Genomic DNA, 57,671 nt, shown 5'->3' with positions numbered 1-57,671 from the left:
CCCAAAATGCTGGTTCAAGATTAACTCTTTCACGGATAGGGTAAACACCGCAATTAGAAAGCTCAGACTCTACAAACGATAAAGCATTATCTAATGACTTAGGGCTCTTTTCTATACATAAGATGGTTAAGTGATGTTCACCGAACACAATTCTACCACTCATTGCATCATCAAGTGCATGAGAGATTTCCGCGATTTGAGAAATGGCTTTATCTGCAGATTGTATCATCCGATTTTGCTGTATCTGCATTTTTGCAATTGCCATTTGTCTATTTGTAAATTGGAAAGACTGTGTAATAATAAACTCATAAGGAAGTTGTAAAAAGTGATCAAGCATTCCTGCAGAAGTACTATTTCCATATTCTTTGATACTAACTATTCCAGCGTACTTACTCTCATTATGAGTTATAACCTGTATCATCTTACGGCCAAAAAACAACCTATGTACCGGCAAATATCTTGATATTTCAGTTTTTAGCGGAAGGAGTGTGTTTGTAATGAAGCCACAATTCACAATCCTAGATAGGAATTCCATTATTTCACAGAACAGACCATTTGGGGTTTCTTTTACTCCAAGGATTTTAGGCGAATAATTTCTAAGGTTTGTCATCACACGATTTGTCGTCTCTTCCAAATCTTCATAGGTAGCACGCATATTGCTTTCCCAAGCATGTTTTGAAGTTACATGTCCAAATTTTTTTAGTAGATGTGATAAAAATTCCACTCCTTTTGTTTCCGCTCTACGAATAATCGTAATATATAGATCATTGATAAATGACTGCCTTGTTGCACATTTTTCTCTCCATTTTAAATTTACGTGATTAGCAAAAAAGTTTGGAAAATTTTGACCTGCAAACTCATCAGAAAAAATATTTTTCTTACGTCTGATAGTATGAAAATATAAACCAAATGCTGGAGATGCAATGCTTCTCAGCATCTGATTCCTAATATTGTTCTGTATTACTAGATCCTCATCATCGGCTGTTTCAAATGCAAAGCCGCTCAATTTGATGAACTTAACTAACCAATCTTGTTTCGTTATCAAGGTCGTGCTATTCCAATAGCAAGAATAAGGAATAAATTCAGCAGCATGAACCTCCCTGCTTAGAATAGACTTATTCTTTGATTGAATAGCTCTGAACCTCAGCATTGCATAACATTAAGTAATGTCGTAAGAATTGGCTCCATGGTAAAAACGATTCAAACATTTGGAGCATTTTCCTAATTTTACCATAAATAATTCAATAAACAACGGTTCTTTTGTAGAAGCTATATAACCAAGTCCATGTATCCCTGGCAACATCAAAAGAATTACTCTAAGATCGTTTGAGTTAATGAAAATTAGCATACAAATTAGGACGTTTAGTATTGCAAACATGTAACTCACACCAAAAAGCATTGCAGGTCGTGTAAGACCTTTAAATAACTGATCTGTTTGTATGCTGCCTGTGGACATATATACCCTTTTCTAATAGCTCTAACACTAATACTACATCATTAATTAAAAATCCATTGAAATGAGCGGCATTTTAGGTAAGATAATTAATTTAACCATCAATGATGAGCTGGCCATTTCAGGAAGCAGAAAAGGTATTGCAAGAATTTCCTGATAAAAAAGAGATAATATTTGAAACTGGTTATGGGCCTTCTGGCTTGCCACACATTGGTACTTTTGGAGAAGTTTTTCGTACTACAGTTGTTGCAAATGCACTAAAGAAAATAGCTCCTGAAATAAAAACTAAAATCATTGCAGTTTCCGATGATATGGATGGTTTGCGGAAAATACCAGATAACATACCAAATCAGGAAATGTTAAGAGGACATTTAAATAAGCCGTTGACTATGATACCTGACCCATTTAGCATTCACGAAAGCTACGGCCATCATATGAATTCGCTGTTGTGTAAGTTTCTTGATTTATTCGAGTTCGAATACGAATTTAGAAGTGCCACAGAGTGTTATAAGTCTGGTGTTTACGATGAAAAACTTTTGCTCTTGCTGAAAAATTACAATAAAGTGATGGATGTAATGCTTCCATCGTTCCGAGAAGAAAGGCAGAGGACATATAGTCCATTCTTGCCTATATGTCCGAAAACTTCTCAAGTTTTACAAGTTCCAGTAATTGAAAGGAATACAAATAAAGGAACAATCATATACAAGGACCAAAATGGAGAAAAAATAGAAATTCCGGTGACGAAGGGAAGGTGTAAATTACAATGGAAACCGGATTGGGGAATGAGGTGGGCCGCATTTGGAGTCAACTATGAAGCTCATGGTAAAGATTTGACTCCATCTGCTGTACTTTCAAGTCAAATATGTGAAATACTTGGAGAAAAGCCACCACTTCTGTTTTGCTACGAGTTTTTTCTCGATAAAGAAGGAAAGAAGATATCAAAATCAAAAGGAAATGGAATTTCAATTGAGAAGTGGTTAACTTATGCACCGACAGAGAGCTTAGCATTATACATTTTTCAAAGCCCTAAAAAAGCTAAACGTCTATATTTTGATGTAATACCAAAATCAACTGATGAATATTTGGAGTTTGTTAAGCGTTACAATGATGGTAAAGAGAAAGATATAAATAATCCTGCCTGGCATATCCACCAGAGCAAAGTTCCAAACGTGGAAATTTCAGGTATAAATTTCTCATTGCTCTTAAACCTAGTAGCAGCCTGTAACGCTGAAAATAAAGAGATTCTTTGGGGTTTCATATCCACTTATATACCAAACATTACACCAGAAAATAACAAGATGCTCGACAGGCTTTCAGATTTTGCAGTTAGATATTATCACGACTTTGTTAAGCCAACAAAAGCGTATAAAGCTCCAAATGAAAAAGAGAAAGAAGCGTTACTAGATCTAAAGAATATCCTACATTCCTTGCCTACTACAGCAATCGCTGAAGAAATTCAATCTCAGGTCTTTTCCATCGGAAAAAAACACAATTACAACAACTTACGTGATTGGTTTCAGTTGCTGTACGAAACACTGCTTGGCCAAAAAACCGGCCCAAGAATGGGATCTTTTATAAAACTTTACGGAGTAAATAATATAATTTCTCTTATAGACAGTGCTATTGGACGCACACTTTAGAGTTCTTTATTTCATTCTAGCTCTTGATTAAATATAAAAAACCACTTAAATAAACTTTACCACTCCCTTACCACGAGAACGTGGGTTTTTAGGCCTTAAAGTTTATTTTTAATCTTTGTTTTAAGTAAAAAAGCACAGTATTAGGCGTGTTATATTTAACTTTTCTTATATGGGCGCTCCATTTCTTTATAAATTTTTATCCACATTGGCTGAACCATGTTTACTAAGCAGTGTAAAAGAGAACCAAGCGCCAAGTTTTCGAAAGAACAGTAAATAACTCACATCTCGGATCCCTTTTGTCTTTTTTCAAAGTTAGTTAAAAACTTAACTAATCTTATTTTTTTATAAAAAAATTACTTGATAAGCCTCTGCATTCCACCTGACCATGACATTATAGGTGTTTACAATCTCAAGGTCAGCTATTTATCAAGCATATAGGGCATTAACATCAAGTTCTTAAAGAGATATTAACCAGGGTTTCTTTTGCCTTTTTTCTGCCTAGTAAATTCCTTGTAACCGTTTACAGGGATAAGAGATTTGCAAAGTGATTGTAAAAGTTTAAAGACATGATATCAATTCTCACTGTTAATAGGTTAAATAAGTGACATTGCAGAGCTGTTTAATTGTGGAGTGAGAAAGAGAGATAATAAACTTGCACAAAGCGCTTTCAAGCAAAGCAACTGTATCATAGATTTTATTACGCAAAATGTCCTGTTTATATACAACCAAAGCTTCTCAATAGAATTAAGCTCAGGTGAGCATAGTGGTAGGTATATAATCTCGATATTTTTAGGTACCTTTAAATTCTTTGACTTATGCCAACTAACCATGATAAGAAAGACTTTTCGTGTTTTTAAATATTGTGATATTTGTTCAAGAAATATATTTATACAATCAGTGTTAACATTCGGTGTAAACAAGCTAAAACTCCCCCCATTTCTAGAATTAACTGCACTGCATAGATAAAAAATTCATCTACCTAATTTTACTTTAACTTATGTCTAACGCCCTTTTTAAATCACCCGTGTTCAACTTTCAAATGTATACAAACCGCAACCCATCAAAGGAAAATAACTCTTATCCAGGGCGCTTACCAAAACAGCCTCTTACTATAGACTTGCTGACATTCAAAACAAATTTTCCCTGGATGATTCCTATCTTCATTTTTTAATGGTAATATTAAGGTTTCTCGTATCCATACTTCAACTTGCTCAAATTGACTCTGATCCAATCCAGTTTTTCTACGAAATTGAGGGGAGCAACAACTTTCCTTCTCCTTCAAATTTCAGATGCTTTACTTACGCAATTAGTTGTTCTTAAAATGAAACATATTTTTATTATGGCTGTTATACTGTATTTTTTTACTACAATTAAGGCTTCTTTTCCATTATTGTCTATTCGTTTCTTGTACAGTGGTAATTGGTATTATTAACCAAACCTTTTAATCCATTATTGCTAAATTCTGTAATCCAACCCTCACCATACTCACCTTCACGCAATATTGGTCATCTTTAAAAAACAATCTAACGTTTTTTATTCCTTGGTTACGAAGCTTTGATGCAACTGATTTAGCAGCCTGAGCATTTTCAAAAAATGCGATATATCCCTTACTTTCTACATTGTCTTGTTTCGGGTGAAGTTTCTGTATTTCTTTTTCACGCTGCTTTCTATAATGAGGAGTTTTTTGTATTAATTGCTCTGATATTTTCCTTAAATACTGCACCTTTACTTTTGCAAGCCCAGCTTTATGAAGCCCTAAAACTTTTGCTGCCTTTTCTGACAAGTCTATTATCCTACCTTCAATAAATGGTCCCCTGTCGTTAACCCTTACAATAAGTTTTCTTCCATTTTCTAAGTTGGTAACGAGAACAAAGCAGGGCAGAGGCAAAGTCTTATGTGCTGCAGAAATCAAGTGACGGTTAAATACTTCACCATTTGCTGTAAGCGTGCCATGATCCTCTATTCCATACCACGATGCTACTCCTATCTCTTCATAATGGTTACAGTGCTTAGGATGATAAGTTATACCATTTATCGTATAGCTGTTACCAATTTTATAATGACCTACAGCATCATCACACCTGTTGCGAAAATTGCAACTACTCATCAAAACAAATGTTAGACATAGAAGGGTTAATTTTTTTATCATTGTATTTAGTAAAAAGTCCCGATACCATGAGGATTTTAAATTATACTATAATAAATTTAGTAATAAGTAAAAATCTACTGCTAAATATAAATGGTGTCTAGAAAGGAACAATATATATAATTGGTACAGGTGAAATTGGAATGAGCACAATTGCCGAAATTCTCCATAATTCCAATTACAAAATTCAAGATAGTGATGCATAATTAAGCAACAATGTAGATAGGTCACAGTCACATATCCTTCTGCCATAAAATCTAATAATGTGTGGAGTTAGTTGCAGCAAGAAACAATAATAAGACTATTTTGCATATACCAGGCATGCTTGCTAAAATTATGAAAGATAAGTATGTAATAGCAGTTCCAGGTTTAAGTAGAAAGACAACAACAACGGCCATGATTGTTTCTATTTTCGGTCACTTCAGTACCGATGCAACTGTAATTGTAGTGGATATTAAACTCCTATCAAAATAACTCAAGACTTGGCAAGAGTGATATCCTTTTAATCGAAGTCAATGAATCTGATGAAACTATGCTAAAAATCCCTAAAAATATCGCTGTTATAACAAGCATTAATGAGGACCATACAGACTATTATGGAACACCTAATAATGTCAAAATACATTTTCTCAATTTATAAACAGTGTAGATTTTGCAATTTTGCCTGACTCTATAGGGATTAGTGATAGCAAAAGTGGTTCTGCAACATTTAGGGGTTGATGGTGCTTCCCCTTGTCATTCAATCCCTCTTTGTCACCCCAGTGCATAACATCGAGATTCAGAAAAAAATCGGCGTCACTCGCTGCAAAAGCAAGTAATGTCAAGGCAAGTAACATCAGGCAACATAATAACCATATAGAATTTAATGTATTGACTGATGGGTTATAGTATAGACAGAAGTTAGATCCCAGTGTCATGCACTGGGATGACAGCAGCCCTCCTTTATCTTCAATTCAAATGACATCACTAGGATCAAGAATTATAAAAAACGTAGTACTATCAAACGCAATTAAGAATGCATAAGGTTAGTATTGCTCTAGTTGCAATACCGGTTGCAATAAACCTGAGGGTCAACGATGTGGACACTAAAAAGGCCTTTTGGAATTTACAGGAGTTGCAAAAAGATTTTTCTTAGTAGCCGATATTAAAAACGTTAAGTTAATTGAAGACTATGCCCATAATCCAAGTGAAATATAGGCAACTTTAACAGCAGCATGTCTAATCACCAAAGGAAAGATGATAGAATTATCAAGCTGCTTCGTGTTCCTCATATTCACAATTTTTTAATGAATTCATACGGATTTTCATGATGTTTGACTATGTAATCCCTGTCCTGTTTATCCCCCAGAAGATAAGTCTATTACTACTCGTAGGATTGATGATATATAAGAGGCTTTAATCAGCAATGGATTTAATAACGCAAAGATTATGGATGATGCCTCGCTCATTTCAAATTTTATCAGTGATTTAACAAATCTAGGCAAAATTACACTATTTATGGTGCTGGTAGTAAGACAGGCCAGCAAGAGAAACCACAGCGTTTGTATCAGGAATAGAGGTTTAATATGATAAAAAGAATAATTAATAATGTATTTCCAAGGGGAATTCTAGACAGTAGGGTTACCCACTTTTGAGGTAGAAATTGAACCCTTTGAATAGGCAGAGCATTTGTATCTCCTGAAGCTTCAATCAGCAAACTAGAAGCCTTGGAATTAAGGGATTAAGACAAAAAAAGGCATTGTGACAAAAGAGTGCTAAAAGCTGTTCAAGCAATCAATTGGAGCGATAGCAGATGCGATCATTGAAATGGATGTAGCAGATCAAAGTAAAATCGATAAAGCATTAATCGAGTTGGACAGAACAAGAAACAAATCTAAGCTTGGAACAAATGCAACTTCAGTGGTGTCTCTTGCATCTAGAGGCAGCAAACAGTTCTAAATGCCGTTATATAGATATTTGGGAGAGAGCAGGCGAACATTATTCTGTTTCTACTAGTTAACATAATTATATGGTGGGTCCATGCAGATAATAAACTTGATTTTCAAGAATTTATGATTCTCTCTATTGGAGCTGAGGCTTTCAGTGAAGCGATCAGAATATCTGCAGAGGTGTTTCATAACTTACGTAGCATTCTTAGAAAAAAGGTTATAGCACAAATGTAGGAAATAAAGGTAGTTTTGCACCAAACATTGAGAGTACTAAAAGTACTTGACTTGATCATGCATGCTATAGAATTTTCCAATTATTCAACATAGAATCATTTTGTACTAGGTTTTGATGTTGCTTCATCTACTTTTTATAAAAATAAAACTTACAAGTTTGCAAATAAGGAGCCTACTTCAGAGAAACTGGTTGGATGCTGTTATAACCCTTGTGGGAAAATACATGATAGCCTTCATGGAAGATGCGATAAGTTAGAGAGATTAGGAAGGTTAGAAGTTGCTTACTGCAAAACTGGGAAGTAAAGTTCAATTGACTAGAGACGATCTGTTCGTTACAAATTATGAGCTAATATGCAAAGGAATAGAGGGGAAATAGCAAATGCTGTGCTAATCAAACCAAATTAGATAAGAACCCATTAACATAAACTTTCACTGCTATTAAAATAGCAAAATCAGGTAGCTATAAAGCTGTTATTTTCCACCACTCAGGTAAAACAGAAGATACAACAACATCTCATATAGCAATTGCGTCAAATTGTGGGTAAATAAAGACTGGTTTGCTACCGCATTCTGATAGGCTTGCAAAGTATAATAAGCTAATGAGAATAGAAGAGGCATTAGGAAGAAATACCAATATTATCGCGGGTTAGCATAGTCTTCATAAACGGGTTAAATTATGTTTAAAAGCAGGTAATGGCAGCGATAGTTGTGCAAGCTTTTGTCGAGAAAATTTGTTGAACTTGGTGATTCAAACGGTGGTAATGGAAGAAAGGGTGGGAACATAGTTTTTGTTAGCAATGCAAATTTTAACACTTTGCTTAATTTTCGTTATGGGAAACACATTAAAGCAGGTAGTGGAAAAAGTGGTGCGAGTAGAGATAAGTCTGGCACAGCAGGAAAAACATTGTACTTAAAGTGCCAGTTGGCACCAATAATTGATGAAGAAAGTGAAGAGGTAATAGCAGACTTTAATAAGCCCGATATGGAGTGTTTAACAGCACAAGGTAAAAAAGGTGGACCTTTGGGATACTAATTTTAACTTCTGCTAACAGAGCACTAAGGCGTTTTACTTGTGGTCAGTCTAGTGAAGAAAAATATGTAGTATTAAAACTCAAAGTCTTATCTGGTGTTAGTATTATTAACATACCAAATGCAAGTAAATAGAAATTTTTAACTCGCTGTTTAAATGCAGATACAAAGGTAGGAGACTATCCGTTTACACCATAAAGCTTTATCTAGGTGTGGTAAAAGTGGATAATAGCGAAGTTGTATAATAGCGGACAAGAATTAAAACTGGAAGAGAAAATTGGTGTACATGCCTTTATTTTTCAGGTCGTTTATCAAGTATAAACATCAACTCGTCCCATTCTCTTTTACCGATATTGCTTTCTTCTCTGGTAACACTTTCTCCTCTAATTAATTTGCAAATTATCCCAAGGCCAGCTCTCGAAATGCAGGTTGATTCTAAACAGTATTCAATAAAGGCACTGTGAGCCAGCGGTACCCACTTCTTTACTATATCCAACATAACTTCTGCATAGACTCTAATTTCATATTGGGCATGCTTACCAACCCTAAGCTTCAAAAAATGAAGAAGGTTATGTAGGTCTATCTTCCAATAAAATTGTGTGTAATAATTAAGCGTCAAGTTAGTCCTAGCAATTTCTCTTGCAAGCCCTTGTTCAATAAATTTGCCGTAATGAGAATACACTAAATTAGAGTCATTTGTTAGAGAATCTATTATTTCCTTTGAAATATCCAAATTAAAAGCTTCACCACTACCTTGTTTATTATTATCAGATTGTTTTGCAACTCGTTCTAGTTTTGGTATATAAAATTCATGATCAAGAATTGAATACCTCGCAGAATATTCATTTACGTTTGCAGTCCTGTGTCTTATCCATTGTCTTGCAACAAAAATTGGAAGCTTCACGTGAAACTTAATTTCACACATTTCAAATGGAGTTGTATGATGATGCCTCATTAAATACTTTATAAGTGCTTCATCTCGATTTATCTGTTTTGTTCCTTTGCCATAAGAAACACGAGCAGCCTGTACTATGGCACTATCGGAACCCATGTAATCCACTACTCGAATAAATCCATGATCTAGCACCTTATGTTCCTCATATAGAATTTCATCTATTTCTTTTACCGTGATTCTCTTGGTCGAATAACGTCCTTCATTCATAAGATGTCCTCAACATAAAATGGAGATATCAGCCCCGCATGAATTGAGTTTTTCATGCATTGCTTCATACCCTCTCCATAAATGATGTGGGTTATTTATTGTAGTTTCTCCATTAGCTATTAAAGAAGCAAGCACCAAAGCTGCAGTTGATCTTAAGTCAGTAGCATATAGATTAGCTCCAGATAAGTTTTGTATTCCATTTATAGTAGCTTTATTTTTTTCAATGCTAATATTAGCACCTAACTTCCTCAATTCATCTGCATGTGAAAACCTATTTTCAAAAATGTTTTCTTCAATTACTGATATTCCATCAGCGATACACATTGTGGACATTAGTTGCGGTTGCATATCACTGGGGAAGTTAGGGTATGAACCTGTTGCAACGTTAGTAGACTTAATAGAGCCATTCTTTCTGGAAATGACAATACCTCCATCATATAGTTCAACCATAGCTCCTATAGTTTCCAACTCATTTGCAATAGATCTAATGTCAGATAAATTGATTCCTTCCAACACCAGCTTACCGTTAGTTATGATAGCAGCTAGTGCATACGTACCAGCTTCTATTCTATCTGATATTATTTTGTAGACACATCCGTTTAATTTTTTAACTCCAACTATTATAACTCTCGTGTTATTGATGTCAATATTAGCACCCATTTTCTTTAGAAACGCTATTAAATCAAGAACTTCTGGCTCAGTTGAAGCATTATTTATTGTTGTCACTCCTTCTGCAAGTGTTGCTGCCATTATTATATTTTCTGTTGCGCCGACGCTTACTTTCTCAAGTGTGATTTCTCTTCCTTGTAGCTTTCCTTTCACCGTTGCAATTATATTACAGCTATCAATTTCAATCTTAGCTCCCATTTCTTTTAATGCTTTGATATGCATATCAACGGGACGCTTCCCGATATTGCATCCACCAGGAAATGCTGTTCTTGCTTTGCCAAATCTACTAAGCATTGGACCCAACATTAGAAAAGAAGTCCTTAGTTTGCTTGCAGTTTTACATTGCATCACGTGATTGTTAATGTTACTGCAATCAATTTCCAAAGCATGATTTGCTTTGTGGTCTCCGTTGTACATAAAGTTTACTTTTGCTCCAAGACTTTCAAGCAATTTAGACATTAGGTGCACATCAATCAGGTCAGGCACATTATGTAGAACTACTGAAGAACTACTTAAGAGACTTGCTGCCATTATTGGCAAAACAGCATTCTTTGAACCATTAATCTTGATTTGTCCAACCAAGGGTTTATGATTACTCCTTACTAATATTTTATGCATTTAATAAAACTGGATCTTGCTGAGTAAGTATAGTAAATCTACAGTAAAAAACAAATCACACAACAGTAAAATAACCTGTATTTTATGAAACACGAAATCAACTACACTTTCCAAAAACAAGTGATGCATTAGTGCCACCAAACCCAAATGAATTAGAAAGCACATATTGAATTTCATGCTCTTGAGCTTCAAGCGGTACAAAATTTAAATCACATCCATCCGAAGGTTTGTGCAAATTTAAGGTTGGCGGAACAATTCTATTGTTCAACGCAAGAATGCTAAATATCGCCTCAACACTCCCTGCAGCACCAAGTAAATGTCCTATAGAAGATTTAGTTGAAGAAACTGGTATTTTATAGGCACTGTCATCGAACAATTGTTTTATTGCTATTACTTCAACTTTATCTCCAAGAGGTGTTGAAGTTCCATGTGCATTGATATACCCAATTTGATTTGGGTTTATTTGTGCACTTTTTAAGGCAAGCTGCATTGCTTTTAATGCACCTCTTCCTTTTGAGTGTGGCGCTGTGATATGATATGCATCTCCTGTTAGTCCGTATCCAGCAAGTTCTGCATATGTTTTTGCACCTCTTTTTTTTGCATGCTCATATTCTTCTAGCACTAATATACCCGCTCCTTCGCCCATAACAAATCCATCACGTCTTTCATCCCACGGTCTTGAAGCTTCTTCAGGTTTATCATTAAATTTAGTTGACAATGCCTTCATAGACGCAAAACCTGCAATTCCAACTCTGCATAATGCACTCTCTGACCCACCTGTAATCATCACGTCTGCTTCACCAAGTTTTATAGCTCTTGCTGAGTTTATGATTGCGTGCGCACCAGTTGCACATGCAGTTACTGCTGAATCATTTGGACCTGTAAATTCGTATTTGATGGAAACATGGCCAGATATCAAATTTATTAAGCTTGCAGGAACAAAAAATGGACTAACACGTCTTGGCCCCTTTTCTTGCATGACAATTACATTTTCCTGAATTGATGGAAGACCACCTATGCCAGAGCCAATAGCCACACCAATACGCTCTCGATTGGTGCTCTGATTTTCCAAAATTAGTGAATCTTCTACTGCCCGAATGGCAGCTGCAACACCATAATGAACAAAGCGATCCGTTCTTTTTAGTTCTTTCTCAGATATATAATTCAATGGGTTAAAACAATGCTCAACATTGTCATGCTGTAGAGGAACTTGCCCTGCAATTTTGCAGGTAAGGTCAGAAGTATCGAATCTGCTAATTTTTCTTATACCAGACTTGCTATTTATTAACTTAAGCCAAGTATTTTTAACATCTGCTGCCAGTGGAGTAATCAAGCCAATCCCAGTAACTACTACTCTTCTGCTCATTTAATATCAACTATTATTTTTTTTGTTACTAACAAACTCAACTATTTGTTCCATAGTTTCCATTTTTTGTGCATCTTCATCAGGTATTTCTATTCCAAACTCTTCTTCTGCCGCCATAATTATTTCAACTGCATCTAAACTATCTGCGCCATGTTCTGAAAGCTTTGAGGAGTTATCAAACTTCTCTACATCCTTACTAATATGTTCTAACACAATCTTTTTTACCTTCGCTTCTATGTCTTCTCGAGTACTCTTTGCTAGTTCACTATTCATTTTTTACCAAAAAAAACCTATCCTTTGATGTTATAGAAAATTTTTATGTTTGCAATATCTTTATATGACTGATAAGCTATGAAAAATTTCCTACCACTTCAGCTGAAGTATGCTTTAGCGTAGTACGCTGAGCAATTAACAAACTCAAAGATGCTAGACAAAACAACAGAAAATTTACTTATCACAGAAATAAATAAGCTTTTACCTGAAGATAGTCAAAATAAGCTTATATCAGCTATACGTTATGCGCTTCTTGCTCCTGCAAAGCACATACGTCCATTTTTAGTCGTAGCTTCGTCACGAGTATTTAATGTCAAGGCTGAGAGGGTAATATCGATTGCTGTGGCAATTGAATGTGTTCATACCTACTCTCTGATTCATGATGATTTGCCATGTATGGATAATAACGATACTCGCAGAGGCCAGTTAAGCTGCCATAAAAGATTTGATGAAGCAACAGCAGTGCTTGCAGGAGATGCACTTCTTACTTTAGCTTTTGAAATACTATCTTCGTTAAATGAGAATAGCAACAAGCGCTGTAAAATTATAAAAGCGCTTTCTCAGGCAATAGGAGCCAAGGGAATGGCAGGGGGACAGGTTTTAGATATTAAGACAGCGCTTCATGTCATCCAGCACTCTGACTACTTAAATCCAGAAAACTTAATTATAAATGAACACACCAGACAGCTATACAATAAGAACGTGATTCCAGAGTTATACACTGGAGTGACTCCAGATAGTAAAATAAAAGGAATTCATTTAATGAAAACTGCGAAACTATTTGCGGCTTCATGTGAAATAGGCGCTATAATAGGAAGTGCTACAGACAAGCAACGTAGAGCGTTATGTAACTACGGAGTGAATCTAGGGCTTATCTTTCAAGCTAAGGATGATATTAAAGATTACAAACAAGATAAAGCGAATAATTTGATGTCCGTGCTTAGTAAAGGTGAAATAGAAAACTATATAGACAATCTCTTTAAACAAGCTTTGGGTAATCTTAGTAGGCTTTCAGGAGATACTAATTATTTACATAATTTATTGAATCAAGTAAAAAAAGATGGCTAGAAAGATTATACTACAATTGATTATTTCTATAGTGATAATTGCCACTTTAACTTCTGCCTTTGTGCTTGTTGTCGTTTGTATAAACAAAGGTAACCAAGAAAAAAAGGACAAGCTTTATGAGATAAACGCTGCGCATAGTGGTTGGGTACAGACGGTAGCATATTATCTAGTGAAGCCAATACTTGAATCAGCACTTGATCGCTATATTAAAAAGCATGGGCTGACAGAATATTTGAAAGAAACAATACAACAAAAAATAGAAGAAAATTCAATAAATTTTTATGAAATCACAGAAGGCAGTGGCAGTAAAGCTTTTTGCGGTCAGGAAGTTGTATTACAAATGTATAAAATATCTAATAATTTAGCAACACCGCTGCCACTTTCAAAACAGGTTTATGACGTTACTTTGACAATAGGTCAAGATAACAACCAAAGAGAGGTGAGTTCAGGAGTAATAGGTATGAAGGAAGGTGGAGAGCGTGTGATTACGGTAAACAATATTGCCAATAAGAATAAAATGAATTTTAACTCTTATTATGTTAAACTAATCGAAGTAAAAGATAAATATCCTGACTCAGCAAATAGTATGATGATTTTTAACGAATTAATTAACAAGACTGGAAAGCAGGCAAAGTGTGGTGACAGGATATCAGTTAAATATAGCTTAATGAGATATGATGGTGAATATATGATCAAAGATCAAACAGTACAATTTAAGGTTGGCGATAAAAAAGTACCACTTGCTATGGATCTTGGGGTTATAGGAATGAAAGAGGGTAATAATAGAACTATTATTTCTCCGCCAGAACTTTTGAACGTTACTGATGATATGTTAATCGAAGATATAGATTTTGACAAAGAGAGTGTTTCAATAATTAGCTTAAGCTTAAATGGCAAACAAGAAATAGCAGTATATCATTCTACTGTTGAAGAGTAGTTAAGGATATAACAAAATTTTAGATTTACTAATACGGCTATACAAATGTTGTAATTTAAGTCTACCAGGTGGCATTATGTTAGTCACTCCTTTTCTTATCATCTCAGCATTCCTTTTCTATTATCTCAATACCCTGACACATAGCCGTACAAACATTGTGTTGCCGGGCAGGTATCATCTAAATAGCTCTCCTCTTATATTATTCCAACACCTTTCCTTGTTACCCCAGTACTCACAAAACCCTGGGGTTCAGGTTCTTTTTTTTCAAATTTCAGCGTCATGCACTGGAACAACACTCTGCTTGTTTTTGATCTCAGGTTTGGATGACCTTTTTCTTGAATCGCTTTAGCCGCAAATATTAAGAAACTTACTAGATAGAAAAAAGGCAAAAGAAGCCATAGTTAACATTTCTTCTAGAAACTCGGCATTAATATGCTATACGCTTGATAAGCAGCTGAAGTTGAAATTGGAAACACCTACAACACCATAATAAAGGGAAATGAAGAAGTTTATCAAGTAACTTTTTTATAAAAAAAAGATTAGTTAGATTTTTAAATAACTTTAAAATAGAGTAAAAGGAACCTTGCAACGTAAGTTGTTCACTATTTCCTCAAAAACCTGACGCCAGTTTTTTTACACCGCTTAATAAGCGAGGTTTAGCTAATGTAGATAAAAATTTATAAAGAAGCGGAATATCTATATAAGAAAAATTAAACACAACAGGCCTAGTTTAATATTGTGCCTTTGCCACTTAAAGTAAAGATTTAAAGATAAATTTAGGCTTGCTACCTATACCCCATGGTATAGAGGGTGGCAAAGTTTGTCAAATGTTTTTTTAGTCCTAGCTCTCTGTTTTCAAATCATAATGTTCGTGCAGCTGTTTGTTAAAGTACTAGTATGACAATTAAAGAGTGGATTACTCAACCGTAACAGATTTAGCCAAATTTCTTGGACAATCAGCATCTAGCCCTTTTTCTACTGCAACAGAATAAGCAAGGAATTGCATAGCAACACTATAAATTATTGGAGAGATAAAATTATCAACATCCGGAAGTTGAATCACATCTTTACAAATCTCCCTTAAGAAGGGCACCCCTTGCTTGTCACTAAAGGCAATCACTTTGCCTTTTCTTGCGATGACTTCTTGTATATTGGACAATGTCTTAAAAAATAAATCGTCATATGGAATAATTGCTATAACAAGTACAGATGAATCTATTAAGGCAATTGAACCATGCTTCATCTCCCCTGCTGCAATACCAATGGTATTAATGTATGAAAGTTCTTTTATCTTCAACGCACCTTCCATTGCAACTCCATATGAGCTTCCTCTACCAATTAAAATAATGCTATTGTGCTTCAATATACTATCTGATATGTGTTGTATTTTTATTGCATTTAAAACGTATTCAACGTATTCGGGAATAGAATTGATAGCATCACTCAGCTGTTTTGTTCTTTTTGCACCCACTGTATCTTTTATTTTTGCAAGCTCTAAGGCAAAGCATGCTAAAATAGCAAGTTGCGCGGAGAAGGTTTTTGTTGAAGCAACACCAATTTCTGGCCCAGCAAGAGTGTGTAACACAATATCTGAGATTTTTTCAATGCTGCTGTTAAATGTGTTAGTTATGCTAATGATTGTTTGCTTCTGAGATTTCGCATAACGCAATGCCTCCATGGTATCCGCAGTTTCACCGGATTGTGAGATAAATAACCCAATGCTTCCTTCTTCTAATCTTGCATTGCTATACCTAAATTCTGATGAGATTTCCAGGTATACCCGCACTTGAGCAACACTTTCCAACCAATATTTTGCTATTAGCCCAACAAAGTAAGATGACCCACATCCAACTATAGTAATGTAACTAAGTTCGGAAAATAATTTTTTGTTGGTAGATATTACCCCTGTATACTTTTTATAAAATTGATTTATTGTTTTGTTCAATACACAGGGCTGCTCAAAAATCTCTTTTAGCATGAAGCTAGAGTAACCGTTTTTGCTGATTAGAAAGTCACTTGAACTATTGTTTTCTATGCTGCGTTTCACTTGTGCGCCATTATTATATATACTCACCCCACTAGATTTTATCACTGCAATATCATTATCTTCCAGGTACGATATTCTTTCCACCAATGTATTTAAAGTGTTAGAATCAGATGCGGCAAATATAGCATTACAATTATAGCCTATTGCTAAAGGTAAATTCCTTTTCGCAACAAATAGAACATCCGGATATTCTGCAAATAATATGACTAAAGCGAATGAGCCGTGTATGTTGCTTAAACACTTAAGCAGAGAATCAACAGGTGACAATCCTTCATTAAGATATAGAGTTAGCATATTTGGTATGACTTCTGTGTCGGTATCAGTATGAAACGGCATTCCTCTTTTTTCTAGATCTTTTTTTAGCAGATTGTAATTCTCGATTATACCGTTGTGAGCAACAACAACGCTATTTGTATAAATGGGGTGAGCATTTCTAAGGTCGGGAATCCCATGTGTAGCCCAGCGAGTATGCGCTATGCCAACCATGCTGCTAGACATCCTGCTGTTACCGACAACTTCACATAACCTTTCGACTTTGCCTTCTGATTTTTGAACTTCTATTTTGCCTTCACTGTTTATAACTGCTATACCTGAAGAGTCATACCCCCTGTACTCCAATTTTCGCAACCCAGCCAGCAAAGTTGGTATTACTGAATCACCATCACTTACTACACCAAATATTCCACACACAATCAAGTGAACCTTTTTTTAGAGTTATGAAGCATCCTTGCTTTTACTATCTTTCCCCCTTTTACTTTTCTCTAATTGATTTTGGCTCCTTTTATCGTCCTTCTCAGTTTTACCTTTTTCAATTGATTTGGTTTGAGTTTCTTTGCTTAAAACTTCGGATACAGCAGACTTCAAAACTTTTATCTCAACTTTTGGGGCTATTTCTAGCATAAGTTGTGCATTTGCTTCATCAACTTTGTTAACCTCACCCATTATTCCACCAGAGGTAACAACTATATCACCACGCTTTATTTGATTTATCATCTTTCTATGTTCTTTTAGTTTCTTGTGGTTTGGGCGAATAATAAAGAAATAAAATACTATACATATTAAAATCAACGGAATAAAATTAGCAAAAGGTGCACCAATGCTTGATATATTACTAGCTGCACCTGCTGCAAAAGCTTCATAAATGAACATATTTAACCCTAATTGGTAATGATAAACTTAAACGAATTGCTTAAGTATTAATTACAATACCATTTCATGTCAAGTTTGGTGAAAAAAAATAATGCTTTCTATAAAAGGTCACAAGTTAGCGATTATCTTGTTATTTACACAGTAGACGTTCCAGCGTGTGAAACAACCATTACTCTGATAAAATACAGAAGAAAATCTTATAGAAAAGAAAAATAACTAGACTTGTTACAATAATACATACAACAACAAAATTTGATAAAGTACAAGGCGAACTCAAGAATTAACATATTCATATATGAGCTATATTTTTTAATCTCCCTTAAAAATTTGATAATACGCAACAATACCAATATATTAAAAGTATCGTTTTGTAAGGTATTTATAGCTAGTAACAAGGAAAAATATTAAATAGCGTTCTGTATTTCAGCATCACATCTCTAGTTGGATTATCGTTAATTGCAATTGCAGCAGGCACAATGCCTACTATCACCGCCTGCCCAATTATTAGGAGGAATTTTAACTGTCTTATCTGGTGTACAAGTAACAGAAAGCTATTTACTTTTGTAAGATAACGAAAAGCTAACACCTCAAGTAAAATATATTTTTTTTAGCAAAGAAAAAAGCAAGCTTCTCATAGGAAGGATTTTCCAACTATTTTGGAACATTTTTAACAAAGGGTCTGGTAAAGGCATATAGAACAAACTAAGCTCTAAGCATAGAAATCACTCTATCATAGGACGGCAGTGATTTAATTTCTCCAATTGCAGCCAAAGTAGTTTTTTCATGCTTGGATAGTAATTCTTCTGCTGCTTTTTTTACATCAGTAGTAGTAACTGCGTTGGTTTTTTCTATCAGTTCATTTTTGCTGATATATCTATTATAGTTACCATAATAATACCCCAAAGCTTTAGCACGAGAACTAATACTTTCACGCGACATTAAAATTTGGGATTTGACCCGCTCTTTCACTCTATTTACTTCTTCTTCCCTCAAATCATCCGTAGATAATTTTTTCAATTCCGTCGTTATGGATTTTAAAAGTTTATCTAAGCTATTACTGTCTGTGCCAGCAAAAATGGAAAGCATTCCTGTATCAGTATAACTGGAATTAAATGAATAGACAGAATAAGCTAACCCTTGCTTTTCTCTTATCTCCTGGAATAAACGTGATGACATTCCGCTTCCTAGTATGGAATCAAGCACTTGAAATGTGTAATACCTATCATCATGGCGAGAAACACTAGGAAAACCTATTAGCAAATGCACCTGATCTAATTTACGGTGCTCCAGATACTCACCACCAGTGCAGTTTGCATTTTGATTTTCTTTTAGTTTTTGAGAAGAAATCTTCGAGAGAAAATCTTTGGTTAACTGAGCAACTTCCTCGTGCTCAACGTTGCCGGCAACAGCAAATATCATATTCTCGCCAAAGTAATGTTCGTTTATGTAGTTATTTAAATCCCCTCGAGCAAACGATTTAACAGTATCTTGTGTACCTAAAATCGACCTACTAAACGGCTGATCTTTGTAAGCCACCTCAAAATATTTATCGAAAATGATGTCACTAGGCGAATCATTAGTTTGAAAAATCTCTTGTATTACAACACTTTTTTCACGTTCCAATTCATCCTCTGGAAATGTAGAATTCATCAATATATCTATTAATATACCGATACCAATTTTTATGTCTTTCTTAAGAACCTTTGCATAGTAATTTGTGCTCTCTCTACCGGTACTGGCATTGAACACTCCACCTGTATCGTCAAAAGCTTTTGCAATTTCAAATGCAGTTCTTGTCTTTGTTCCCTTGAAAGCCATGTGTTCTAGAAAATGGGATATTCCATTTTGATTTGCACTTTCAGCTCTACTGCCAACACCAACTCGTATATTCAAAGCTACAGAATCAACATCACGCACCTGTTCAGTTATTATGCGCAGACCATTATCTAGTTTTGTTACCTCGGGCATATTCATCTTACATATTCTTTTTTAGGTTCTCTTCTGCAAAGTCCCAATTAATTAAGTGGTCAAGGAAGACCTTTATATAGTCAATCCTACGATTTTGACAATCCAAGTAATAGGCATGCTCCCATATATCCATAGTGAGTAGTGGTACTTGATCATAAATTAATGGCAAATTCGCATTTGGAGTTTTGGTGATTTTGAGTTTACCTTTTTCAAGCACTAACCATACCCATCCACTACCAAACTGACCTATTCCATGATTAAAAAATTCTTCATGGAACTTATCAAAGCCACCTATATCATCTTGAATTTTTTTCACTAGAACACCATCGCCTTTAGGCTTACCACCACCATTTCTCTTTATCGAATTCCAATAAAAAGTGTGATTCCAAACTTGTGCAGCATTATTGAAAACAGAAACTTCATTGCTATTGCCGTAAACTTTCATTATTAATTCTTCAATTTTCATATTTTGATAATCTGTATTCTCAACTAGCTCATTAAGCTTATTTAAATACCCCTTATGATGCTTATCATAATGAAAATCCAAGGTTTTCGCAGATATATAAGGCTCCAAAGCTGTTTTATCATATGGTAGCTCAGCTAAAGTAAAACTCATGCCAACTCCTTTATTTTTAACTTACTATAATGGTAGGATAATACGTGCTCTTGTGCAACATATAATTTAGTTAAAATATTGAGACATCTATTACAATTACTTTTAAAAAAGTTATGCTAATTAATAATGCAAATAATCGTCACATTCTTTATTATATAGTTTTTTTAGGAAGCTAATATGTTAATTATGCCAATATGTAAAAATTTTAAGCAATACGCTCAACAAGGAACTATCCCTACTGTAGAACAAAATAATGGCAATAAAGTTTCACAAAATAGTTTTTATAAATCCGTTTACTATATTGATAGCGTTAGGGCCAATTTAAGGACATGCTCATAGGAGTAAAGCATGATCCTAACACCTCAAAAACAAATATGGAAAGATAGAGAGAAAGTAGCTTGGGCACGAAAATGCAATGATTATTATTCTGGCTTCGTAAACTTATTGCTTGCACCTACACAGGCATTGTATATCTCATGTACTTGTCGAAAAAATTATTTCTATATTTCAAAGAACAGAAGGCTAGAAGTTTCTTGTAGAACATACAAATGATTGACAGTACACAGTGAAACGACATGGTAGAAAATGCGCTGATTTCCCTAGTTTGCTCTTGTCTTACATCGTTTCAGCAGTTATCTGGGCTGCTGCACTAATCACGACACCATTGATTTAGGTTGTCGATAAAGCATCAAGTAAATTGAGTGAAGTGGAAGAGCTTGATGCTACTAAAAGTCTTCTTGACAAGAATGCTATTACATAGCTAATCTGCACAATATAATGTTTATAACTTTGATGTTTAGTCGTGGGCATTTCAGAAAAGGTATCATCCAAGTGGGTGGAAAGTACTTTATACCTTCTCAATTCTTGAAAAATACCCCCTTAAATAATAAAGGTATAATAATCAGGAATTTAATAAAACAGGCAATTCATACTAATTCTCATTGTTAGTGGGTCAAATAAGTGACATTGCAGAGTTGTTTAATTGTGGAGTGAGAAAGGTATGAATTTACACAAAGTGCTTTCAAACGAAGCAATTCTATCATAGACTTTATTATGCAAAGTGTTCTGTTTTATATACAACCAAAGTCTCTCAATCGGCTTGAGCTTGGGTGAATATGGTGATAGGTATATAATTTCAATATTCTTAGGTACCTTTAAACCTTCTGATTTATGCCAACCAGCATAATCCATATAAGAAAGGCCTCTTGCGTCCTTAAATATTGCGCATTTGTTCAAGAAATATACTCATACGATCAGTGTTGACTTTCGGTACAAATAAGCTAGAACTCTCTCCATTTTTAGGATTAACTGTACTGTAGAGGTAAAAATTTTATTTACCTAATTTTGCTTTAACTGTATTCTAACACCTTTTTTAAACACTCGTATCCAACTTTCAAATGTGTGCTAAATCGTGATTCATTAAAGAAAAATAACTCTTGTTCAGGCTACTTACCAACAGCCTCATTAAGTTTTTTTTAAAACTCTTCCTGTCCATCTTTATCTTATTCGTTATGAATTGGTCTTGGCACAATATACGAAAACTTCATTTTTTGCATACCACGGTGTATTGTAGACTTGCTGACATTCAAGCTAAATTTTTCCTAGATTTCTCATTTCTTTAATTAATGGCAATGGGTTTCCTTGTATCTATACTTCAACTTGTTCAAATTGACTCTAATTCAATCTAGTTTTTCCAGACGTTGATGGGAAGTAGACAATTTTTCTTCTTTTCCAAATTTTAGGTACTTTACCCATATAGTAAATGCTGTTCTTGAAATGAAACATATTCTTGCTACGGCCGTTATACTGTACTTTTCTGTTGCAATTCAATATTTAGTTTTTTTGCACATATGCGTTATTTCGCACTTTCTTCAGCATTTCCTTTACTAATTCCACAGCTTTTTCATCCAATAGTTTCGATTTCAACGCCATTTAAATCTCGCTATTTTACTTACTTCAACATAGCTTCTTTTCCATTATTGTCTATCCGCGTTCCTTGTGCAGTGGCAATTAGTATCAGAATGCAGATTAAAGTAAAACTAGGTAGACAAAATTTTCGTCTCTATAGTGCAGTTAATCCAAGAAATGGAGAGAATCCTAGCTTATTTGCACCAAACGTTAGCACTAATTGTATGTATATTTCTTGAATGAATGTTACAATATTTAAGAACACGAGAAGCCCCATCTTATATGGATTGTGCTAATTAGCATAAATCAGAAAATTTAAAGGTACCTAAAAATATCGGATTATATACCTATCACCATATTCACCCAAGCTCAAGCCGATTGAGAGACTTTGGTTGTATATAAAACAGAACACTTTGCATAATAAAGTCTATGATAGAATTGCTTCGTTTGAAAGCACTTTGTGTAAATTCATACCTTTCTCACTCCACAATTAAACAACTCTGCAATGTCACTTATTTGACCCACCAACAATGAGAATTGGCACTACTAACTCTTTACTTTAAAAACTTGATACCCGGTGAAGCTTAAACGCTTTACAAGTGCGTTTTAGCTCATATAGGTAAAAACCTAGATTTTATAAAGACATACGGTGCACATAGTACAAAAAATTAAATAACAGTATACCAAATACAAGATCTTCTTGTCATTTTAGTTTACATTGGGAAGTTATATAAAATAGCCCCACCATCATGTGGTAGAGAAATAGCAAAGTTTGTCAAGTGGTTTTTTGCATTTTTATGAGCTACCTGAATTTCTGAAATCACAATGCTCATGCAGCTGTTGTATTACCGAAATAATGTAAAAAAACAGAAAATGTTTAGAAATGTTTAGAAGAAAAAGGGACAGAGGCCTATCCCTTTTTACTGAAAGTTGCCATTAACCTACGCAGGAGTTTTTTCTTCCTCTGTTGAGATCTTAAATATTTCCTTAAGCTCATCTACCTTGCTTGCTGGCTTTTCATCTTTAAGCAACTCACGTGCTTTCTCAATTTGGCTTGCTTTACTGCTGCTCATCCATGCACATATAGGCGCAGCTATTAAAGCCACCACCGAAGCAGCAACGATCAGACTAGCAACTAGTGGATGAGTAACTGTAAACGCAGATAATCCAGCAATAGCAGGGCTAATAAACGTTGCAATTTTCGTTCCAGCTGTACCAATAAAAGCCGCATAAGCCGGGCTTAAAAAGCAAGCAGCTGTAAGCGCTACCACTGAAAGTGTACCAAGAATAACCGCGGTTGTTTTATATGGATGATGGCATACATATTGCCAATTCGCGTCAGCAATTCCTTTAGTCGTACTCCAAAACCCTTCATCAGAATCTTTATACCCCTTTTTATTAGCTTTAACGAAGGACTCATTTTCCAAGATATTTATTGCCATAATTCTACTCCTTAAATAGAATGTAAATTTTTATTTATAATGTTAATATATAATAAGAAAAAACCTCCTGTCAAGTATATTAGCTTGTTAACATACTCTTATTCTACAATTTAGTGCTTCAGCGATATGTGCTCTTTTTACCTCTTTACTTTTTGCAAGATCTGCAATGGCTCTCGCAACTCCTAAAATAAGCATGTGTGACCTCAATTGAAAATGCAGTTTTCCTTCAGCACATATTTTAGCAATTCTAGTCCTGCTTGATCTGCTTAATGAGTTTATTTAATGTTTCCTAACTTATATCAATGCCCGCTGACAAGAAACGGACAGACAACAATGGAAAAGGAGTGCACTGTATGGTAAAATAACGAGGTTTAATGGCATTAAAATCAAACTTATTGGATGTAAAAAGTCGTAGAATCAGCAAAAGAAACACTGAAGAAAGTGTAAAATAACTAAATGCTGTAATTGCAGCAAAAAAACACAGTATAACAGCTGTAGCAAAAATGTTACATTTCAAGAACAGCATTGACCACATGAATAAAGTACTAAAATTTGGAAGAGAAGAAAAATTGTCTACTTCCCATCAACGTCTGGAAAAACTAGATTGAATTAGAGTCAATTTGAACAAGTTGAAGTATAGATACAAGGAAACCCATTGCCATTAATTAAAGAAATGAGAAATCTAGGAAAAATTTAGCTTGAATGTCAGCAAGTCTACAATACACCGTGGTATGCAAAAAATGAAGTTTCCGTATATTGTGCCAAGACCAATCCATAATGAGTAAGGTAAAGATAGATAGGAAAGGTTTTAAAAAATTTAATAAGACTATTGGTAAGTATCTTGAACAAGAGTTATTTTTCTTTGATGAATCGCAGTTTGACACACATCCGAAAGTTGGACAAGATGTTTAAAAGAGGCGTTAGAACACAGGTTAAAATAAAATCAGGTAAACAAAATTTTTATCTCTACAGTGCAGTTAATCCTAAAAATAGAGAGGGTTTTCTAGCTTATTTGTACTGAATGTCAACACTGATTGTATGAACATATTTCTTGAACAAATGTCACAATATTTAAGAACACAATAAGCCCTTCTTGTCATTGATTGTACCAGTTAGCATAAGTCAAAAAATTTAAAGGCACTTAAAAATACCGAGATTATTACCTACCACTGTACTTGCTAGAACTCAATCCTCCATTGAGAGACTTTGGTTGTATATAAAACAGAACATTTTGCGTAATTAAAGTCTGTAATACAATTGCTTTGCTTGAAAGCGCTTTGTGCAAATTTATTACCTCTCTTTCTCACTCAATAATTAAACAACTTCAAAATGTCACTTTTTGACCCACTAACAATGAGAATTGGTACTAGTAACAGAGCTAGGTTTTTTGCTTTGTATAAAAAGCACAACCCTAAAAGGAAAATAATCGCAATGGACCTAGTATAACCAAATTATTTAGGGAATGATGACATTTTGGTAGCTGATGATCCGCAAGAAACTTTGCCTAATCTATTTGAGAATTTGTCTCAGCTTTCATTACATGAGAACAAAAACTTTACAGAGTGCAAACAATAGAGTTAACTTATGTAACTATATCTGGTAGAGCTGCAATGAACGATTATCTCTCGCTCCTAAATTCGGAACAACAATCAGCTGTAACCAACGTAGATGGGCCAGTTTTGATACTGGCTGGGGCTGGGACGGGAAAGACAAGAACGATTACCTCAAGGATAGCACATATAATTCGAAATGGCTATGCTCATTCTGATGAGATACTGGCAGTCACATTCACAAATAAAGCAGCAAGTGAAATGATGTCGAGAGTGCTCGAACTCACGGGTACAAATATACCATGGCTTGGTACTTTTCATGCAATTGCAGCAAAAATTTTACGTCGTCACGCCGACGTTGTAGGCTTAAACTCCAGTTTTACAATTATTGGCATAGACGACCAACTACAGGTAATAAAAAATATTGTTAATGAAGCAAGTCCCGGCAATTTATTAGAAAAACATAGTACCATTATGAACATCATTCAAAAATGGAAAGAGAAGTGCTTACTGCCATTTGAAGTGGAAGAAACTCAACTATTTAGGCCAATATACGTAACCGCATTAAAAGTTTATTATCAATATCAGGAAAGGCTAAGGTTCCTTAACTCCGTTGACTTTGGCGATTTACTACTGTATAATATACAGCTCTTCAATCAAAAAACTGAAACTCTGTCCTATTATCAGGGCAAGTTTAAACATATTATGGTAGATGAGTACCAAGATACAAATGCAATACAATATCTTTGGCTAAAATACCTTGCAAAAGAGCACTCAAATATTTGTTGTGTGGGGGATGACGATCAATCGATATATAGCTGGCGTGGTGCAGAGGTTGAAAACATTTTAAAATTTTCTGACGATTTTAAAAATGCAAAAACCGTCAAACTAGAGTGTAATTACAGATCAACATCTCATATACTTGCAACTGCATCATACGTTATCAATCACAATAAAACTCGCTTAGAAAAAAAATTGTGGACAAGAAACATCAAAGGGGAAAAGGTAAATCTAATAAAATTATGGGATGGAAAAGCTGAAGCAAGATTCATAAGCGAACAGATATTAAAGCTCAATAAATATAGATTCAGTGATATGGCAGTGCTGGTCAGGGCTACTTTTCAAACTAGAGTTCTGGAAGAGTATTTTATAAAGTATTTGATCCCTTACAAGATTATAAGTGGCGTAAAATTCTATGAACGTCAAGAAGTCAGAGATGTAATTGCATATTTAAGACTCGTTACAAATAATAATGATGACTTAGCTTTTGAAAGAATAGTAAATCGGCCAAAAAGAAGCATAGGACCTACCACCTTAAAAAAGATATACACGTTCGCCCAAGATAACAAAACTTCTTTCTTTGAAACGGCAAAAATATTAGTTGATAGTAATCAAGTGACTGAGAAAGTCAAACTCTCACTAAATGATTTTTTAAATAAAATTGAAGCCTGGGAAGAAATGATAAGTGTAAAACCACTACACAAATTTGTTAAAACTATAGCAAATCAATCAGGATATATTGAAATGCTTGAAAATGAAGGAGTAACAGGCTCAGCACGAATAGAAAATGTCAAAGAACTTATTTCATCCTTAAAAAATTTTGACAATGCTACAACTTTCTTGGAGCATGTAAGCTTAGTTATGGAAGTGGATAATATGAATAATGACGATACCGTACACGTCATGACCCTTCATGCAGCTAAAGGGCTTGAATTTCCATGTGTGTTTTTACCCGGTTGGGAAGAAGGGCTATTTCCTCATCAAAGATCTTTTGAGGATAAAAGTGGCAAAGCCTTAGAAGAAGAAAGGAGACTTGCATATGTTGGAATAACTAGAGCAAAGGAAAAGTTAACCATTTCATGTGCAAACAGAAGAGAAATGAATAACCAGTGGCAACCAATGTATGTTTCGCGGTTTATTAAAGAGCTACCAAGGGAAAATGTTGAGGTAATTAAGAGTAATATCGCCTACTATTGAAATAGACAATTTCACTATGTTTATACAGTTGTAAGCCAAGTTATAGAATAGTAGAAATAAAGCTATAAGAAATTACTCAACACATTTTCTAGTCTCATTATTATCAATAATCAAGCTTCTTAATACTTATAGCTAAAGATAGCATGGCAGGAAAATTCAGCACACGTTAGTTATAAAGTTTAATTTACTTTAGGAAACTTTTATAATATTTAACCCACTTACTTTCCTATTTTCCATATCGCGATGAGCCTCTATTATTTCATCAAATTTATATTTTTTGTTAATCTTTACAGTTAAAAGTCTTTTCCTTACCATCTCAAAGATTTCCATTGCAGTGAGCACTAATACAAACCTGTTGCGCTTATAATGATATATTGAGGTTCCTGTGGCAAATAAAGAACGCGAACTAAGTAAAGAAAAACTAATCGGAGCGCTACCTGATATCTGCCCATAGGAAACATATATACCAAATTTACCAAGAGACTCAAAGGAAAGCTTGCTTGTAGCATAGCCTATCGGATCATACACTACACCTACTCCTCTGTTTTGTGTAATCGCCATAATTTTAGAAACAAAGTCTTTATCATTATAATTTATTGCGTACGTACAGCCATTCTGTAAAGCTACTTTCATTTTTTCATCAGAACTTACAGAGCCTATAACTACACCTTTTTTATCCCTTCCCCATTGGCATATTATCTGTCCCAAACCGCCATTAGCTCCGTGAACTAGCACGAAAGCGCCAGGTTTTATTTTATAAGATTGATTAATCAAATAGTGAGCCGCCATGCCTTTAAACAGCACTGCAACTACAACTTCATCCGGTATCTCATCTGGAATTTTTATCAGGTATTTCTGATGTATGACACGTTTTTCACAATATGCTCCAGGTGGTGCCGTACAATATCCAACTCTATCTCCAATCTGTAAATCATCACTTATTTTTTTACCAAGCTTTTCAATAACTCCTACTGCTTCCACTCCAAGCACTGATGGCAAACCTTTAATTTTGCGAATGCCTTTTCTATGCTCCAAGTCATAACGATTTAAACCTATAGCTGTGTGACGTATTAAAACTTCCTCGCCTTTTGGCTCACCTATACCCTTGTTTATAAACTCTAATACCTCTGGTCCTCCAGTTTTCTTAATTTGTATAGCTATAACCATGATGAATATAAGATAAAAACTTTAGTTATGTTATCTAACAACTAATCTCTTGCAAAACTATTTAGAGACTATCCTATAAAGGATGTATTAATAGTGAGGCAAGCTATGACAAATAAAACTTTTTATTATACTTTTATGTAGAGTATTGAGCAGCACAAATAATAATCGCAATTTAAATGCAACTAATAACAACAGAAAAAATGAGAGCAAAGTTAAAAGGTGAGACCAATTAATCTGAACCAGAAGCAAAAAAAACTCTATAGTACCTAGAAAGAAATCTTAATGTTAATCATAAATTCAATATAGAAACAGAACTTGGTTATAAATCAAGCAGTTTGCTTGACATAGCTATGGGTTACATTAGCACCTGCTTTAAGTCCTCCTTTGTGTTAAATGTGGCTAGAGCTTTAATAGAAGCAGGAGTAAACCTACAGAACGGAAGAAATATCTATATGCCTGCACTTGGTTTGGTTCGCAGACGCATTGGCAATTTTTCTAAAAGCAGAAGCAAGTGATAACCTAAGCGGAGACTATTATGAAGGAACTACTCTAGACCGTGCTGCTCGCTTGTGCAATGTAAAGTAAGTCAATCCAATATGAAAATTGCTGTAGGCTTTTAATTGAGCATGTATTAGAAAAGAACCCTAACGCAAAAATAACCAGATCACATAAAAGAATAAAGAACTAGTGGAATATTTGAACGTTTGTAAAGTAAATAACGAGAACAGAAATTGATCAGTTTAATACCAAACACTAAAATACATGTAACTAGTCCACAAAGAGTAAATAAGGGCTTTTAGATAATGGAACTTATACGGATTTTCATTGTTAATAGGTCAAATAAGTGACACTGCAGAGTTGTTTAATTGCGGAGTGAAAAAGAAAGGTATGAATTTACACAAAGTGCTTTCGAACGAAGTAATTGTATTATCGGCTTTATTATGCAAAGTGTTTTGTTTTATATACAACCAAAGTCTCTCAATAGGACTGAGCTTTAGTGAGTATGTGGTAGGTATATAATCTCGATATTTTTAGGTACTTTTAAATCTTTTGACTTATGCCGACTAGCATAATCCACGACAAGAAGGGCTTCCCTTGTTTTTAGATATTGTAACATTATGTTTAAGAAAAATTCACACAATCAGTGTTAACATTCGGTGCAAATAAGCTAGAACTCTCCCTATTCCTAGGATTAACTGTACTGTAGAGATAAAATTTTATTTGCCCAATTTCACCCTAACCCGTGTTCTTACGCCTTTTTTAAACACCAGCGTTTAACTTCCGGATATGTGTCAAACCGCGATTCATCAAAGATGAACAACTCTTGTTCAGGATAATTACCAATAGTCTTAATTAATTTTTTTTAGAACTCTTCCATCTACCTTTGCCTTGTTCACTATGAATTGGCTTGACGCAATATACGAAAACTTCATTTTTTGCACATCACAGTGTACTGTATACTTTCCTACATCTAAGCCAAGTTTTTCCTGAATGTCTTATTCTCATCATAGTAATATTGGGGTTTTCTTGCATCTACACTTCAACTTGTTTAAATTGACTCTGATTCAATCTAGTTTTCCTATAACGTTGAAGGGAGTAGACAATTTCTCTTCTCCTCCAAATTTAAAGTGCTTTATCCATGAAGTTGGTGCATATCCTTGAAATGCAACATATTTTTACTACAGCGGTTACACTGCGTTTTACCGCAATTACAGCATTTAGTTCTTTTACATACATGCGTTACCTCGCACTTCCTTCAGCGTCTCTTTTGCTGATTCTATAATTCCTTCATCCAATAATTCTGATTTTAATGCCATTTAAACCTCGCTATTTTACCATACTTCAGTATGGCTCCTTTTTCATTTTGTCTATCTGTTTCTTGTACAGCGGGAATTGGCATTAGAACACAGGTAAAGTGAAATTAGGTAGAAAAATTTTTATCTCTACAGTGCAGTTAATCCTAGAAATGGGGAGAGTTTTAGCTTATTTGCACCGAATGTCAATACCGATTGCATGAATATATTTCTCGAACAAATATCACAATATTTAAGAATACGAGAAGCCTTTCTTCCATGGATTATACTAGTTGATATAAGTCAAAAAATTTCAAGGCATCTAAAAATATCGAGATTATATACCTACTACCATACTCACCTAAGCTCAATCCTATTGAGAGACTTTGGTTGTATATAAAACAGAACATTTTGCGTAATTAAAGTCTACAATACAATTGCTTTGTTTGAAAGTGTTTTGTACAAGTTTGTTACCCTCTTTCTCATTCAGCAATTAAACAATTTGGTAATGTAACTTATTCGACCCACTAACAATGAGGACTATTAATTTGCTATAATTTTTTTTTGCATAGAAAAAGGCAAAAGAAACCCCTTGGTGGCTGTGTTTATTTCAAAATATTAGAGTTTTTTATTCTTGCTTTTAGATTGTAATTGAGAATGCTAACAAACTTAGCAATCAAAAAAAGGACAAAAAACCCTAGGTAGAGAGTTTTGACTCTATAATAATTTAAATTGACGCTGTAATAATGCGTTGACGCTTAGTTTAAGCGCGATTTTGCTGAATGTAGAAAAATTTGAAAGACATGCACCGCAATAGTTTGGTATAACTTACCAAATAAATACCCAAAGCTCTTTACTAAATTTTATCATTGAACCTGTAGATCAAAAACAAGCTGGCTTAAAAATACCTTTGATGCCCCTTGATGCTATAATAATGATGTTATGAAATTTGCCAAATGGTTTCTATATGCCCAATAAGCTGCTGTGCAAGAAGCTTATTGACTTCATAACAATAGTTACTTTAAATTAGTAATTGTTATTGTAGTTAAAGTATTAATGTCCTTTTTCTTTTATTTTTTTTCAGTCTTGAGTGTTTTATCCGCTATTTGTGTGATTAGTGTGAGGAATCCTGTACATGCCGTGCTATTTTTGATTTTTACCTTCGTTAGCTCTACAGTGCTTTTTATCCTCCTTGGGGCTGAGTTTATTGCTATGATGATACTGATAGTGTACACTGGTGCGGTTGCAGTATTATTCCTCTTTGTGGTTATGATGCTTGATATTGACTACATAAGACTACGCCAGGGTTTTGCAAAGCATTTCACTTTTAGTGCTATATTATGTGTTGCATTTTTTCTGATTATTAGCTTTGTAATCCGCAGCTCAGCATTGAATATAGGAAATGTTATAAACTATAATGCCAATAATGTGAAAGCTATCGGTAATTTATTGTATACTGACTATATGTATGCTTTCCATCTTTCTGGTATTTTGCTGCTTATTGCAATTGTCGGTACAATCGCTCTTACCTTGCAGGACAAAAAGAAGGGAATTAAAAGACAGAATGTATTCAAGCAATTGACACAGTCTTCGTCTGTAAAGTTAGTTAAGGCTAAATTTGGAAAAGGAGTGGAATGGAAGTAGGATTAAATCATTTCTTAGTAGTTGCTGCTATTTTGTTCACTATTGGAGTGTGCGGTATTTTTATCAACCGTAAGAGCATAATTAATATACTGTTATCAGTGGAAATATTACTTTTGGCAGTTAATATCAACTTAGTTGCTTTTTCTTCCTTTACACATGACATAATTGGGCAAATTTTTGTCATGTTTGTGTTGACTGCTGCCGCAGCAGAGTCAGGTATAGGACTTGCGATACTGGTTGTGTATTATAGGAGCTGTGGCAACATAGATGTTGAACAAGCGAGTTTAATGAAAGAATAAAGGTATGACAGGTATACTAAAATTGATAGTATTTTTGCCGCTCTCCTGTTCATTATTTGCAGCCTTCTTTAGAAGGGATATTTTTAGCCAGTTAATTACAATTGCAGGGATTGGAATATCTGCAGCTTTATCTTGGTACATTTTCCTCAACTTCTCTGAAAATCATCACATTGTTTTATTTCCTCTGCTTTCGTTGAGCACCCTAAAAGTAGATTGGACAATTAGTGTTGATGCTCTTTCATCTTTGATGCTAATTGTAATTACCACTGTTTCTCTGGTAGTTCATTTCTATTCTATTGGTTATATGAAGCATGATAAAGGAAAGTCTAGGTTCTTTTCTTACTTATCACTATTTACGTTTTGCATGATTGTGCTGGTTGTAAGCGACAATTTCGTGCAACTTTTCTTTGGCTGGGAGGGAGTTGGCTTGTGCTCTTACTTGCTCATAGGGTTTTGGTTTCAAAAATATTCTGCAAATAACGCGGCAGTCAAAGCATTTGTCGTAAACAGGGTAGGCGACTTTGCGTTGTTAATTGGAATTTTTCTCATTTATTACACGTTTCATTCTTTGAATTTTACTGAAGTTTTTGATGCAGCTGATCTTTTTGGTGCGCAGAGCATCAGGGCACTCTGCTGTGAGTTCAAAGTAATTCATATAATGTGTGTATTACTTTTTATTGGCTGTATAGGTAAATCTGCTCAGCTTGGCTTACATGTTTGGCTGCCAGATGCGATGGAGGGGCCAACTCCCGTATCTGCGCTCATTCATGCAGCAACGATGGTGACAGCTGGTATATTTTTAGTAGCAAAATGTTCTCCATTGTTTGAGTTATCAAATGTAGCACAAGAGTTGATAATTATTGTTGGTGCGCTCACTGCTTTTTTTGCAGCTACCGTTGCAATTACGCAAAATGATATAAAGAAAATAATTGCTTATTCAACTTGCAGCCAACTTGGTTATATGTTTATGGCGTGCGGCCTCTCTGCCTATAATGTTGCTATTTTTCATTTAACAACGCACGCCTTTTTTAAGGCTCTATTATTTCTCAGTGCAGGCAATGTGATTCACGCAATGCAGCATGAGCAAAATATTCAGCAAATGGGAAATTGCTGGAAGAAAATCCCTTGCACTTATGTTTTTATGTGGATTGCATCTCTTGCACTTTCTGGAATATTTCCATTTGCAGGTTTTTACTCAAAGGATTTAATAATTGAACATGCTTATAGTGCGGATAGTTTTGCTTTTGTAGTAAGCTTAGTTGTTGCGTTCTTTACGGCATTTTACTCTTGGAGGTTGTTACTTCTTGTGTTTCATAGTCAAAGACAAGGTGAAATCAATATATATGAAGCACCAAAGATTATGCTTGTACCACTACTGATACTTGCTTTTGGATCCGTATTTTCTGGAATGTGGGGAACAAATATTTTGAACATAACTAGCAGTACATTCTGGAAGTCAAGTTTAGTAGTTGTTGACGAGCATGCAGTTCATAGTTTTTTTATAAAATTACTACCGACCCTAACAAGCCTAAGTGGAGTGGCATTTGCGTACTTGGTTTACCACTATCAAATAATTAAACAAATTAAGGGTAAATTTTTACTTAAATTTTTGCAGAATAAATGGTATTTTGACGAAGTATATGGACTTATCATAGTTGCACCTGTGAAGTTTATATCTAGGCTTCTATGGAAGTTTGATGTTAAGATTATTGATTCATTTGGACCAAATGGTATCGTAAGGTTAGTTGATGAATGCTCAAAGAGTTTTACAAAGTTACAAACCGGCTATATATTTGACTATGCGTTTATTATGTTTGTTACTTTAGTAATCAGTGCCTTGTATATTATTGGAATTAAATAAAAGGTGTTGTTACTTAGTATATTTTTGCTTCCGCTAATAGGAGCGTTAATTTTAACTTTAATCAAGATTGATCATCAGTCAATATATCTAAGGTTCATCTCTCTACTTTTTTCTGTACTTCCATTTTTGCTTAGCGTTGTAGTTTGTATAGAGTTTGATTATAACAATACAGACTTTCAGTTTGTCAGCTATCCAATTAAAAATGCTGGAGTAGGAGTGGATGGTATATCGTTGCTTTTCCTTCTACTTACAACTTTCCTGTTTGTTACTTGTACGCTTTATAATTGCAAAATGAGTTATACGACCCTCAAGCCGTATATGGCATTATTTTTACTACTTGAGGGTTTTGTAGTTGGTTTCTTTATTTCACTGAATGCTATAAGCTTTTATATATTTTTTGAAGCTGTTTTAGTGCCTATGTTCTTCATTATTGGTGTCTGGGGAGGAAAGCAGAGGGTATATGCAGCATTTAAGTTATTTCTTTATACACTAATTGGTTCATTGTTATTTTTGCTTGGGTTAGTATACATTCATAATGTCTTTGGAACGTTTGATATACAGAAATTAGCTACACTAGTACCAAGTCTTGATCCTGAAGTGCAGTCATTGCTATGGATTGCATTTTTTGCCTCTTTCGCAATAAAAGTACCAATGGTTCCATTTCACACTTGGCTTCCTGATGCACACGTGCAATCTCCAACTTCTGGATCTGTGGTTTTAGCTGGTTTGCTTATTAAAATGGGGGGATACGGATTTTTAAGATTCTCAATTCCAATGCTTCCCCAGGCAAGTTTCTACTTTGCAAATTTTGTTATTGTGTTAAGCACAATTGCAGTAATATATGCTTCATTAATTGCATTTGCTCAGGACGATATAAAGAAGTTAATAGCTTATTCTTCAATAGCACATATGGGGATCGTTACTGCTGGCCTCTTTTCATTTTGTGAGGAGGGAGTGGTTGGTGCTATATTTCAAATGGTTAGTCATGGTCTTATTTCTTCTGCTTTATTTTTATGTGTTGGAATGCTATATGCTCGAACTGGAACTTTGGAGATTGCAAAGTATTTTGGCATAGTAAATACAATGCCAAAATTTGGCTTTATGTTCATTCTATTTTCAATGTCTTCGATAGGGCTACCTGGAACATCTGGCTTTATAGGTGAGTTTTTGGCTATGGTTGGAGTATTTAAGAGCATAGGATTTTTTACGGGATTCATCGCACTTGGCGCTATTTTGAGTGCAGTTTATATGCTGAATTTATGTAAGCAAACAATATGGGGAGTTAGCTATTCTAAATTGTTAAATAACCGCTTGGATAAGATAGAATTTTCTATCTTAGTTCTGCTTGCAGTGCTTGTTGTTTTGCTTGGATTCTACCCAACTCTTGCGCTAAATTACTTAAAGCCATATATGGTAAATCTGTTAATCAAGTACAATGCCCTATGAACTACATACAGATATTGCCAGAAACTTTTTCTATTATTTCTTCGTTAGTATTGCTACTGCTTGGAATTGCATTTAACCGTCGCACTATTAACTTATTAGCGCTTGGCTGCACAATAGTCACTCTAATTATTTTAATTCTGTCAGCGAAAAATAATGGAGTTTTTCCCTTTAATTCATTGTTAAAACTCAATCTATACATTAGATCAGCCCAGGGATTGATCCTTGTAGCGGGAATTTTAGTGCTTTTGCTGCTAAATTTATCAAAGTATGATTATGAGTATGAGTTTTCAATACTTATTCCCTTTGCGCTATTTGGCATGATAACTTTGGTTTCAGCAAATAATTTAATCTCTTTTTATTTAGCTTTTGAGTTGATGAGTATACCTCTATACGTTCTCGCGAGCTTTAATAAGGATTCAATTTATTCATGTGAAGCAGGAGTGAAATATTTTGCACTTAGTGCATTATCTTCTTGCATCATGCTGTATGGAGTATCGCTACTTTATGGGTACACGGGACTAATCAATTTTTCTGAGTTAAGTTCATTCTTGGAAAATCATCAGATAACTTATGGAATAGTTTTTGGGTTAGTCTTTATCCTTATTGGTTTGTGTTTCAAGCTTGCTATTGCTCCTTTTCATATGTGGGCTCCAGATGTCTATCAAGGTGCACCAACTATAGTAACTGCATTTTTTTCTACAGTTCCAAAAGCTGCACTTGTGACGTTTTTAGTTCGATTTCTTGCGGGTGAAGAGTTAGTAGGCGTAGCAAAGTATTTTCAACCTGCTCTTTTATACGTTTCAGCACTATCTGTACTTATCTCAGCTTTTGGAGCTTTGCGCCAAAGGAATCTAAAAAGGCTTCTAGCTTACAGTTCAATCGGTCATATTGGCTTCATACTTGCTTCACTTTCTATCTTTACACGGATGGGGACAGATAGTTCCTTGATATACTTGATTATATATATCATTGCAAGTATAGGACTGTTCTCATATTTCATACAAATTGATGATGACAATTGCGGTGTTGCAAATTTATCCGGCATAGGAAAAAAAAGCCCGGTTTTAGCATTTCATCTTTCTATACTATTACTTTCGATGGCAGGAATACCACCACTTGCAGGTTTCTTCGCTAAACTTTTTATACTCAAAAGCTTGGTACATTCTGGCTTTATTGGTATGTCTTTGATTCTCACAGTAGCAAGTGTTATATCATGTTACTACTATTTAAGTATTATGAAAGCTATGTATTTCAATAAGTCTAGTGACAGTAAAGTTATTTATTCCAAGAGTCTATTTATTGTCACTTCAGTGGCTTCATTAATTAATATTGTTCTTTTTATGTACGTAGAGAATTTATACTCACTGATCCACTTGGTAACTAAAAGTTTATAAAATGACCCCTAAAATATTCGAGAGCTTTCATATTTATCACTACGAAGAAGTTTCAAGCACTAATGGAAAAGCGTTGGATTTGATTGATAGAGGAATATCAAATGAAACTGTTATTATTGCTGATAAACAAACAGAGGGTAAGGGGCGCACTGGAAAGAACTGGATTTCTCCCCAAGGTAATTTCTATGCAAGTTTCATCATAGATCTCTTGAAAATTCCAGCACCAGGTCCCAGTATCACGTACCGGGATAGTGAGCTAGGTGTAGCAGCCCGCTTGGGTATTATTCCAATACGTGACGCTGAAATCCAGTGTTGGAATGACAGAGAAAACTTAAGCAAACTAACAGGATTGACTTTTGTTACTGCTCTTGCTGTCGGCAACACGTTACTGCCGTTTATAAATGATAGTAACGTTCAATATAAATGGCCAAATGATGTCTTTGTTAATGGAAAAAAAATAAGTGGAATATTGCTTGAAAAAAAATCTAACTCAAATTGGCTGGTAATAGGAATTGGAGTTAACATTGATCACGCACCACTTTCAGGAGCAACTTGCATTAACAAGCTTCTCCCATTATCTGTCGCTTCAGTAACTGATACTGAAATACAGACGCAAGTCCCGGCGTCATGTGCTAGAATGACACTACAAAATACATATCTATTAAGGGAATTAATAACAAGCTTTAATAATTTAAGAAGACAATGGATACTCAATGGGTTTTGTACTATAAGAGAAATGTGGTTGAAAAGAGCATTTAAAATGAATGAGCAAATCAGTGTAAAGTTTGCTAGTAAATTGCATGAGGGAATTTTTATTGATATAGATAAAGGTGGTAGATTGGTATTGCAGCAAAAAGATGGAAGCCTAATCTATTTTAATGCAGGCGAGTTATTTGTTGATAATACATTATGAATATATATGTAATTTTTGCTTACCTTATTAGTTTTGTATTGATTGCTGGAGAATTGATTTTTACTACTTCTTGCTATATTAAAAGCAAAAAAGTTTTAGAAAGTCTTAAAAATAATAATGAAAAAGAAACATAAGAGATTACTTATAGTTTTAGGAGTTTTCTTCTTTTTAAATTGTACAGTTTTCTTTATTTTAACAACGCTCAGAGAAAATATCTCATTTTTTTACACAGTAAGCGAAGCAATAACTTTATCAAACAATCAAAAACCAATCCGCATAGGTGGAATGGTTGTTGAGGGTAGTGTAATACATAGTAAGAGTGAAATAATTTTCCAAATGACAGACCTTAACAAAAGCGTTATGGTAAAATATCAGGGAATACTCCCTCCAATGTTCTCAGAAAAAAGTGGTGTTGTTGTACAAGGTAAAATGTTTGATGGCAATACCTTTTTGGCAGAAACGGTATTTGCAAAACATGACGAGAATTACATGCCTCAAAAATAAAAAAGAAGGCAGGGAATTTTATTATTTTGTACCTATATAGCAAATAAATTTTTTTATATATTGATTCTTAGTATTTCTTATTTCTTAAACTGTTCCATAGGAAATAATGCCTCCTTCATATAATACTGCCATTTCATCAGCCATTTTGAATCGCCATGAATATCGTGTGTGATTGTGATAACTGTAGGGCTAGGGTCTTTAGGCAGTTTTACTATATTTGACATGATAGGATCTAATCCTGAAGTTGGGTCATATCCAATATAATAATTTCTGGATTGTATGTAACTGCTCTTGCAAGTGCTACCATTTTCTTCATTTCACCTGATAACTCTATCGGAAGCATATCTGATATGTTTTCCTCTAGCCCGGACACAATTTAACTTTTCAACTGCTAATTGCTTTGCCTCCTTTTTGCGGATATTGAAACGTTTCCTATAATTAAGAGGCATATTTTCCCATACTATAACAAGTCAAATAAAGCGGAATTTTGAAAAAAACCTAAATTTGCTTTTACTTTTGCTATTTATTTTAATAGATCCTAGATCCAATGCCAGTAGGCCGATAACCGTTTTTGTTTACAGATTTGCTGCTTCCTGAGCCCCAAGTATAACTAGTAATTCTCTTTCTGTATGACAAAACTTATGTCGTTCAGTATTGTCCTATCACTAAAAGATAGGTGCAAATTTGATATTGATACCACGGGGCTATACATGGATCAAAGTAATCATACAGTCTGCTAGAATAATCAGCATAGACAATAAAACAACAGTTGATGTTGTAGCAATAACAACTCCTCGGGCTCCTTCTTGACAACGGTAACATAACAGCAGCTTGAGACGGAAATTATAGCACCAAAAAGCAGTTGCTTTTATTACCCCGGTGATAAAAACATACATATTAAAGAATTGAGTTGTGTACTTGATATATATTTAAGTTATGGTTAAATTTTAAAAAACTGCAGCGATATATCCCTCGAATACTCCTATTAGATCCATGCATGTTGTAAATATAGGAAACACTATAGCTGATGCTAAAATCCTTGGTGTAATTAAGTATTTGAAAGGATTAATATCCAAAATTACAAGTGCATCTATTTGTCCGATGATACGCATCATATTAATTCCTGCAGCAATTGATGACCCAACCCTTTCTTACCATTATTAAACTAACTAAAACTGGTCCTAAATCTTCAATAATAGTGACCGTGACAAGTTTGGGTATTATCTTGTTCTGGACTAATCAACGAACCACTTAAACTGCCTTGCAAAACTACTACTCCCTATAAAATTCCTGTGAGTCCAATAATTGGCAGAGAGAAAAAGCCTATTTCTATGATTTGCCTTGCTACATTACTCAAATAATATGGTGGTATGAAGCAACAATATAGGGTCGAACAAAAACATGAATGTACTACCAAGCCTTAATAAGAGATTGATGAAGCATCCACCGATTATTCTAATACCATTTTATATAAACGAACTCACTTTGCATTTGTCCTAGCTAAAAATTAGTTTTACCGATTTTGTTATAATCTTTATTAACTTAATCGCAGAGTATAGCTAAGATTTGTCCTAAGTTCAACATGCTCAGGTCAAAATACTTCAATTTAAAACTTATGGAGTTTAATTGTATAAGCAAACCTTACTTATTTTACTATCACTGTTTACTTCTTGCAAAAAACATGCTACTAATAAATTTTAATTTTTCAAGTAGAATGGAGGGAGTTTTGGCAGTTCCAAAAAGAAAAAAGTCAAAGTCAAAGCGTAATATGCATCGTTCTCATCATGTTATTGAGCCTAAAAATATTGTAGTATGCACAATAACTGGAGAATTTATGTTGCCTCACAGTATAGCAGTTGATGGTAGCTACAAAGGAAGACGAGTTTTCACCAAACAACAGGCAAAATAATTATCATGATATGCTACCCACGGTTAACAATATAACCATTGCACTTGACGCTATGGGAGGTGATTTCGCACCTCTTTCAGTGATTCAAGGTGCAGGTTTTTTTTTAGATAATCTTGTTGATCCAGACATAAAAGTTTTTTTTCATATTTATGGAGATCAGAAAGAAATATCTCCTTTGCTTTCAAAATATAGAAAAGTAAGTGATAATTCTGAATTTACTCACTGCTCTGATAATGTTCTCGCAAATGATAAGCCGTCCTTTGCACTGAAATATCGTAAAGATTCAAGTATGAAGGCTGCCATTGAAGCAGTGAAAAAAGGCAAAGCTTCCGGGGTGGTATCTTCAGGTAATACTGGAGCATTAATGGCAATTTCTAGGTTTATTTTAGGAACATTACCAAACGTTTATCGTCCTGCTATAGTATCCACCTGTCCAACTAAGACAAAAAACTTTGTATTGCTTGATCTTGGCGCTAATGTTGATTGCAATGCTGACTCATTATTTCAATTTGCGTTGATGGGAAGCGTGTTTGCAAAAATAGCATTAAAAGTTGACAATCCTGAAGTTGCTTTGTTAAATATTGGTACAGAAGAAGTTAAAGGCAATGACTCAGTACGTGGCGCTTTTGAGCTACTAAAAAGTACTCCAGGCATTAATTTCAAAGGATATATAGAGGCAAGTGAATTTTTAGAGGGTAATGTAGATGTAATTGTTGCTGACGGTTTTGTTGGCAATGTGATGCTTAAAACAGCTGAGGCAACTGCTAGCACTTTTATCAATCTAATAAAACAGGAAGTATTCAATTCGTGGGCAACAAAGATGCTTGTTGGTATGTTATTAAAATTCAAGCTGAATAAAGCATTAACGCGTTTTAATCCTAAAATCAGAAGCGGAGCCATGTTTTTAGGGCTAAGTGGCATTGTCATTAAGAGCCATGGAAATTCTGATGCCGTTTCTTTTGCCCATGCTATAAAATTTGCAGCAAACTCCATCAGTGAAAATTTAAACCAAAAGATAATCAGTGAGGTAAATCAAATTGAATAAAAGTTTTATATTAAGCACTGGATCTTACCTACCAAAAAAAAAGTTGGGCAACGACAAGATTGCATTAATGGTTGAGACAAGTGATGAATGGATTAGACAGAGAACAGGAATAATTCAAAGGTGCATAGCAGATGAAGCAGAGTTAACGTCTGATCTAGTTGTTAATGCAGCAAAAAATGCTATAGAAAAAGTTCAAATTTCAGTGGATGAAATTGGGTTAATCATAGTTGCAACAACAACGCCTGATAAAACTTTGCCTAGCTGTGCAACAATTGCACAAAATAAGTTAAGATGTAAAAACGCATTTTCTTTTGATGTGCAAGCAGCATGCTCTGGTTTTATATATGCAGTTACAATTGCTGATTCGCTCACAAAATCTAATGATAGAATTAAGTATGCATTGGTGATAGGTGCCGAAATAATGTCTAGAATTGTTGATTGGAAAGATAGGTCAACTTGCGTACTGTTTGGTGACGGTGCTGGTGCAGTGATAATGAAATCTACAGCGCATTGTAATGAAATAACAGAAAAATCTACAAGAGGTATCATATCAACCAACTTATACTCTGATGGCAATGTAGACGTATTATGCACAGACGGAGGTATATCCTCAACTGGTGATTCTGGAAAAATATACATGAATGGTAGAGAAGTGTTTAAGCATGCAGTGGATAAGTTGACATCCTCAATAGAAGAAACACTAAGATGCAATAATTTGAAGATTACTGATATCGATTGGTTAATTCCCCATCAAGCAAATATTCGTATTATTGAAGCTGTAGTAAAGAAACTAGATTTTCCTATGGAGAAAACAATTAATACAGTTGACCAACATGCAAATACCTCGGCAGCATCAATTCCACTAGCACTTGACTACGCAATACAAAAATCAAAAATAAAACTGGGAAGCTTAGGGTTACTAGTTGCAATAGGTGCAGGCTTAACTTGGGGTTCCATACTGCTACGCTATTAATAACTTCAGCCCACTACTACTTGTTACTTTCAATCTTTTCTACCAATTTTTTGACTAAGCCCCTCAGTTTTTTACTGGACTCATCAAGCTCCTGAATCTGCGAGCCATCCTTTTTCATGAGTTCCTTATAATTACTTCTTATGTAGTCAATCATTTCCTTCATCTGAGCAATCATCTTGTTAATACTTATACTACCCAAATTAGATGCTATCTCGGGCATAGAATTATCTAACATGCCACCAGCCATAAGTTGCTGAGACATTTGCATAAATGGCTTCAAGGTCTGATTAAGTAATTCAGGATCCTTAGCTAATTTCTCTATTTGCTCTTTACAAGTATCTATATACTGCTTCATAAATTCATCTTCTTGTACTTTACCCATCATAATTACACCTACTTAAAAATATACATCTTCTATTATATATTATTTTTAAATTAAAAACAATACAAAATACCCACCACAATTGTATCAATATTTTATTAAACAATAAAAAAGCTGTTCTTTTGCTTATAAAGAGTCACATATTTTCTTTAACCATTTCTTATTTTTGATACTATCTTCTAAGTTCTTATAGACAAACTGGTGATAGTTATTTATCCATTCAATTTCATCTTTAGTGAGCATTTGCACATCTATTAGCCCTCTATCATATGGAATGGAGGTCAGTTGTTTAAAATGTAGAAAGCAATTTTCTTGCTTGTCAACATACATTAGATTTTCAATTCTTATTCCATACTTTTCTGAAATGTAGTAACCAGGTTCATTGGAAAGTATCATTCCTGGTATGAGTTTTACTTTATTTCCTTTCGATATTGCTTGCGGCCCTTCGTGTACTGATAAATAGCTCCCTACTCCATGCCCTGTGCTGTGCATATAATCTATTCCAAATTTCCATAAGTGAATGCGTGCCAATGTGTCCAATTCTCCGCCAGTAGTGCCGTAAGGAAAGACTGCACTAGCTATAGCAATGTGAGCTTTCAATACTATTGTATAGTAAGTTACTTGTTCATTGGTTGGATTGCCAATTACTACAGTTCTTGTTACATCAGTTGTGCCATCAAGGTATTGGCCACCAGAATCAATCAAATATAGTCCATCTTTCTGAATGATTCTGTTTGTCTCACTGCTTGCACGATAATGGACTATTGCTCCATTTTCATTAAATGCGGAAATTGTTGGAAAACTTGGTTGCTTAAACAAATCCTGCTCTTTTCTATATTCTAAAATCTTTTCTTCTGCTTCAAGTTCTGTGCTGGTATTATTTTTGATCCAATGTATAAAATTTGTAACTGCTATTCCATCTCTGATGTGTGCATTTACAGCTCCAGCTATTTCAGTTTGGTTTTTTACTGCTTTGTAAAGCAAGCAGGGATCTTCCTTTTCAACTATCTGCTTATTTTTTATTATATCCACAATACTCATTGGAGTTGTACTTGGATCTGTAATTATCGAATTTAGCTTGCACAATGAATTTTTGAGCTCGCTAATGTCAAAGATGTCTACATGATTATCTAAATTTTCTTCTATGGTCGAGTGTTTTTTATCTTGAATAAACAAGTCAATGTTGCCATTCTTGTACAATATAGCACGACCCAATATACATGGAGTATATTTAGCACTTTCATTTCTTAGATTTAATAACCATGAAATTGAATTCGGGTCAGTCAAAAGTACTGCTTCAGCTTCTTTATTTATGCTTTTAACTACTTTTTCACATTTACTCTTACTACTTTCACCGGAATGCTCAACCGCGTGCGAAACTACCGTTTGTTCTCTATGGCTAATTTCTTTTTGAATTGAATATGGTACCAATTTACAAATATCTTTATATTTTCTTATCTCTTTTACAGTAAAATATTGCAAATAGTAACCTAGCGAGGTAGTCAATGTTAAGTTTGCTTTTACCCATTTATGTGGATCCTCTTCTTGTATATTATATACTTGAAAATTGCCCTGATCGAGCTGATTGCGAGCTTGTATGATGTAGCGTCCATCCGTAAAAAATGGGCACTTGTCGTCTTTCGTAACGATAAGTAGCCCATTTGTTCCTGTGAAACCACACAACTTAGTTAACTCGCCCGAATATTCATTTAAATATTCGTCTTTGGTATGCAACATAAACGCATCAACGTTTATTTCACACATAAAAGAACGGAACTCTTCAATTTTTGACATGGACACCTCGTACAGAATCAGTAGCTACTTTCGTTTTCCTATTTCTCAAATACACCAATATGCTAACTATTGCCGCTGGAGTGATACCTTGTATTTGCTTCGCAATACCAATCGTTGCTGGTTTAATTACCTGTAGTTTTTCTATTACTTCGCTCGATAAGCCTTTAACTTGTAAATAGTTGAAATCGGTTGGAATTTGAGTGTTCATTTCCTCTTGTAAAAACTTCATATCTGCTTCTTGTCTTGCTAAATAAGGTTTGTATTTCGCTTCAATTGCAATTGCTTCGCATATTTCATTTTTAATTGTGTTACTTGTTATTTTGCTGTCACTCCAGTACCCTGTTTTGTCATTCCAGCGCGTGACGCTGGAATCTACATCTCTTTTCTGGATTCCAGCATCAGCCACTTGGATGACAGTTTGACCTGCCTTGTTGCCATTCCAACATGTAACATTAATTAACTCTGGCCATATTTCTTGTAATTTATTCCAATCAATATTTGGATAGCTAAGTAGATCTAATGCCGTTTTCCTTATTCCATCATAAGATATTTTAACACCATAAAACCTGAGCTGCTCAGGAGTAATTTTCAGACTCTCTAATTTCTCTTCAAGTTGCCTAATAGATTTAAGCTTGTTTTGCAAAACAGAGTATCTTTTATGCGATACAAGGGAAATGTTATAACCTTTTTGCGTTAATCTCCTATCTGCATTATCAGACCTGATTGCTAGTCTATATTCCGCACGTGAGGTAAATAATCTATAAGGCTCAGTCACTCCTTTGGTGACCAGATCATCTATCATTACGCCGATATATGAATCTACACGATGGAGAACAAAGCTTTCTTTTTTTTGAGATGCAGAGAGTACTGCGTTGATTCCGGCGATAATGCCTTGCCCAGCTGCTTCCTCATATCCAGTAGTACCATTAATTTGGCCAGCAAAATATAGACCTTTAACTTTCTTAGTTTCTAGAGTATGAAATAGCTCTCGTGGATCAATGTAATTATACTCAACCGCATATCCAGGTCTTAATATTTCTGCGTTTTCAAGCCCTTTGATACTATTTATCATTTTACATTGCACTTCAATAGGCAATGAATTTGAAATTCCATTTGGGTAGACAGTATCATCATCAAGCCCCTCTGGTTCTAAAAATATTTGGTGACTACTTTTTTTTGCGAATTTTTTCACTTTAGCTTCAATTGATGGGCAGTATCTTGGTGCAACAACGTCATTCAGATATGAAGAAGCTGACCTGTGAAGACTCGCTTGGATTATTCTGTGTGTGTTCTCATTAGTATAGGTAATGAAACATGAGACTTGAGGTTGATTAATTTTTTCTGTGAGATAAGAAAACGGCATGGGTGGATTATCACCTACTTGCTCTTCTAATATTGACCAGTTTATAGTACCACGATCAAGCCTCGGTGGAGTTCCGGTACGCAATCTGCCTAATTTAAAATCGTACTTCTTCAACGTATTTGCAAGTTTCACTGCAGACTTATCTCCCATTCTCCCCGAAGGGGTTGTTTGTTCTCCTATATGAATCACACCTTGTAGAAAAGTGCCCGTAGTTAAAACAACTTTGCTTGTCAGTATCTGTTCTCCTGAGCTCGTTATAATAGCTTTAATGTACGGTTCTCCGTTGCTATTACTTTCGATAAGGAAATCATCAACTGACTCCTCTTTTACTGTTAAATTGTCATGATTTAAAATAATTTCCTGCATCGCTTTCTTGTATAGTTTTCTATCTGCCTGTGCCCGTGGCCCCCACACCGCTGCGCCTTTACTGCTATTTAAAATGACTGAATGTATGCTTGCTTGATCAATTGCTCTTCCCATTATTCCGTCAAGGGCATCAATCTCTCTAACTACAATACCCTTTGCAATTCCTCCAATAGCTGGATTGCAAGACATTTCTCCTATAGTTGAAATTTTATGGGTTATAAGTAACGTGCTTGCACCGAGGCGAGCTGCTGCTGCTGCTGCTTCACATCCTGCATGACCACCACCTACCACTACTACGTCATATTTATTCATGCTTTCCTGAGTAATTCCTACTCTACTATTATTTCAACTATCAGCAATTGATGTCAAACTTTCCAGTAATACAGTTGCTCCTTCTATCACTCCAACATTGCACATTAGCACAACAGAAAATAGAAACTTTTCTTTGATGAGCTAAAACTGGCTCGTACTCTTTCTCTGTTAGAGAAGAACATTCAACTATAGAGAGGTGGTATATTTATCCACTTTTTCAGCTATTGGTACCTACTATATGCTGTAAATATCACTACAATCGGCACCATTTCCCCCTATTGTGGTACCTGCTAAAGTTGCAGAACCTATTCCAACCACCGCACCAGGAAAAATAGAAGTTGCGGCCGCAGCAAGATCAACTTCAATTACAGCACTTGTAAAGCATACACAAACAAACTTGAAGAGATCCTTTTGGAAAATTTTCCTTTTCTTACACTATCACATATATAATATGCACTCAATAACATTACAGGAACGGCGGCAATAATTCTACCTATTACCAAAGGCAATAAAGCTGTGAAACTTTAACACCCCTAATTTGTAAATGCTTCTATTACTGACGCTACACCTAAAAATATTAAATCTCCACCCACACGACTTCCCTAATTTTGATAATAACAATACTCTACAAAGCTTCAAGTCCTCTCTATCGTCATTAGAGTTTGGCTAATCGGATAAGCAAAGTAATTTTACGGTATTATCTTGGAAAAGAGAGTGGGAGGAAGGATTCGAACCCTTGACTTACAAACATTCCAGCTATCAACAACTGATAGCAAATTTTACAATAAATAAGGCACTACTCAGCATCAGTTCATGAACTGCTTTAATTATAAACATAAAGAAATCTACCAAATAGAAAAAAAGGAAAAAGAATCCCTGGTTAATACCTATTTCCTGCATTGGAGTTTTCTAATACCAATTCTCATTTGCACAAAGCGCTCTCAAGCAAAGCAACTGCATTATAGACTTTATAGGATTGAGTTCGGGAAGTATGGTGGTAGGTATATAATTCTGACGCTTTTAGGTACCTTTAAATTTTCTGACTTATGCCACTAGCACAATTCATAATAAGAAAGGCTTCCCATATTCTTAAATATTGTGACATCTGTTTAAGAAACATACTCATACAATCAGTGTTAACAATTCCAGTGCAAATAAGCTAGCACGCTCTTCATTGCCAGGATTAACTGCACTGTAGAGATAAAAACTCTGCCTACCTAATTTTACTTTAACCTGTGTTCCGACGCCTTTTTCAAATCACCCGTGTCAACTTTCGAATGTACACCAAACCACGACTCATTAAAGAAAAATAACTTTTGTTTAGGATACTTACCAATATTCTCATTAGTTTTTTTTAACTTTTCCTGTCTATCTTTATCTTGTTCATTATGAATTGATCTTGGCGGCAATATACAAAAACTTCATTTTTTGCATATTACGGTGTACTGTAGACTTGCTGATATTCAAGCCAAATTTTCCCTAGATTATTATTCTCATTTCTTTAACTGTAATATTAGGGTTTTCTTATATCCATACTTCGACTTATTCAAATTAACTCTGATTCAATTTAGTTTTTCTACGAACGTTGAAGAGGAGAAAATAATTTTCCTTCTCTTTCAAGTTTTAGGTCCTTCATCCATATAATCAACGCTGTTCTTGAAATGCAACACATTTTTACTATGGCTGCTATACTATGTGTCTTTGCTGCAATTACAGCATTCAGTTTTTTTGCAATATATGCATTATCTCACATTTTTCAGCACCTCTTTTGCTGATTCCCAACTTTTTCATCCAATAATTTTGATTTCAATGCCATTAAACCTCACTACTTTACTTACTGCAGCATGGCTTTTTTTATTATCATCTACCGTTCCTTGTGCAGTGGGAATTAGCATTAAAACACGAGAAGTCTTTTTTGTCATGGATTATGCTCGTCGGCATAAGTCAAAAAACTTAAAGGTACCTAAAAACATCAAGACTATATACCTACCACCATATTCACTCGAGTTTAACCCTATTGAGAGACTTTGTTTGTATATAAAACAGAACGTTTTGCGCAATAAAGTCTACAATGCAGTTGCCTTGCTTGAGAGCGCTTTGGCAAATTTGTTACCTTTCTTTCCCACCCTATAATTAAACAACTCTGCAATGCTACTTATTTGATCAATTAAAAACAAGAATTAGTATTACTAACTCTTTATTTTAAAAACTTGACGTTGAATACCTTGAATAAGCACGTTTCAACTTATATAGGTAAAACCTAGAAACTTTATAAAGACATAATGTACAAATACTACAAAAAATTAAACACTAATACGCTAAATACACAAGATCTTTTTGCCATCCCAACTTGCCCAGATTAGGAAGTTATAATAGAACAGCTCCGTTACTATGGTAACGGGAGCTAGAAGGTATGCCAAGTAATTTTTTGCCTTTCTATGGAACACTTTTACCTACCTAAAATGTTTGTACCCTAACCATAAATTGACCGAATAGATGAAGTAATTTTTTCATGTGGCAATTCTTGAAAAAAAGAGCGGAAGAAGGGATTCGAACCCTCGACCTCAACCTTGGCAAGGTTATGTTCTACCAACTGAACTACTCCCGCAATTAACTTAAATTTACTCCTTAATTATAGACATATACAACAATTTGTAAACCACATGCATACTAAAATATGAGGAACGATGCCTATATATTTGTGTACTTAAAGCTTACTTTCAATTATTATTGACGTTTTGTTATTCTACAAAGCCTTATGAAGATATTTGTATATAAAAATGACTTGCCAGTTAGTTCAATACCAGATAATGTAAGGGCTATAGCTGTTGATACAGAAGCAATGGGGTTGCTTCATGTCAGAGATAGGTTGTGCCTTGTACAGCTCTCTTTTAATGATGGAAATGCTCACCTGATTCAATTCAAAAATGATTACACTGCTCCAAATTTAAGGAAAATATTGGGGGATAAAAATATAACTAAAATATTTCATTTTGCACGATTTGATGTTAGCATAACACGTTATTATCTAGAAACTTGGGCACTTCCATGCTATTGCACAAAAATAGCTTCACGTTTAGTTCGCACCTATACAGATAATCATAGTCTGAAAGAGTTATGCTTAGAGCTGCTTAATACTAAATTAAATAAGCAGCAGCAATCTTCTGACTGGGGAAGCGAGAATTTAACAGACAAGCAAAAAAGCTATGCTGCATTTGATGTTTTGTATCTTCATAAGATAAAGGAAAAGCTAGATTTAATGTTGGAGCGTGAAAATAGAAAAGAGTTAGCACAAAAATGCTTTGAATTTCTTCCTGCTCGTGTTGAATTAGATTTAATGGGATGGGAAAATGTAGATATCTTTAATCACCAAGTGTAGCCTGTAAAAAGTTTTTTGCTTGCCAAAATATTTAGGGCACTTTTTTAAGCTCTTTATATTAATTCTTATCACTAGTAGATCAAACAAGCAACATTGCAGAGTTGTTTAATTACAGGGCGAAAAAGAAAGGTATGAATTTACACAAAGTGCTTTCAAACGAAGCAATTGTATTATAGACTTTATTATGTAAAGTGTTCTGTCTTATTATACAACCAAAGTCTTTCACTAGGATTGAGTTCGGGTGAACATGGTGGTAAATGTATAATCTCGATACTTTTAGGTACCTTTAAATTTTCTAATTTATGCCAACTAGCATAATCCATATAAGAAAGGCTTCTTGTGTTCTTAAATATTGCAACATTTATTTAATATTCATAAGATCAGTGTTGACCGCGGTGCAAATAAGCCAGAACTCTCTCCATTTTTAGGATTAGCTGCACTGTAGAGATAAAAATTTTATTTACCTGATTTTACTTTAACCTGCATTTTAATGCCTTTTTCAAACACCAGCGCCCAACTTTCGGATGTGTGTTAAACCGCGATTCACCAAAAAAAACAACTCTTGTTTAGGGCGCTTACCAAATAGTCTCATTAGGTTTTTTAAAACTCTTCCTATCTACCTTTACCTTGCTCATTATGAATTGTCTTGACATAATATACGAAAATTTTATTTTCTGCACATTGCGGTGTAATGTAGACTTGCTAACATTCAAGCCAAACCTTCCTGAATGCCCTATTCTCATCTCTCTAATAGTAATATTGGGTTGGGGTCTTCTTGCATCTACACCTCAACTTATTTAAATCAACTCTGATCCAATTTAGTTTTTCTATGATGTTGAAGGGAAGTAGACAATTCTTCTTTCCTCCAAATTTTAGGTGCTTTATCTATGTAGTTGGTACACCTTCTTGAAATGCAATATATTTTTACTACGGCTGTTATACTGTATTTTTTGCTGCAATTACAGCATTTAGTTTTTTTTGCAACGTATGCATTACTTCGCACCTCCTTCAGCGTTTCTTTTGCTGGTTCCACGACTTTTCTATCCAGTAATTTTGATTTCAATGCCATTTAAATTTGCTATTTTACTTACTTCAGTACAGCTTCTTTTCCATTATTATCCACCCGTGCCTTGTACAGTAGGAATTGGTATTACTATTACTCAAATATTGGCGTTTTTTATTCTAAATGCTACAGTTCTGCAGTTCTTATGCAACGAACTTGATGTTAAGAAATTCACTAAGCAGGGAAAGAAGGAGAACCAAAGGTAGAAGCATTCAAATCTTCCTTTGTCAATTTGCTGCTCTTTGCTGTCTTAAACACCTTCTAAGCATATTTCAACTTATATTTTGGTATAAAAACAGAAGTCTTATAAAGATACACGATGCATATAGTGCGAAAAATTAAATATTGAGATACCAAACACCCTAATTTTTTTATCATTAACCTGCACGGATTGCAAAGATAAACAACTAGCTTCAGCACTGAAATAAGAAAGAGCTTGCGAAGCTTGTCAAGTGGTTTTTTGCATTTCTACGAGTTACTTTCTTAGGCGCAGCTAACATTAACTTCCAATGTCGTATCTGAAGAAACCTCCTGGCCATTCTAAAAAATTTAACGCAGAGTACACTTTACTTTTAGCTTCTTCTAAAGTATTCCCTTCCCCTACTACATTTAACACTCTTCCGCCATCGGAAACCCAATTGCCGTTTTCATCCAACTTAGTACCAGCATGAAACACCAGTACACCAGGAATACTCTCAATTTTACCCAGTCCTTTAATTATATCTCCCTTTTGATAGTCACCTGGGTAGCCTTTGCTTGCAACAACTACACAAACTATAACTTTGCTATTGAGCTCCACCGTTTTAGTACTTAACTTTCCCTTTGCAACTGACAACATTAATTCCAACAAGTCACAACTTGCATCAAATCTAGGTAATATAGATTGTGCTTCAGGATCACCAAACCTAACATTATACTCAAGAAGTTTTAAACTATCTTTGCAAATCATCAAACCAGCAAAAAGCACTCCTCGATAAGGGGTTCCCATGTTAGCCAATGCTTGAATTGTAGGATATATTATTCTTTGGATAATTTTTTGTTCCATATCCTTACTTATAATTGAAGGTGAGGAGTATGAACCCATACCTCCAGTATTTTGACTGTCATTATTCTCATCAGCCCTCTTATAATCTTTCGCATACCCAAGGGTTACTACTTTTAATCCATCAACAAGAGCAAAGAAGCTTACTTCCTCCCCAACTAAAAATTCTTCTATGATTATTTCTTCACCTGATTTACCAAATTTTTTTTCCACCAACATTGAGTCTATTGCTGAAAAAGCCTCATTTTCTGTATTGCATACCACTACACCTTTCCCTGCTGCGATTCCACTTGCTTTCACTACAAGTGGCAATTTTATTTTATTACTGCGTACAAAATTTTTCGCTAATCCCTCATCAACAAAACACTCGTACTTGGCAGTTGGTATGCTGTATTGTTTACATATTCCCTTGGTAAAGGATTTTGATGCTTCGAGTTTTGCAGCCGCTTGACTTGGAGCAAAAACATTTATTCCCTCTGCAACTAAGTTATCAGCAAGCCCATCAATTATTGGTTGTTCTGGACCAATAATAACTAATTCTATACTTTCTCTCTTGCAAAATTGTGTCACATCAATTGAATTTTGAATATTTATATTCACAAGAACTCCGAGATTTTTCATAGCTGAACGGCCAGGAGTGATATATAACTCGGTCAAGATAGGAGACTTCTTTAAAGCCCAAAGCAAAGCATGCTCACGCCCACCAGAACCTACAACCAGAACCTTCATCTCTATTTCCTCGTTTTTGTCTATCGAAACTATTATTTGTTTACAACAATACCATTGCTCATGTATTTTTGCAACACGTTTGGTATTGCAATTGACCCATCAGGATTTTGATAATTCTCCATTATGGCAATAATTGTTCTTCCTATAGCTAAAGCCGAGCCATTTAAAGTGTGAACATATTTTTTCACCTTTTTATCTGCTTCCAAAAAGTATTTAGCACTCATTCTCCTTGCCTGAAACGCACCACAATTTGAACAGCTTGATATTTCTCTATACTTATTTTGCTCAGGTAACCACACCTCTATATCATAAGTCTTTTGCGCAGCAAAGCCCATATCGCCGCTGCATAGTAGCATTACTCTATATGGCAATTCTAATTTTTTTAATATCTCCTCAGCAACACCTATCATACGCTCAAGTTCATCACTTGATTGATCTTCAGTTGTGATGCTTACCAACTCTACTTTACCAAATTGGTGTTGCCTTATCATACCTCTAGTGTCTCGTCCAGCACTGCCAGCCTCTTTACGAAAACATTCTGAATATGCAGTAAAACGAATAGGCAGTTCCTTTTCTTCCGCTATTTTACCAGCAACTGAATTCGTTAAAACCACCTCACCTGTAGGGATTAATCTCAATTCACCGGTAGTTAGGTACGAGTCATCAGAAAATTTCGGTAGCTGACCAACGTTATACATAGCTTCATCTTTTACCAAGGCTGGGTGATATACCTCAGTATAGCCAAATTCATTAACATGCATTTCAAGCATAAAATTTATTAGCACTCGCCCAAGCTTAGCTAACTGCCCTTTTAATATTGCAAATCTTGACCCAGAAATTTTCGCTGCTTGCTCAAAATCCATTAAACCTAACCTTTCTCCGAGCTCATAATGAGACTTCGGCACGAAATCAAATTGCCTTCTTTCTCCATATTTCCTCACCTCTAAATTAGAGTTCTCACCTGCACCTATTGGCACATCCTGCACAGGGATATTCGGCAAATTAGATAAGATGTTAATTAACTTATCTTTTTCTATTTGCTCTTTTAAGCTGATTGCTTCTATCTCGCTTGTGATATTTTTTGATAACTTTATTTGCTCTTCACAAGGGCTCTTGCTCATTTTGAGCTTTTTTATTTTCTCCGTGATTTCATTGCGTTGCCTATTCAAATCTTGCAACTTAGTGGTCAACGACCTTTTCTCGTGATCAACTTTTAATATCTCTTCTGCAGAAAACTCTTTCACTCCCCTACTTTCCATTGCTTTTTCAAATCCTTCAGAATTTTGGCGTATATATTTTATATCATGCATACATTGTGCTACTACTGATACTGTTACTGTACTTTAAAAGCTTTTAATACTCAATACTTTTGCATATACCACGAATGGATGCTAGGATCATCATGGTTGACTTTACCCTTAGAATTTGTTAAAATTTAGTTAACTTGCATTCACAGAGTAAATATGTCAGACACTATAGAAGAGAGCACTTGCTTTATTAAGCTCAAGGTCGGTGGGAAATTTGCTATTTACGCTTTTAGTATACATCTGGCAGCTACGTTTACTATTGGCTATTTGGGGTTGGCAATAGGATCTCCCCTCCTAATCTTACCACTTGCTGTGTTAATCTCTCATCCTATAGTTTGGATTGTGATCGGGATAGCTCTTGCAGTAGCATATAAAGTTATTGAAATCTTATACCACTTAGTAAAGGATTATATTAATGGAAGAGGAGCAAATCAAGAAAATCAAAAGACTCTAAGTGAAAATAGTGGTACTAGCAGTAAATATAGTTCAAGGAACGATAGTTGTAGAAGCTCTATCTCTATCGCTTCAAAAGACAGTGGTTTGGGCAGTAAAAAGTTCAATGAAGATTTACAAACTCTTGTACATCAGACAAACGGAGGAAAATATGCTTACTGGCTACAGCAGCATGATATTGCTCATATTGCAAGAATTAAATATGGATATTCAGAAAGCTCTTCGGATGATGTATTTTTCTGTATTCCTGGCAATCTTGAAGCTTTGAATGAAAGGCTGATAGAATACGAAAATAAGGTGGAACAAGAAGATCGAAAAGTAACGTTCACCTCAGTGGTGAACTTAAGAAATTGTCATTGGACCACATTAGTTATTGCGTATAATCCAGGCAGTGGACAATTTAGAGCCTATTACTGTGATTCTTTTAGTGCCAAACTACCACGTTTTGGTAGTCAACGTAGTAATATAGAAAACGCAAATGAAATTAAAAACGATTTAATGCTTCCTCTCAACAAGCAAGCTTGGGCATTAAGTACACAAGGAAGAAAAGAAATGAGCAAAGATGTGCAAGAAACAGCACAAACGTGTAAGAAAAGAAAAGATGGATTAGTTAACGTTCCAATAAATACTGACAGTATAGTAAGTGCACTGGAAGCGGCCTTGGGAATTGGGAATGATGATATAAGAAGCTCCTCAATTAAACAGCAAAATGATGGCTATAACTGCGGAATATTTGCATTAGAAAATGCTCATAAAATTACACAAATGTTTAAGGAAAATAAATCATTTGATGAGATTGACGCAGAGCTATCGAAATACAAACCTGATTTAAAGCAATTAAAAGAGAAAAGAAAAGAATTTGCAGAAGCGCTTATGAATGACACAGAATGGAAGGAACATTTAAAATACGGATTGTTATGTGATCTTCCGCCAAGTACGCAAACATCTATTACTTTAAAAGAGCAAAATGTTCAAGCTTGTACACCATGGATTTATAATAAAAAATTGCCATTAACTCCATGCCCCTGCAAATAGGAAATGTGATGATTGATTCTCCGGTGATCTTAGCTCCAATGTCTGGAGTGACTGATTATCCATTTAGAAGCATTGTAAAGAAACTTGGTGCAAGCTTGTTAGTGTCAGAGATGATTGCAAGCAGAGCTATGATCATGCAAACTCGCCAAAGTATACAAAAAGCGAAAGTTGATGAATTAACTGCTGTACAGCTTGCTGGATACGAGCCAGATGTAATGGCAGAAGCTGCAAGATTAAATGAGAATATGGGAGCTAAAATCATAGATATAAATTTTGGTTGCCCAATTAAAAAAGTTGTGAATGGTTATGCAGGATCAGCGCTAATGCGCGATGAAAAAAAGGCTGCTGAGATAATAAAGGCTGTAGTCAAAGCGGTGAACGTGCCAGTTACGGTGAAAATGCGTACCGGGTGGAACGATGAAAACCGTAATGCCCCACGTTTAGCAAAAATTGCAGAGGACCTTGGAGCAAAGATGATAACTGTGCATGGAAGAACAAGGACACAGCTCTATAACGGTCAAGCAGATTGGAAATTTATTAGAAATGTTAAAGAGCAAGTAAAGATTCCAGTAATAGTAAACGGCGATATTAAAAATATGAATGATATTCAAAACGCACTCAAAGAATCTGAAGCAGATGGAGTAATGATAGGTCGTGGCGCTTATGGTAGACCTTGGTTGATTAACCAAGCAATAAACTTTTTAAGTGGAAGTGAAATTTCCGAGCCAACAGCTTCAGAGAGACTGAGCATCATACTTGAGCATTATGAGAATATTCTCGAGTACTATGGAAATGACATGGGAATAAAGATGGCTCGCAAACACATAAGCTGGTACAGTAGCGGGTTTAAGAACTCATCCGAATTTCGCATGAGAGTAAATAACACAATAGATAGTATAGAAGTGAAAGAAAATATAGTTAGCTTCTTTAGTCAAACATGAATTAGATATATCTCAAGATTCCTCCAGTATTTTCACACACTAAGTTGACTATGGCACTCGATTCTTTTTGAATTTCCTCTTCAACCAAGGTGTGAGTTGGAGAACAGAAAGTAACTGATAATGCTATAGACATTTTATTCGGCTCCATGTTATTTCCATAGTATACGTCGAATAAGAAAGCTTCCGTGATGAGCTCTGAGCTTTTTTTTACCATGCTGACTATTCTACCAACTTCTACATCCCTATTTACAATAAACGCAAAATCGCGCTTTACGCTTTGATACTTATAATCAATAAATTTTTTTCTGTTCACAGGTAAATTTCCAATATTTTCTAATATCATCTCAAAGCCTACAACTTTTTGCTTGATGTCAAAAAGATCTAATATATCAGGATGCAACTCCCCAAAACAACCTATTACCTTACCCTTGAAGGAGAAAGTGCCTGACTTTCCTGGGTGGTAATATTTTTTTTCTGCTCTTTCCACTATTAAATTTCCATAACTGACATTAAAAAACTCCAAAACTGCTATTAAGTCAGCCTTTGCATCAAAAATGTCTATCTTCCTATCAGTATTATAATGGTTTCGCGGCAAATTATTGCCTGTCCTTATTCCACTCAAAACATACTTAGGTTGGTCGAGACTATCATAAACCGGTCCAATCTCAAAAATTGCAAGATCAGAAACTCCATTGACAATGTTGTCGGCAATAACTTGCAACAAATTTGGAGTGATACTTGGCCTCATTATATTGAAGTTACTATTAAATGGATTATCGATGGTAAATAACTTACCTGAGTAGCCAAATTTTTCAGCTACCGATTCACTCATAAATGACCAAGTAAGCACTTCATGAAATCCTCTACTTGTCATCAAAATACACAAATTACCGTGCGTATTGATTTCTACCTCAACGTTGTCTATTAGCGGCTCCTCTTTTATTCTATCATATCCATATATTCTTACCACCTCTTCAACTAGGTCAGCAGGTATAGCAATATCCGATCTCCAGCTTGGTACTTTTACATTCCAATTATTCTCAGTTTTTTTATCAGCGCTAAACCCTAATTTTGTTAAGATGTCAAATATCTCATTAGGCAATATAGACACACTTCCAAACTTGTTTACATCTTGATAATCAAAACTCACCTTGTTGTCAGCTTCATCCAAACTGCCAGCAAATACTACATTTGATGCTTCCCCACCACACAAATCAACAATCATCTGAGCTGCAAAGTGGAGCCCATCAAGAACAAATCCAGGATCAACTGAACGTATAAATCTGTAACTTGAGTCTGTAGAAATGTTGAGTTGCCTTGAAGATTTAGCAACAGAGATAGGATTAAACCAAGCAGATTCTAAAAAGATATCGGTAG

At 34.9% G+C, this 57,671-nt stretch carries 47 protein-coding genes, 1 tRNA gene and 9 pseudogenes (2 of these 57 cut by a window edge); 25 read left to right on the top strand and 32 right to left on the bottom strand.

Translation table 11 applies throughout. The features are described from left to right. Together GO684_RS00545 and GO684_RS00540 are read right to left on the bottom strand one after the other, a co-directional pair. Positions 1 to 1,150, bottom strand: the 5' portion of a protein-coding gene (locus GO684_RS00545) for a VirB4 family type IV secretion/conjugal transfer ATPase (protein WP_175938123.1). The gene continues 1,256 nt to the left of window position 1, outside the view; only the first 1,150 of its 2,406 coding nucleotides appear in the window; its start codon is at positions 1,148 to 1,150; its stop codon lies beyond the left edge, outside the window. A 9-nt stretch (positions 1,151 to 1,159) separates the two neighbouring features. After that, complete coding sequence (locus GO684_RS00540) at positions 1,160 to 1,456, bottom strand: type IV secretion system protein VirB3 (protein WP_175938122.1); 297 nt, start codon at positions 1,454 to 1,456, stop codon at positions 1,160 to 1,162. 101 nt (positions 1,457 to 1,557) lie between these two features. On the opposite strand from GO684_RS00540, the gene GO684_RS00535 reads away from it, so the two are divergent. Continuing rightward, positions 1,558 to 3,093, top strand: a complete 1,536-nt coding sequence (locus tag GO684_RS00535; protein WP_175938121.1) for a lysine--tRNA ligase — start codon at positions 1,558 to 1,560, stop codon at positions 3,091 to 3,093. A 585-nt stretch (positions 3,094 to 3,678) separates the two neighbouring features. Here the strand turns inward: GO684_RS00535 and GO684_RS05885 are convergent. Both GO684_RS05885 and GO684_RS00520 read right to left on the bottom strand, forming a co-directional pair. Then, positions 3,679 to 4,506: pseudogene (locus GO684_RS05885) on the bottom strand (transposase). 28 nt (positions 4,507 to 4,534) lie between these two features. Beyond that, on the bottom strand, positions 4,535 to 5,242 hold the full coding sequence (locus GO684_RS00520; RefSeq protein WP_175938119.1) for a septal ring lytic transglycosylase RlpA family protein: 708 nt from the start codon (positions 5,240 to 5,242) through the stop codon (positions 4,535 to 4,537). 110 nt (positions 5,243 to 5,352) lie between these two features. Between GO684_RS00520 and GO684_RS05880 the strand changes: the two are divergent. From GO684_RS05880 to GO684_RS05875, 3 genes and pseudogenes are all read left to right on the top strand, one after another. Beyond that, positions 5,353 to 6,808, top strand: a pseudogene (locus GO684_RS05880) (Mur ligase family protein). Next, positions 6,805 to 8,051, top strand: a pseudogene (gene eno, locus GO684_RS00505) (phosphopyruvate hydratase). Before GO684_RS05880 ends, eno begins: the two co-directional pseudogenes overlap by 4 nt. Before the next feature lie 68 nt (positions 8,052 to 8,119). Next, positions 8,120 to 8,434, top strand: coding sequence for an Obg family GTPase (locus tag GO684_RS05875; RefSeq protein ID WP_410543300.1), 315 nt, complete (start codon positions 8,120 to 8,122; stop codon positions 8,432 to 8,434). 288 nt (positions 8,435 to 8,722) lie between these two features. Here the strand turns inward: GO684_RS05875 and thyX are convergent, their stop codons facing one another. The 4 genes from thyX to acpP all read right to left on the bottom strand — a co-directional run bounded on the left by thyX (position 8,723) and on the right by acpP (position 12,518). Next, positions 8,723 to 9,592 (bottom strand): FAD-dependent thymidylate synthase, encoded by an 870-nt coding sequence (thyX, locus tag GO684_RS00495; RefSeq protein ID WP_175938118.1) that lies wholly within the window; start codon positions 9,590 to 9,592, stop codon positions 8,723 to 8,725. A gap of 9 nt (positions 9,593 to 9,601) precedes the next feature. Beyond that, positions 9,602 to 10,879: a UDP-N-acetylglucosamine 1-carboxyvinyltransferase gene (gene murA / locus GO684_RS00490; protein WP_175938117.1), complete on the bottom strand. Its 1,278-nt coding sequence runs from the start codon at positions 10,877 to 10,879 to the stop codon at positions 9,602 to 9,604. Positions 10,880 to 10,976: 97 nt separating this feature from the next. Beyond that, a complete protein-coding gene (gene fabF / locus GO684_RS00485; RefSeq protein WP_175938116.1) occupies positions 10,977 to 12,245 on the bottom strand; it encodes a beta-ketoacyl-ACP synthase II in 1,269 nt (422 codons plus the stop codon). A 6-nt stretch (positions 12,246 to 12,251) separates the two neighbouring features. Next, positions 12,252 to 12,518 carry an acyl carrier protein gene (acpP, locus tag GO684_RS00480; protein WP_175938115.1) on the bottom strand — a complete coding sequence of 89 codons (267 nt, stop codon included), beginning with the start codon at positions 12,516 to 12,518 and terminating at the stop codon, positions 12,252 to 12,254. Positions 12,519 to 12,668: 150 nt separating this feature from the next. Between acpP and GO684_RS00475 the strand changes: the two genes are divergently transcribed. Together GO684_RS00475 and GO684_RS00470 are read left to right on the top strand one after the other, a co-directional pair. After that, on the top strand, positions 12,669 to 13,586 hold the full coding sequence (locus GO684_RS00475) for a polyprenyl synthetase family protein (protein ID WP_175938114.1): 918 nt from the start codon (positions 12,669 to 12,671) through the stop codon (positions 13,584 to 13,586). Continuing rightward, positions 13,579 to 14,523 (top strand): FKBP-type peptidyl-prolyl cis-trans isomerase, encoded by a 945-nt coding sequence (locus GO684_RS00470; RefSeq protein ID WP_175938113.1) that lies wholly within the window; start codon positions 13,579 to 13,581, stop codon positions 14,521 to 14,523. Before GO684_RS00475 ends, GO684_RS00470 begins: the two co-directional genes overlap by 8 nt. Before the next feature lie 916 nt (positions 14,524 to 15,439). Here GO684_RS00470 and glmS read toward each other — a convergent pair. The 6 genes and pseudogenes from glmS to GO684_RS00440 form a co-directional block, all read right to left on the bottom strand. Then, complete coding sequence (glmS, locus tag GO684_RS00465; protein WP_175938112.1) at positions 15,440 to 17,260, bottom strand: glutamine--fructose-6-phosphate transaminase (isomerizing); 1,821 nt, start codon at positions 17,258 to 17,260, stop codon at positions 15,440 to 15,442. Between the two features lie 24 nt (positions 17,261 to 17,284). After that, positions 17,285 to 17,719 (bottom strand): preprotein translocase subunit YajC, encoded by a 435-nt coding sequence (gene yajC / locus GO684_RS00460; protein ID WP_175938111.1) that lies wholly within the window; start codon positions 17,717 to 17,719, stop codon positions 17,285 to 17,287. A gap of 385 nt (positions 17,720 to 18,104) precedes the next feature. Continuing rightward, the gene (locus tag GO684_RS00455) at positions 18,105 to 18,305 is read right to left on the bottom strand and encodes a hypothetical protein (protein ID WP_175938110.1); all 201 of its coding nucleotides are present in this window, start codon (positions 18,303 to 18,305) and stop codon (positions 18,105 to 18,107) included. 116 nt (positions 18,306 to 18,421) lie between these two features. Then, positions 18,422 to 19,693 (bottom strand): M16 family metallopeptidase, encoded by a 1,272-nt coding sequence (locus GO684_RS00450; protein ID WP_175938109.1) that lies wholly within the window; start codon positions 19,691 to 19,693, stop codon positions 18,422 to 18,424. Position 19,694: 1 nt separating this feature from the next. Continuing rightward, entirely contained in the window at positions 19,695 to 20,303 is a 609-nt protein-coding gene (locus GO684_RS00445) for a superoxide dismutase (protein ID WP_175938108.1), read from the bottom strand. A 944-nt stretch (positions 20,304 to 21,247) separates the two neighbouring features. Then, positions 21,248 to 22,235, bottom strand: a pseudogene (locus GO684_RS00440) (IS630 family transposase). An 83-nt stretch (positions 22,236 to 22,318) separates the two neighbouring features. Between GO684_RS00440 and GO684_RS06115 the strand changes: the two are divergent. Then, a pseudogene (locus tag GO684_RS06115) lies at positions 22,319 to 22,705 on the top strand (transposase); the annotation flags it as partial. Between the two features lie 447 nt (positions 22,706 to 23,152). Here GO684_RS06115 and GO684_RS00430 read toward each other — a convergent pair. Together GO684_RS00430 and GO684_RS00425 are read right to left on the bottom strand one after the other, a co-directional pair. Continuing rightward, complete coding sequence (locus GO684_RS00430) at positions 23,153 to 23,653, bottom strand: hypothetical protein (protein WP_175938106.1); 501 nt, start codon at positions 23,651 to 23,653, stop codon at positions 23,153 to 23,155. Positions 23,654 to 23,740: 87 nt separating this feature from the next. Then, entirely contained in the window at positions 23,741 to 23,848 is a 108-nt protein-coding gene (locus GO684_RS00425; protein ID WP_246228159.1) for a magnesium chelatase subunit ChlI family protein, read from the bottom strand. A gap of 179 nt (positions 23,849 to 24,027) precedes the next feature. Here GO684_RS00425 and GO684_RS00420 point away from each other — a divergent pair. Both GO684_RS00420 and GO684_RS00415 read left to right on the top strand, forming a co-directional pair. Next, positions 24,028 to 24,996 (top strand): annotated as a pseudogene (locus GO684_RS00420) (IS630 family transposase). A 267-nt stretch (positions 24,997 to 25,263) separates the two neighbouring features. Then, positions 25,264 to 27,180, top strand: a complete 1,917-nt coding sequence (locus GO684_RS00415; RefSeq protein WP_175938105.1) for an ATP-dependent helicase — start codon at positions 25,264 to 25,266, stop codon at positions 27,178 to 27,180. A 189-nt stretch (positions 27,181 to 27,369) separates the two neighbouring features. Here the strand turns inward: GO684_RS00415 and GO684_RS00410 are convergent, their stop codons facing one another. After that, a complete protein-coding gene (locus GO684_RS00410; RefSeq protein ID WP_175938104.1) occupies positions 27,370 to 28,347 on the bottom strand; it encodes a quinone oxidoreductase family protein in 978 nt (325 codons plus the stop codon). Positions 28,348 to 29,175: 828 nt separating this feature from the next. Then, a pseudogene (locus tag GO684_RS00405) lies at positions 29,176 to 30,164 on the bottom strand (IS630 family transposase). 306 nt (positions 30,165 to 30,470) lie between these two features. Here GO684_RS00405 and GO684_RS05680 point away from each other — a divergent pair. From GO684_RS05680 to ccmE, 9 genes are all read left to right on the top strand, one after another. Further along, positions 30,471 to 30,563, top strand: coding sequence for a transposase (locus GO684_RS05680; RefSeq protein ID WP_175938136.1), 93 nt, complete (start codon positions 30,471 to 30,473; stop codon positions 30,561 to 30,563). A gap of 633 nt (positions 30,564 to 31,196) precedes the next feature. After that, the gene (locus tag GO684_RS00395) at positions 31,197 to 31,784 is read left to right on the top strand and encodes an NADH-quinone oxidoreductase subunit J (protein WP_175938103.1); all 588 of its coding nucleotides are present in this window, start codon (positions 31,197 to 31,199) and stop codon (positions 31,782 to 31,784) included. Further along, on the top strand, positions 31,775 to 32,083 hold the full coding sequence (gene nuoK / locus GO684_RS00390; RefSeq protein ID WP_175938102.1) for an NADH-quinone oxidoreductase subunit NuoK: 309 nt from the start codon (positions 31,775 to 31,777) through the stop codon (positions 32,081 to 32,083). Before GO684_RS00395 ends, nuoK begins: the two co-directional genes overlap by 10 nt. A gap of 4 nt (positions 32,084 to 32,087) precedes the next feature. After that, positions 32,088 to 33,944: an NADH-quinone oxidoreductase subunit L gene (nuoL, locus tag GO684_RS00385; RefSeq protein WP_175938101.1), complete on the top strand. Its 1,857-nt coding sequence runs from the start codon at positions 32,088 to 32,090 to the stop codon at positions 33,942 to 33,944. 3 nt (positions 33,945 to 33,947) lie between these two features. Continuing rightward, positions 33,948 to 35,390, top strand: coding sequence for a complex I subunit 4 family protein (locus tag GO684_RS00380; protein WP_175938100.1), 1,443 nt, complete (start codon positions 33,948 to 33,950; stop codon positions 35,388 to 35,390). Beyond that, positions 35,387 to 36,784, top strand: coding sequence for an NADH-quinone oxidoreductase subunit N (locus tag GO684_RS00375; RefSeq protein ID WP_175938099.1), 1,398 nt, complete (start codon positions 35,387 to 35,389; stop codon positions 36,782 to 36,784). The genes GO684_RS00380 and GO684_RS00375 overlap by 4 nt, the downstream gene beginning before the upstream one ends. A gap of 1 nt (position 36,785) precedes the next feature. Continuing rightward, entirely contained in the window at positions 36,786 to 37,697 is a 912-nt protein-coding gene (locus GO684_RS00370; RefSeq protein WP_175938098.1) for a biotin--[acetyl-CoA-carboxylase] ligase, read from the top strand. After that, complete coding sequence (locus tag GO684_RS06110) at positions 37,694 to 37,831, top strand: CcmD-like small membrane protein (RefSeq protein ID WP_458695319.1); 138 nt, start codon at positions 37,694 to 37,696, stop codon at positions 37,829 to 37,831. The genes GO684_RS00370 and GO684_RS06110 overlap by 4 nt, the downstream gene beginning before the upstream one ends. Then, on the top strand, positions 37,815 to 38,201 hold the full coding sequence (ccmE, locus tag GO684_RS00365) for a cytochrome c maturation protein CcmE (protein ID WP_175938097.1): 387 nt from the start codon (positions 37,815 to 37,817) through the stop codon (positions 38,199 to 38,201). Before GO684_RS06110 ends, ccmE begins: the two co-directional genes overlap by 17 nt. Before the next feature lie 84 nt (positions 38,202 to 38,285). Here the strand turns inward: ccmE and GO684_RS05865 are convergent. Together GO684_RS05865 and GO684_RS04980 are read right to left on the bottom strand one after the other, a co-directional pair. Next, positions 38,286 to 38,913 (bottom strand): annotated as a pseudogene (locus tag GO684_RS05865) (ATP-binding cassette domain-containing protein). Then, positions 38,906 to 39,313, bottom strand: a pseudogene (locus GO684_RS04980) (ABC transporter permease). Before GO684_RS04980 ends, GO684_RS05865 begins: the two co-directional pseudogenes overlap by 8 nt. Positions 39,314 to 39,927: 614 nt before the next feature. On the opposite strand from GO684_RS04980, the gene rpmF reads away from it, so the two are divergent. The 3 genes from rpmF to GO684_RS00340 are packed head-to-tail and all read left to right on the top strand — an operon-like array spanning position 39,928 to position 42,128. After that, a complete protein-coding gene (rpmF, locus tag GO684_RS00350) occupies positions 39,928 to 40,110 on the top strand; it encodes a 50S ribosomal protein L32 (protein WP_175938135.1) in 183 nt (60 codons plus the stop codon). Positions 40,111 to 40,120: 10 nt separating this feature from the next. Next, positions 40,121 to 41,155 carry a phosphate acyltransferase PlsX gene (gene plsX / locus GO684_RS00345; protein ID WP_175938134.1) on the top strand — a complete coding sequence of 345 codons (1,035 nt, stop codon included), beginning with the start codon at positions 40,121 to 40,123 and terminating at the stop codon, positions 41,153 to 41,155. After that, on the top strand, positions 41,148 to 42,128 hold the full coding sequence (locus GO684_RS00340; protein WP_175938096.1) for a beta-ketoacyl-ACP synthase III: 981 nt from the start codon (positions 41,148 to 41,150) through the stop codon (positions 42,126 to 42,128). The genes plsX and GO684_RS00340 overlap by 8 nt, the downstream gene beginning before the upstream one ends. Positions 42,129 to 42,144: 16 nt before the next feature. Here GO684_RS00340 and GO684_RS00335 read toward each other — a convergent pair whose 3' ends face one another. From GO684_RS00335 to GO684_RS05460, 5 genes are all read right to left on the bottom strand, one after another. Continuing rightward, positions 42,145 to 42,513: a hypothetical protein gene (locus GO684_RS00335; protein WP_175938095.1), complete on the bottom strand. Its 369-nt coding sequence runs from the start codon at positions 42,511 to 42,513 to the stop codon at positions 42,145 to 42,147. Positions 42,514 to 42,636: 123 nt separating this feature from the next. Continuing rightward, positions 42,637 to 44,304: an aminopeptidase P family protein gene (locus GO684_RS00330; RefSeq protein ID WP_175938094.1), complete on the bottom strand. Its 1,668-nt coding sequence runs from the start codon at positions 44,302 to 44,304 to the stop codon at positions 42,637 to 42,639. Next, positions 44,291 to 46,345 carry a tRNA uridine-5-carboxymethylaminomethyl(34) synthesis enzyme MnmG gene (gene mnmG / locus GO684_RS00325; RefSeq protein ID WP_175938093.1) on the bottom strand — a complete coding sequence of 685 codons (2,055 nt, stop codon included), beginning with the start codon at positions 46,343 to 46,345 and terminating at the stop codon, positions 44,291 to 44,293. The genes GO684_RS00330 and mnmG overlap by 14 nt, the downstream gene beginning before the upstream one ends. Before the next feature lie 1,223 nt (positions 46,346 to 47,568). After that, entirely contained in the window at positions 47,569 to 47,754 is a 186-nt protein-coding gene (locus GO684_RS00320) for a hypothetical protein (RefSeq protein ID WP_175938092.1), read from the bottom strand. Positions 47,755 to 48,132: 378 nt separating this feature from the next. Then, positions 48,133 to 48,267, bottom strand: a complete 135-nt coding sequence (locus GO684_RS05460; RefSeq protein WP_255419629.1) for a hypothetical protein — start codon at positions 48,265 to 48,267, stop codon at positions 48,133 to 48,135. Between GO684_RS05460 and GO684_RS05675 the strand changes: the two genes are divergently transcribed. Next, positions 48,266 to 48,478, top strand: a complete 213-nt coding sequence (locus GO684_RS05675) for a transposase (protein ID WP_175938091.1) — start codon at positions 48,266 to 48,268, stop codon at positions 48,476 to 48,478. The genes GO684_RS05460 and GO684_RS05675 overlap by 2 nt on opposite strands. A gap of 402 nt (positions 48,479 to 48,880) precedes the next feature. On the opposite strand, the gene GO684_RS00310 is transcribed toward GO684_RS05675, so the two are convergent. Next, positions 48,881 to 48,953: transfer RNA gene (locus GO684_RS00310), tRNA-Gly, on the bottom strand. A 150-nt stretch (positions 48,954 to 49,103) separates the two neighbouring features. Between GO684_RS00310 and GO684_RS00305 the strand changes: the two genes are divergently transcribed. After that, a complete protein-coding gene (locus GO684_RS00305) occupies positions 49,104 to 49,724 on the top strand; it encodes a ribonuclease D (RefSeq protein ID WP_175938090.1) in 621 nt (206 codons plus the stop codon). Between the two features lie 182 nt (positions 49,725 to 49,906). Here the strand turns inward: GO684_RS00305 and GO684_RS05670 are convergent, their stop codons facing one another. The 5 genes from GO684_RS05670 to serS form a co-directional block, all read right to left on the bottom strand. Further along, positions 49,907 to 50,047, bottom strand: a complete 141-nt coding sequence (locus GO684_RS05670; RefSeq protein ID WP_175938089.1) for a transposase — start codon at positions 50,045 to 50,047, stop codon at positions 49,907 to 49,909. A 252-nt stretch (positions 50,048 to 50,299) separates the two neighbouring features. Continuing rightward, the gene (locus GO684_RS00295; protein ID WP_175938088.1) at positions 50,300 to 50,467 is read right to left on the bottom strand and encodes a hypothetical protein; all 168 of its coding nucleotides are present in this window, start codon (positions 50,465 to 50,467) and stop codon (positions 50,300 to 50,302) included. A 59-nt stretch (positions 50,468 to 50,526) separates the two neighbouring features. Continuing rightward, on the bottom strand, positions 50,527 to 50,793 hold the full coding sequence (locus GO684_RS00290) for a hypothetical protein (RefSeq protein WP_175938087.1): 267 nt from the start codon (positions 50,791 to 50,793) through the stop codon (positions 50,527 to 50,529). Between the two features lie 493 nt (positions 50,794 to 51,286). Further along, complete coding sequence (gene purD / locus GO684_RS00285) at positions 51,287 to 52,558, bottom strand: phosphoribosylamine--glycine ligase (RefSeq protein ID WP_175938086.1); 1,272 nt, start codon at positions 52,556 to 52,558, stop codon at positions 51,287 to 51,289. Positions 52,559 to 52,590: 32 nt separating this feature from the next. Continuing rightward, complete coding sequence (gene serS / locus GO684_RS00280) at positions 52,591 to 53,868, bottom strand: serine--tRNA ligase (protein WP_175938085.1); 1,278 nt, start codon at positions 53,866 to 53,868, stop codon at positions 52,591 to 52,593. Positions 53,869 to 54,021: 153 nt separating this feature from the next. On the opposite strand from serS, the gene GO684_RS00275 reads away from it, so the two are divergent. After that, on the top strand, positions 54,022 to 55,353 hold the full coding sequence (locus GO684_RS00275; protein WP_175938084.1) for a hypothetical protein: 1,332 nt from the start codon (positions 54,022 to 54,024) through the stop codon (positions 55,351 to 55,353). After that, entirely contained in the window at positions 55,338 to 56,294 is a 957-nt protein-coding gene (gene dusB / locus GO684_RS00270; RefSeq protein ID WP_175938083.1) for a tRNA dihydrouridine synthase DusB, read from the top strand. Before GO684_RS00275 ends, dusB begins: the two co-directional genes overlap by 16 nt. Before the next feature lies 1 nt (position 56,295). On the opposite strand, the gene pheT is transcribed toward dusB, so the two are convergent. Then, positions 56,296 to 57,671, bottom strand: partial view of a phenylalanine--tRNA ligase subunit beta gene (gene pheT / locus GO684_RS00265; protein ID WP_175938082.1) — the 3' portion only. Its footprint extends 1,003 nt past the window's final position; the window shows 1,376 of its 2,379 coding nt (coding positions 1,004-2,379); its start codon lies off the right edge, out of view; it ends in the stop codon at positions 56,296 to 56,298.

It is taken from the genome of Wolbachia endosymbiont of Litomosoides brasiliensis, assembly GCF_013366805.1.
Classification (GTDB): domain Bacteria; phylum Pseudomonadota; class Alphaproteobacteria; order Rickettsiales; family Anaplasmataceae; genus Wolbachia.
This window is presented reverse-complemented; position numbering and strand designations above follow the sequence as displayed.

Bases quoted from the DNA above. Each gene is read 5' to 3' on its own strand.
- GO684_RS00335 (WP_175938095.1), bottom strand. From the start codon at position 42,513: ATGATGGGTAAAGTACAAGAAGATGAATTTATGAAGCAGTATATAGAT.
- GO684_RS00275 (WP_175938084.1), top strand. From the start codon at position 54,022: ATGTCAGACACTATAGAAGAGAGCACTTGCTTTATTAAGCTCAAGGTC.
- nuoK (WP_175938102.1), top strand. From the start codon at position 31,775: ATGGAAGTAGGATTAAATCATTTCTTAGTAGTTGCTGCTATTTTGTTC.
- GO684_RS06110 (WP_458695319.1), top strand. From the start codon at position 37,694: ATGAATATATATGTAATTTTTGCTTACCTTATTAGTTTTGTATTGATT.
- GO684_RS05670 (WP_175938089.1), bottom strand. From the start codon at position 50,047: ATGGATTATGCTAGTTGGCATAAATTAGAAAATTTAAAGGTACCTAAA.
- purD (WP_175938086.1), bottom strand. From the start codon at position 52,558: ATGAAGGTTCTGGTTGTAGGTTCTGGTGGGCGTGAGCATGCTTTGCTT.
- GO684_RS00305 (WP_175938090.1), top strand. From the start codon at position 49,104: ATGAAGATATTTGTATATAAAAATGACTTGCCAGTTAGTTCAATACCA.
- plsX (WP_175938134.1), top strand. From the start codon at position 40,121: ATGCTACCCACGGTTAACAATATAACCATTGCACTTGACGCTATGGGA.
- ccmE (WP_175938097.1), top strand. From the start codon at position 37,815: ATGAAAAAGAAACATAAGAGATTACTTATAGTTTTAGGAGTTTTCTTC.
- yajC (WP_175938111.1), bottom strand. From the start codon at position 17,719: ATGTTCATTTATGAAGCTTTTGCAGCAGGTGCAGCTAGTAATATATCA.
- GO684_RS00370 (WP_175938098.1), top strand. From the start codon at position 36,786: ATGACCCCTAAAATATTCGAGAGCTTTCATATTTATCACTACGAAGAA.
- GO684_RS00290 (WP_175938087.1), bottom strand. From the start codon at position 50,793: ATGGCATTGAAATCAAAATTACTGGATAGAAAAGTCGTGGAACCAGCA.
- GO684_RS05675 (WP_175938091.1), top strand. From the start codon at position 48,266: ATGGATTATGCTCGTCGGCATAAGTCAAAAAACTTAAAGGTACCTAAA.
- GO684_RS00475 (WP_175938114.1), top strand. From the start codon at position 12,669: ATGCTAGACAAAACAACAGAAAATTTACTTATCACAGAAATAAATAAG.
- GO684_RS05460 (WP_255419629.1), bottom strand. From the start codon at position 48,267: ATGACAAAAAAGACTTCTCGTGTTTTAATGCTAATTCCCACTGCACAA.
- fabF (WP_175938116.1), bottom strand. From the start codon at position 12,245: ATGAGCAGAAGAGTAGTAGTTACTGGGATTGGCTTGATTACTCCACTG.
- GO684_RS00535 (WP_175938121.1), top strand. From the start codon at position 1,558: ATGATGAGCTGGCCATTTCAGGAAGCAGAAAAGGTATTGCAAGAATTT.
- mnmG (WP_175938093.1), bottom strand. From the start codon at position 46,345: ATGAATAAATATGACGTAGTAGTGGTAGGTGGTGGTCATGCAGGATGT.
- GO684_RS00540 (WP_175938122.1), bottom strand. From the start codon at position 1,456: ATGTCCACAGGCAGCATACAAACAGATCAGTTATTTAAAGGTCTTACA.
- GO684_RS00470 (WP_175938113.1), top strand. From the start codon at position 13,579: ATGGCTAGAAAGATTATACTACAATTGATTATTTCTATAGTGATAATT.
- GO684_RS00330 (WP_175938094.1), bottom strand. From the start codon at position 44,304: ATGTCAAAAATTGAAGAGTTCCGTTCTTTTATGTGTGAAATAAACGTT.
- GO684_RS00415 (WP_175938105.1), top strand. From the start codon at position 25,264: ATGAACGATTATCTCTCGCTCCTAAATTCGGAACAACAATCAGCTGTA.
- nuoL (WP_175938101.1), top strand. From the start codon at position 32,088: ATGACAGGTATACTAAAATTGATAGTATTTTTGCCGCTCTCCTGTTCA.
- GO684_RS00450 (WP_175938109.1), bottom strand. From the start codon at position 19,693: ATGAATATGCCCGAGGTAACAAAACTAGATAATGGTCTGCGCATAATA.
- thyX (WP_175938118.1), bottom strand. From the start codon at position 9,592: ATGAATGAAGGACGTTATTCGACCAAGAGAATCACGGTAAAAGAAATA.
- GO684_RS00375 (WP_175938099.1), top strand. From the start codon at position 35,387: ATGAACTACATACAGATATTGCCAGAAACTTTTTCTATTATTTCTTCG.
- dusB (WP_175938083.1), top strand. From the start codon at position 55,338: ATGCCCCTGCAAATAGGAAATGTGATGATTGATTCTCCGGTGATCTTA.
- GO684_RS00425 (WP_246228159.1), bottom strand. From the start codon at position 23,848: ATGCTTATTTTAGGAGTTGCGAGAGCCATTGCAGATCTTGCAAAAAGT.
- GO684_RS00410 (WP_175938104.1), bottom strand. From the start codon at position 28,347: ATGGTTATAGCTATACAAATTAAGAAAACTGGAGGACCAGAGGTATTA.
- serS (WP_175938085.1), bottom strand. From the start codon at position 53,868: ATGCATGATATAAAATATATACGCCAAAATTCTGAAGGATTTGAAAAA.
- acpP (WP_175938115.1), bottom strand. From the start codon at position 12,518: ATGAATAGTGAACTAGCAAAGAGTACTCGAGAAGACATAGAAGCGAAG.
- murA (WP_175938117.1), bottom strand. From the start codon at position 10,879: ATGCATAAAATATTAGTAAGGAGTAATCATAAACCCTTGGTTGGACAA.
- GO684_RS00295 (WP_175938088.1), bottom strand. From the start codon at position 50,467: ATGAGAATAGGGCATTCAGGAAGGTTTGGCTTGAATGTTAGCAAGTCT.
- GO684_RS00445 (WP_175938108.1), bottom strand. From the start codon at position 20,303: ATGAGTTTTACTTTAGCTGAGCTACCATATGATAAAACAGCTTTGGAG.
- GO684_RS00430 (WP_175938106.1), bottom strand. From the start codon at position 23,653: ATGGCAATAAATATCTTGGAAAATGAGTCCTTCGTTAAAGCTAATAAA.
- GO684_RS00395 (WP_175938103.1), top strand. From the start codon at position 31,197: ATGTCCTTTTTCTTTTATTTTTTTTCAGTCTTGAGTGTTTTATCCGCT.
- GO684_RS00520 (WP_175938119.1), bottom strand. From the start codon at position 5,242: ATGATAAAAAAATTAACCCTTCTATGTCTAACATTTGTTTTGATGAGT.